At 64.2% G+C, this 55,490-nt stretch carries 55 protein-coding genes (1 of these 55 only partly in view); 28 read left to right on the top strand and 27 right to left on the bottom strand.

The annotated features are described in order from the left end of the window. The 3 genes from QM797_RS21305 to QM797_RS21295 all read left to right on the top strand — a co-directional run. Window positions 1–851, top strand: an 851-nt coding sequence (locus tag QM797_RS21305; RefSeq protein WP_283277647.1) for an acyl-CoA carboxylase subunit beta, incomplete at its 5' end; no start/stop codon positions are given. Then, complete coding sequence (locus QM797_RS21300; protein ID WP_283277646.1) at window positions 848–1,123, top strand: acyl-CoA carboxylase epsilon subunit; 276 nt, start codon at window positions 848–850, stop codon at window positions 1,121–1,123. The genes QM797_RS21305 and QM797_RS21300, both read left to right, overlap by 4 nt. A 32-nt stretch (window positions 1,124–1,155) precedes the next feature. Beyond that, window positions 1,156–1,788 (top strand): Maf family protein, encoded by a 633-nt coding sequence (locus tag QM797_RS21295; RefSeq protein WP_283277659.1) that lies wholly within the window; start codon window positions 1,156–1,158, stop codon window positions 1,786–1,788. An 11-nt stretch (window positions 1,789–1,799) separates the two neighbouring features. Here the strand turns inward: QM797_RS21295 and QM797_RS21290 are convergent, their stop codons facing one another. Continuing rightward, a complete protein-coding gene (locus tag QM797_RS21290) occupies window positions 1,800–2,243 on the bottom strand; it encodes a flavodoxin domain-containing protein (RefSeq protein WP_283277645.1) in 444 nt (147 codons plus the stop codon). Window positions 2,244–2,357: 114 nt separating this feature from the next. Continuing rightward, the gene (locus QM797_RS21285) at window positions 2,358–3,755 is read right to left on the bottom strand and encodes a hypothetical protein (protein ID WP_283277644.1); all 1,398 of its coding nucleotides are present in this window, start codon (window positions 3,753–3,755) and stop codon (window positions 2,358–2,360) included. A gap of 141 nt (window positions 3,756–3,896) precedes the next feature. Between QM797_RS21285 and QM797_RS21280 the strand changes: the two genes are divergently transcribed. Next, the gene (locus QM797_RS21280) at window positions 3,897–5,174 is read left to right on the top strand and encodes a glycosyltransferase (RefSeq protein ID WP_283277643.1); all 1,278 of its coding nucleotides are present in this window, start codon (window positions 3,897–3,899) and stop codon (window positions 5,172–5,174) included. A gap of 5 nt (window positions 5,175–5,179) precedes the next feature. On the opposite strand, the gene QM797_RS21275 is transcribed toward QM797_RS21280, so the two are convergent. Then, window positions 5,180–6,541, bottom strand: a complete 1,362-nt coding sequence (locus QM797_RS21275; RefSeq protein WP_283277642.1) for a hypothetical protein — start codon at window positions 6,539–6,541, stop codon at window positions 5,180–5,182. Window positions 6,542–7,083: 542 nt separating this feature from the next. On the opposite strand from QM797_RS21275, the gene QM797_RS21270 reads away from it, so the two are divergent. From QM797_RS21270 to QM797_RS21230, 9 genes are all read left to right on the top strand, one after another. Continuing rightward, entirely contained in the window at window positions 7,084–8,532 is a 1,449-nt protein-coding gene (locus QM797_RS21270) for a condensation domain-containing protein (RefSeq protein WP_283277641.1), read from the top strand. Between the two features lie 46 nt (window positions 8,533–8,578). Next, entirely contained in the window at window positions 8,579–10,036 is a 1,458-nt protein-coding gene (locus tag QM797_RS21265; protein WP_283277640.1) for a condensation domain-containing protein, read from the top strand. Then, entirely contained in the window at window positions 10,014–11,387 is a 1,374-nt protein-coding gene (locus tag QM797_RS21260) for a condensation domain-containing protein (protein ID WP_283277639.1), read from the top strand. Before QM797_RS21265 ends, QM797_RS21260 begins: the two co-directional genes overlap by 23 nt. Before the next feature lie 122 nt (window positions 11,388–11,509). Further along, window positions 11,510–12,406: a sulfurtransferase gene (locus QM797_RS21255; RefSeq protein ID WP_283277638.1), complete on the top strand. Its 897-nt coding sequence runs from the start codon at window positions 11,510–11,512 to the stop codon at window positions 12,404–12,406. Then, the gene (locus QM797_RS21250) at window positions 12,403–12,816 is read left to right on the top strand and encodes a SufE family protein (protein ID WP_283277637.1); all 414 of its coding nucleotides are present in this window, start codon (window positions 12,403–12,405) and stop codon (window positions 12,814–12,816) included. The genes QM797_RS21255 and QM797_RS21250 overlap by 4 nt, the downstream gene beginning before the upstream one ends. 122 nt (window positions 12,817–12,938) lie before the next feature. Beyond that, complete coding sequence (locus QM797_RS21245) at window positions 12,939–14,408, top strand: condensation domain-containing protein (protein WP_283277658.1); 1,470 nt, start codon at window positions 12,939–12,941, stop codon at window positions 14,406–14,408. Window positions 14,409–14,518: 110 nt separating this feature from the next. Continuing rightward, entirely contained in the window at window positions 14,519–16,321 is a 1,803-nt protein-coding gene (locus tag QM797_RS21240; protein WP_283277636.1) for an acetyl/propionyl/methylcrotonyl-CoA carboxylase subunit alpha, read from the top strand. A 66-nt stretch (window positions 16,322–16,387) separates the two neighbouring features. Beyond that, window positions 16,388–16,810 (top strand): DUF1707 SHOCT-like domain-containing protein, encoded by a 423-nt coding sequence (locus QM797_RS21235; protein ID WP_283277635.1) that lies wholly within the window; start codon window positions 16,388–16,390, stop codon window positions 16,808–16,810. Beyond that, complete coding sequence (locus QM797_RS21230; RefSeq protein ID WP_283277634.1) at window positions 16,807–17,493, top strand: haloacid dehalogenase type II; 687 nt, start codon at window positions 16,807–16,809, stop codon at window positions 17,491–17,493. Before QM797_RS21235 ends, QM797_RS21230 begins: the two co-directional genes overlap by 4 nt. Window positions 17,494–17,506: 13 nt before the next feature. Here the strand turns inward: QM797_RS21230 and QM797_RS21225 are convergent, their stop codons facing one another. The 8 genes from QM797_RS21225 to QM797_RS21190 all read right to left on the bottom strand — a co-directional run bounded on the left by QM797_RS21225 (window position 17,507) and on the right by QM797_RS21190 (window position 21,388). Further along, window positions 17,507–18,076 carry a P-loop NTPase family protein gene (locus QM797_RS21225; RefSeq protein WP_283277633.1) on the bottom strand — a complete coding sequence of 190 codons (570 nt, stop codon included), beginning with the start codon at window positions 18,074–18,076 and terminating at the stop codon, window positions 17,507–17,509. Further along, a complete protein-coding gene (locus QM797_RS21220) occupies window positions 18,073–18,687 on the bottom strand; it encodes a class I SAM-dependent DNA methyltransferase (protein ID WP_283277632.1) in 615 nt (204 codons plus the stop codon). The genes QM797_RS21225 and QM797_RS21220 overlap by 4 nt, the downstream gene beginning before the upstream one ends. A gap of 29 nt (window positions 18,688–18,716) precedes the next feature. Next, on the bottom strand, window positions 18,717–18,971 hold the full coding sequence (locus tag QM797_RS21215) for a VOC family protein (protein ID WP_283277631.1): 255 nt from the start codon (window positions 18,969–18,971) through the stop codon (window positions 18,717–18,719). Further along, window positions 18,968–19,783, bottom strand: a complete 816-nt coding sequence (locus QM797_RS21210) for a DUF6924 domain-containing protein (RefSeq protein ID WP_283277630.1) — start codon at window positions 19,781–19,783, stop codon at window positions 18,968–18,970. Before QM797_RS21210 ends, QM797_RS21215 begins: the two co-directional genes overlap by 4 nt. 54 nt (window positions 19,784–19,837) lie before the next feature. After that, on the bottom strand, window positions 19,838–20,224 hold the full coding sequence (locus QM797_RS21205) for a HicB family toxin-antitoxin system (protein ID WP_283277629.1): 387 nt from the start codon (window positions 20,222–20,224) through the stop codon (window positions 19,838–19,840). After that, complete coding sequence (locus QM797_RS21200) at window positions 20,221–20,421, bottom strand: type II toxin-antitoxin system HicA family toxin (RefSeq protein WP_283277628.1); 201 nt, start codon at window positions 20,419–20,421, stop codon at window positions 20,221–20,223. The genes QM797_RS21205 and QM797_RS21200 overlap by 4 nt, the downstream gene beginning before the upstream one ends. 398 nt (window positions 20,422–20,819) lie before the next feature. After that, window positions 20,820–20,957, bottom strand: a complete 138-nt coding sequence (locus QM797_RS21195) for a hypothetical protein (RefSeq protein WP_283277627.1) — start codon at window positions 20,955–20,957, stop codon at window positions 20,820–20,822. Between the two features lie 29 nt (window positions 20,958–20,986). Beyond that, window positions 20,987–21,388, bottom strand: a complete 402-nt coding sequence (locus QM797_RS21190) for a VOC family protein (RefSeq protein ID WP_283277626.1) — start codon at window positions 21,386–21,388, stop codon at window positions 20,987–20,989. Window positions 21,389–21,572: 184 nt separating this feature from the next. On the opposite strand from QM797_RS21190, the gene QM797_RS21185 reads away from it, so the two are divergent. Beyond that, window positions 21,573–22,157: an alpha/beta fold hydrolase gene (locus QM797_RS21185; protein WP_283277625.1), complete on the top strand. Its 585-nt coding sequence runs from the start codon at window positions 21,573–21,575 to the stop codon at window positions 22,155–22,157. Here the strand turns inward: QM797_RS21185 and QM797_RS21180 are convergent. Then, window positions 22,129–22,479, bottom strand: coding sequence for a CHC2 zinc finger domain-containing protein (locus tag QM797_RS21180; RefSeq protein WP_283277624.1), 351 nt, complete (start codon window positions 22,477–22,479; stop codon window positions 22,129–22,131). The two genes, QM797_RS21185 and QM797_RS21180, sit on opposite strands and share 29 nt — an antisense overlap. Beyond that, window positions 22,476–23,009 carry a nucleotidyltransferase family protein gene (locus QM797_RS21175; RefSeq protein ID WP_283277623.1) on the bottom strand — a complete coding sequence of 178 codons (534 nt, stop codon included), beginning with the start codon at window positions 23,007–23,009 and terminating at the stop codon, window positions 22,476–22,478. The genes QM797_RS21180 and QM797_RS21175 overlap by 4 nt, the downstream gene beginning before the upstream one ends. A gap of 177 nt (window positions 23,010–23,186) precedes the next feature. On the opposite strand from QM797_RS21175, the gene uraD (QM797_RS21170) reads away from it, so the two are divergent. From uraD (QM797_RS21170) to pucL, 4 genes are read left to right on the top strand one after another with little or no spacing between them, the layout of a single operon-like run. After that, a complete protein-coding gene (uraD, locus tag QM797_RS21170; RefSeq protein WP_283277622.1) occupies window positions 23,187–25,091 on the top strand; it encodes a 2-oxo-4-hydroxy-4-carboxy-5-ureidoimidazoline decarboxylase in 1,905 nt (634 codons plus the stop codon). A gap of 10 nt (window positions 25,092–25,101) precedes the next feature. Further along, on the top strand, window positions 25,102–25,605 hold the full coding sequence (gene uraD / locus QM797_RS21165; RefSeq protein ID WP_283277621.1) for a 2-oxo-4-hydroxy-4-carboxy-5-ureidoimidazoline decarboxylase: 504 nt from the start codon (window positions 25,102–25,104) through the stop codon (window positions 25,603–25,605). After that, a complete protein-coding gene (gene uraH, locus QM797_RS21160) occupies window positions 25,602–25,928 on the top strand; it encodes a hydroxyisourate hydrolase (RefSeq protein ID WP_283277620.1) in 327 nt (108 codons plus the stop codon). Before uraD (QM797_RS21165) ends, uraH begins: the two co-directional genes overlap by 4 nt. Before the next feature lies 1 nt (window position 25,929). Next, window positions 25,930–26,850, top strand: coding sequence for a factor-independent urate hydroxylase (gene pucL / locus QM797_RS21155; protein ID WP_283277619.1), 921 nt, complete (start codon window positions 25,930–25,932; stop codon window positions 26,848–26,850). An 11-nt stretch (window positions 26,851–26,861) separates the two neighbouring features. On the opposite strand, the gene QM797_RS21150 is transcribed toward pucL, so the two are convergent. Together QM797_RS21150 and QM797_RS21145 are read right to left on the bottom strand one after the other, a co-directional pair. Next, window positions 26,862–27,494 (bottom strand): DUF2461 domain-containing protein, encoded by a 633-nt coding sequence (locus QM797_RS21150; protein ID WP_283277618.1) that lies wholly within the window; start codon window positions 27,492–27,494, stop codon window positions 26,862–26,864. A 9-nt stretch (window positions 27,495–27,503) separates the two neighbouring features. Next, window positions 27,504–29,072, bottom strand: a complete 1,569-nt coding sequence (locus QM797_RS21145; protein ID WP_283277617.1) for a PucR family transcriptional regulator — start codon at window positions 29,070–29,072, stop codon at window positions 27,504–27,506. A 198-nt stretch (window positions 29,073–29,270) separates the two neighbouring features. Between QM797_RS21145 and QM797_RS21140 the strand changes: the two genes are divergently transcribed. Then, a complete protein-coding gene (locus tag QM797_RS21140; RefSeq protein ID WP_283277616.1) occupies window positions 29,271–30,083 on the top strand; it encodes an FAD binding domain-containing protein in 813 nt (270 codons plus the stop codon). Beyond that, on the top strand, window positions 30,080–32,794 hold the full coding sequence (locus tag QM797_RS21135) for a molybdopterin-dependent oxidoreductase (RefSeq protein WP_283277615.1): 2,715 nt from the start codon (window positions 30,080–30,082) through the stop codon (window positions 32,792–32,794). Before QM797_RS21140 ends, QM797_RS21135 begins: the two co-directional genes overlap by 4 nt. Here the strand turns inward: QM797_RS21135 and QM797_RS21130 are convergent. From QM797_RS21130 to QM797_RS21120, 3 genes are all read right to left on the bottom strand, one after another. Continuing rightward, the gene (locus tag QM797_RS21130; protein WP_032376860.1) at window positions 32,766–33,203 is read right to left on the bottom strand and encodes an Lrp/AsnC family transcriptional regulator; all 438 of its coding nucleotides are present in this window, start codon (window positions 33,201–33,203) and stop codon (window positions 32,766–32,768) included. The two genes, QM797_RS21135 and QM797_RS21130, sit on opposite strands and share 29 nt — an antisense overlap. Window positions 33,204–33,301: 98 nt before the next feature. Next, window positions 33,302–34,012 (bottom strand): CPBP family intramembrane glutamic endopeptidase, encoded by a 711-nt coding sequence (locus QM797_RS21125; protein WP_283277614.1) that lies wholly within the window; start codon window positions 34,010–34,012, stop codon window positions 33,302–33,304. Continuing rightward, window positions 34,012–35,196, bottom strand: coding sequence for an NAD(P)H-binding protein (locus tag QM797_RS21120; RefSeq protein ID WP_283277613.1), 1,185 nt, complete (start codon window positions 35,194–35,196; stop codon window positions 34,012–34,014). Before QM797_RS21120 ends, QM797_RS21125 begins: the two co-directional genes overlap by 1 nt. Before the next feature lie 54 nt (window positions 35,197–35,250). Between QM797_RS21120 and QM797_RS21115 the strand changes: the two genes are divergently transcribed. Then, complete coding sequence (locus QM797_RS21115; protein WP_283277612.1) at window positions 35,251–35,853, top strand: ribulose 1,5-bisphosphate carboxylase large subunit; 603 nt, start codon at window positions 35,251–35,253, stop codon at window positions 35,851–35,853. A gap of 3 nt (window positions 35,854–35,856) precedes the next feature. Here QM797_RS21115 and QM797_RS21110 read toward each other — a convergent pair whose 3' ends face one another. Next, window positions 35,857–36,975: an acyl-CoA dehydrogenase family protein gene (locus tag QM797_RS21110; RefSeq protein ID WP_283277611.1), complete on the bottom strand. Its 1,119-nt coding sequence runs from the start codon at window positions 36,973–36,975 to the stop codon at window positions 35,857–35,859. 374 nt (window positions 36,976–37,349) lie between these two features. Between QM797_RS21110 and QM797_RS21105 the strand changes: the two genes are divergently transcribed. Together QM797_RS21105 and QM797_RS21100 are read left to right on the top strand one after the other, a co-directional pair. Then, the gene (locus QM797_RS21105; protein ID WP_283277610.1) at window positions 37,350–38,579 is read left to right on the top strand and encodes an aminotransferase class I/II-fold pyridoxal phosphate-dependent enzyme; all 1,230 of its coding nucleotides are present in this window, start codon (window positions 37,350–37,352) and stop codon (window positions 38,577–38,579) included. Then, the gene (locus tag QM797_RS21100) at window positions 38,576–40,141 is read left to right on the top strand and encodes an NAD-dependent epimerase/dehydratase family protein (protein ID WP_283277609.1); all 1,566 of its coding nucleotides are present in this window, start codon (window positions 38,576–38,578) and stop codon (window positions 40,139–40,141) included. The genes QM797_RS21105 and QM797_RS21100 overlap by 4 nt, the downstream gene beginning before the upstream one ends. Here the strand turns inward: QM797_RS21100 and QM797_RS21095 are convergent. Together QM797_RS21095 and QM797_RS21090 are read right to left on the bottom strand one after the other, a co-directional pair. Next, complete coding sequence (locus tag QM797_RS21095; protein WP_283277608.1) at window positions 40,125–40,646, bottom strand: DnaJ family domain-containing protein; 522 nt, start codon at window positions 40,644–40,646, stop codon at window positions 40,125–40,127. The genes QM797_RS21100 and QM797_RS21095 overlap by 17 nt on opposite strands. A gap of 70 nt (window positions 40,647–40,716) precedes the next feature. Next, entirely contained in the window at window positions 40,717–40,968 is a 252-nt protein-coding gene (locus QM797_RS21090) for a modification methylase HgiDII (RefSeq protein ID WP_283277607.1), read from the bottom strand. 96 nt (window positions 40,969–41,064) lie between these two features. Between QM797_RS21090 and QM797_RS21085 the strand changes: the two genes are divergently transcribed. The 4 genes from QM797_RS21085 (at window position 41,065) to QM797_RS21070 (ending at window position 48,168) form a co-directional block, all read left to right on the top strand. Next, window positions 41,065–45,642 (top strand): ATP-dependent helicase, encoded by a 4,578-nt coding sequence (locus QM797_RS21085; protein WP_502942373.1) that lies wholly within the window; start codon window positions 41,065–41,067, stop codon window positions 45,640–45,642. A 39-nt stretch (window positions 45,643–45,681) separates the two neighbouring features. Further along, window positions 45,682–46,455 carry a DNA-formamidopyrimidine glycosylase family protein gene (locus tag QM797_RS21080; protein ID WP_283277606.1) on the top strand — a complete coding sequence of 258 codons (774 nt, stop codon included), beginning with the start codon at window positions 45,682–45,684 and terminating at the stop codon, window positions 46,453–46,455. Between the two features lie 109 nt (window positions 46,456–46,564). Then, a complete protein-coding gene (locus QM797_RS21075) occupies window positions 46,565–46,915 on the top strand; it encodes a YciI family protein (protein ID WP_283277605.1) in 351 nt (116 codons plus the stop codon). Continuing rightward, window positions 46,912–48,168, top strand: coding sequence for an RNA polymerase sigma factor (locus tag QM797_RS21070; protein ID WP_283277604.1), 1,257 nt, complete (start codon window positions 46,912–46,914; stop codon window positions 48,166–48,168). Before QM797_RS21075 ends, QM797_RS21070 begins: the two co-directional genes overlap by 4 nt. A 153-nt stretch (window positions 48,169–48,321) precedes the next feature. On the opposite strand, the gene glpD is transcribed toward QM797_RS21070, so the two are convergent. The 3 genes from glpD to QM797_RS21055 form a co-directional block, all read right to left on the bottom strand. Continuing rightward, window positions 48,322–50,097: a glycerol-3-phosphate dehydrogenase gene (gene glpD, locus QM797_RS21065; RefSeq protein WP_502942372.1), complete on the bottom strand. Its 1,776-nt coding sequence runs from the start codon at window positions 50,095–50,097 to the stop codon at window positions 48,322–48,324. 49 nt (window positions 50,098–50,146) lie between these two features. Beyond that, window positions 50,147–51,370, bottom strand: a complete 1,224-nt coding sequence (locus tag QM797_RS21060) for an aminotransferase-like domain-containing protein (protein WP_283277602.1) — start codon at window positions 51,368–51,370, stop codon at window positions 50,147–50,149. A 139-nt stretch (window positions 51,371–51,509) separates the two neighbouring features. Next, on the bottom strand, window positions 51,510–52,913 hold the full coding sequence (locus QM797_RS21055) for an NAD(P)H-quinone dehydrogenase (protein WP_032376850.1): 1,404 nt from the start codon (window positions 52,911–52,913) through the stop codon (window positions 51,510–51,512). Between the two features lie 182 nt (window positions 52,914–53,095). On the opposite strand from QM797_RS21055, the gene QM797_RS21050 reads away from it, so the two are divergent. Next, window positions 53,096–53,560 carry a gamma-glutamylcyclotransferase family protein gene (locus QM797_RS21050; RefSeq protein ID WP_222092938.1) on the top strand — a complete coding sequence of 155 codons (465 nt, stop codon included), beginning with the start codon at window positions 53,096–53,098 and terminating at the stop codon, window positions 53,558–53,560. A 13-nt stretch (window positions 53,561–53,573) separates the two neighbouring features. Here QM797_RS21050 and QM797_RS21045 read toward each other — a convergent pair whose 3' ends face one another. The 3 genes in view from QM797_RS21045 to QM797_RS21035 are tightly spaced (at most 24 nt apart) and all read right to left on the bottom strand, a layout consistent with a single transcriptional unit that may run on beyond the window. Beyond that, window positions 53,574–53,882, bottom strand: a complete 309-nt coding sequence (locus tag QM797_RS21045; protein ID WP_283277601.1) for a TrmO family methyltransferase domain-containing protein — start codon at window positions 53,880–53,882, stop codon at window positions 53,574–53,576. 24 nt (window positions 53,883–53,906) lie between these two features. Then, window positions 53,907–55,070 carry a M20 family metallopeptidase gene (locus QM797_RS21040; RefSeq protein WP_283277600.1) on the bottom strand — a complete coding sequence of 388 codons (1,164 nt, stop codon included), beginning with the start codon at window positions 55,068–55,070 and terminating at the stop codon, window positions 53,907–53,909. Next, a protein-coding gene (locus QM797_RS21035) for a M20 family metallopeptidase (RefSeq protein ID WP_283277656.1) crosses the window boundary here: on the bottom strand, window positions 55,067–55,490 show its final stretch. The gene runs 740 nt beyond the window's last position; 424 of the gene's 1,164 nt are visible here — the last part of the coding sequence; the start codon falls outside the window, past its right edge; its stop codon occupies window positions 55,067–55,069. The genes QM797_RS21040 and QM797_RS21035 overlap by 4 nt, the downstream gene beginning before the upstream one ends.

The following is a 55,490-nucleotide window of genomic DNA, read 5'->3' as shown; positions in this document are numbered from 1 at the left end:
ACCTGCCGAGCAACAATCGCGCCGACGCGCCCCGCACCGCACCGTCGGATCCGATCACCGGGTCGATCGAGGACTCGCTGACCGCCGAGGACCTCGAACTCGACACCCTGATCCCCGATTCACCGAACACTCCCTACGACATGCACGAGGTCATCACCCGGATCCTCGACGACGACGAATTCCTCGAAGTCCAAGAAGGGCGGGCCCGCAACATCATCGTCGGGTTCGGGCGCATCGACGGCCGATCGGTGGGGATCGTCGCCAACCAACCGACCCAGTTCGCGGGCACCCTCGATATCGATGCCTCCGAAAAAGCGGCCCGGTTCGTCCGCACGTGTGATTGCTTCAACGTCCCGATCATCACCCTGGTCGATGTGCCCGGGTTCCTGCCCGGCACCGGCCAGGAATACAACGGCATCATCCGACGCGGCGCGAAACTGCTCTACGCCTACGGCGAAGCGACCGTCGGGAAGATCACCGTCATCACCCGCAAAGCGTACGGCGGCGCGTACGACGTGATGGGATCCAAGCACATGGGAGCCGACGTCAACCTCGCCTGGCCGACCGCGCAGATCGCCGTCATGGGAGCCTCCGGTGCCGTCGGGTTCGTGTACCGCAAGAAACTGCTCGACGCCGCCAAGAACGGTGAGGACGTCGATGCGTTACGCCTGACGTTGCAGCAGGAATACGAGGACACCCTCGTCAACCCGTACGTCGCTGCCGAACGCGGCTACCTCGACGCCGTCATACCCCCGAGTCACACCCGCGGCCAGATCGTGACCGCACTACGCCTGCTCGAACGCAAACAAGTCACCCTCCCACCCAAGAAACACGGAAACATTCCCCTATGAGCGCAGCGAATCATGACGCAGTGAACGGCGAGGTCGTGGTAGCGGAGGACGAGACCTCCGCCGCGTCTCCGGAAGTTCGCGTGGTGAAGGGCAATCCGAGCGACGAGGAACTGGCCGCGCTGGTGGCAGTTTTGACAGCTGCCCAGGGTGGACCTGCATCGGTAGGCGATCCCCTGCCTGCGGAGCTGTGGGGTTCGCCGGAGCTGTTGCATCGCCGCTTCGCGGCACAGTCGGCGTACTCGTACGCAGCCTCGGGCCGCTACTCGCGGTGACTGTGCCATCTCCGGAGGACGATCGGCGTCCGATACGACTGGTCCTGGCGTCTGCTTCCCCGGCCCGTTTGTCGGTGCTGCGCGGAGCCGGCGTCGAACCGATCGTCCAGGTATCGGGCGTGGACGAGGATGCGCTCACCGAGGCTCTCGGGCCCTCTGCGTCTCCGGAAACGGTGGTGACGGAATTGGCCAGAGCCAAGGCGGCCGCAGTGGCCGAGACGTTCACGGACTCGACACAGGATCTCGTGATCGTGGGCTGCGATTCGATGCTGTCGATCGGCGGCGAACTACACGGCAAGCCGCATTCGGTCGAGGTGGCGCGGGAGCGATGGCAGTTTCTGGCGGGAAACAGCGGCGAGCTGCTGACCGGCCATGCAGTGCTTCGAGTGACGGCCGGCGTCGTCGTGGCGCAGGCCGCGGCGCACAGTTCGACCGTCGTGCACTTCGCGACGCCGTCGTCGGTCGACCTCGAGGCCTACCTCGCCTCCGGTGAGCCGCTTCTGGTTGCGGGGGCCTTCACGCTGGACGGGCTCGGTGGTTGGTTCGTGGACCGTATCGAGGGTGACCCGTCCTCCGTGATCGGCATAGGCCTACCGCTGGTGCGAACCCTGTTGAACCGGGTGGGGACGTCCTTGGCCGAGCTGTGGGGTCGAGCCTCGTCCTAGCCGCACCGGTGTCAGGGCAGCAGGTCGATCAATTCGCGAGCCCACTCCTCGGCCATGGTCTTGGGCTTGACGTTGGACGAGCTGTCGTGCCGAGCGTGGCTGCCGATCTGCTTGCCACCGAGTTCGGTGAGCTTCTCGGCAATGATCTCGCCGCCGCGGTTGAATGTGTCCTCGTATACCCGGTCGCCCAGTCCGAACACTGCGAACTGAAGCCCCGCGAGGTCAGGAGCGTCTTCGACGAGTGCATCGAAGAAGGGCTCTGCACCGGTGGGGAGCTCGCCGTCGCCGTAGGTGGAGCAGATGATCACGTGGACGTCGTCCGTGTCGATGTCGGACACCTCGTACTCGAGCATGTCGCGTACCTCGGCGTCATGATCGCTCAGAACGTCCGCAATCTTGTCGGCGACCTCCTCGGCCGTACCGGTCTCGGACCCGAACAACACGACCACTGCCATGGATCGCTCCCCTTTCTGACACCTGCTCGAACACTCGAACAGTCGGCAAGCATAGCGGCATCGGGGATCCGGTCGAAAATCCGTGTGCACCTACATTTGTGATGTGTCTCGAGGTCACCAGAATTCGGACGTCAGACCCCAACTGTCGTATTCCGCCTCGACGAGCCCACGCAGGTGTTCCTTGCTGGGGAATCTGTCCGGATCGAGCCCGGTCACGCACAGAGTCGCGCGGTCGCCCGACTCGTTCCACCACGCGCTGACGCCGCCTCCAGTGCGTCGCAGCAGTGCCACATCGGTGTTCTGTGTGATCGACCTCATTGCCACCGCGGTGGCGTCGACACCCCCGATGGTGCGCAGCGCGACACCTCGGCTGCCGAGATTCGAGCACAGACACAGCGGTGCCGACCCGGATGCGGCAAGTTTGGCCACGATCGCGTCGGGCAGTAGTTGCATCAGGGGTTTGAGCAGCTCGAAGGTTGTCGTGACAGTCCGGTCGGCCTGGGCCCGGAACGCCTGTTTGCTAGAGGCTCGAATCGGCCCCAGATCGTCGCGGTACGCCCCTCCTGCGTCGACGTGGATCGAGACGCCGGATGTCGCGTTGGCTCGCCGATCTCCCGCCCTCCTGGTGCTGACCGGGAGAGCGACACGAACCCGCTCCTCCGTGGTGATTCGTCCACTGCGGGTCAAGATTCCGAGCACGACAGCAACCAGCAGACTGTTGGAGCTGCCACCTTTGCTCGCTGCAGCAGCAGACCAGTCCGCGGACATGCAGTCCACGACAACGGTGCTCGGCACCCACGCGCCCTCCGCAGGTGCAACCATCGCGCGCGGGCGATCCCCGTTCGCGTCAGTGGTGTTTTTCGGGGCGGTGGAGCCAACGTCGGTGGATAGCGAGCCTGCGCCCGTGGTCCGTGCTCGCACCGTCTCGACCGCGGCACCGCCGAGAGCACGTGCTGCACCCGAGATCGCCGCACCGATCCGACCGACTCCGTCGACGATGTCGGCACCGGAGCGACCCGACACCGAGTCGGAATCGTCGAGCCCGACTCGCTCGAAATCGTCGGGAACCGCGCGCCCGGTCAGCGCGGCCGCGGCAGCCGAGGTCAGAGCACCTCCGTCGCCGACGACGTGGGAGCCAACCAACGACACGATCGTGCCGCCACCGTCGACCGCTGTGGCGGACAACCGCCACGCCGGTCCCTCGATCGGGTCCAACCTCACGGCGGCCTCGTCCTCGATCCATCGGTCCACTGCCGCGCGAACGATCGGTGATGCGACGACGATGGGATCGGCCGGTCTGCGGGCAGCGGTCCAACTGTCACGCGCTCCGGGGACTCGTACCCGCCGAACGGATCGATCGATAGGGCCTGCGGCGAGCAGGTGCCACATCGCTTCGAGTGCGTCGACCGAGACCGGTTGGTCGAATCGCCAGACGATCTGATTGACCACGGGTACCCCGAGAACGCATTCCATGCGGAGGAAGAGGTCGTCGTCGTACGTCAGTCTTTCCACCACGAGAGCCTATCGCTGTGGGCGTACGCACGCAGATGGGCCGCAATTGTGTTTCCCACCATATGTTTTCCGTATCGAACCGAGGCCGACGGTACTGATAGGTTGTCCTCGATCCGAAGTCGACGTGCTGCGAAGGACCGTATGAAGTTCGTGATGCCCTTCAACGGGAGCCGCGGTGACGTGACACCCGGTGTGGCGCTAGGTGTCGAACTTGCCCATCGCGGACACGATGTGGTGTTCGGCGCACCCCCCAATCTGGTGGACTTCGCGCGCTCGAACACGGCTGGCTCCGAACGTGTGCACGTGGTCTCGTTCGGCCCGGACACCCATCGCCTGTTGGAGTCGGAGCTGATTCGGGTGCGGATCAAGTCGGCGAACCCGCGGACCCGAATGACGGCACTCGCGGAATTGGCCAATCACGGTTGGGACCAGATGACGGCCGAGCTCGCGCAGATGTCGGAAGGCAGCGACGCGATCGTCACCGGCTCGCTGGGGCAGGAAATGGCGTTCAACATGGCCGAGGCGACCGGCAATGCCTTTGTCGCCCTGCACTATTGCCCGCTCCGGCGAAACAGTGTCGTCCCGGTGATTCCGGGGGTCGGCCTGCCGGGCACTGTCAACCGATCGATGTGGGCGCTGGCCGAGGCACTGCGTTGGAAGTCGATGAAGACTCGCGAGAACTCCCAGCGAAGAACCCTCGGATTGGCAACGACCCGCGATTCGTTACCCAGACGATCCGAGCGGTACGGCGGCGTCGAGATTCAGGCCTACGAGTCGGCACTGTTTCCCGGCCTGGCCGAGCAATGGGGGCCGCTGCGTCCGTTCGTCGGATTTCTCGGGCTGAGCACCGGGCGGCAGGAGACCGATCCCGCACTAGAGCGATGGCTGCATGCGGGCCCCGCACCGGTGTACTTCGGATTCGGCAGTATGCCGGTTCCCGACCCCGCAGCGCTGTTGCGCATGATCGACAACGTAACCGGAGAGCTGGGTCTCCGGGCCCTGGTCTGTGCCGGCTGGAGCGATCTCACCGGTGCCGAATCGATTGAGGCGCGGACGAATCCGAACATCATGATCGTAGAATCGGTCGATCATGCGAGCGTGTTTCCGCGGTGTCTTGCAGCTGTCCACCACGGTGGTGCAGGCACGACGGCCGCGAGTGCGCGCGCAGGCCTGCCGACACTCGTGTGCTGGTTCAGCGCCGATCAGCCGTTCTGGGGAGCTGCGCTTGCCAGAATCGGGGCCGGAGCAAGTACGAAATTCTCGGCCTTGTCCGAACCCGTTCTACTACAAGGAATTACCGACATCACCACCGACGCAGCCAGAAGTGCGGCACGGGAGCTCGCAGACACCGTGGCACCGACCGAAGCAGCCGTGGCGGCCGCCGCAGATATCGCCGAGGCCACTGCGCGCGACCACTGACACACTCACCAGAAGTGCGCGGACAGTCCCCATCTAGTCAACGCGGCGGCCACGTGGTCACTCAGCGCTCGGCTATCGGGGAATCGCTCGGGGTCCATGGCGTGAACGGTCAGGGTGACGCTGGCGTCCGTCTCGCACACCCAGGCCGTGAGCCCACCGTCCAGCGATCGAGCGAACTCCGCGTTGGCACCGAAGAAAGTCGCTCTGCCGGACACCGCACGAGCTCGGACACCTGCCACCGTGCTGAAGTCGTCGGGCAACACACCCAGATTGGACGCCAACCCCTCGGCACCGTCCCGAGGCTGCGGAACGCGCGCAACCACGGCGTCGGGCAGCATCTGAACGAGAGCCTGGGAGATTCCGGCGGGCGCGCGACCCGCCGCCTGCGTCGCGGCGAACGCAGTGAACGCCGCCTTGCTGATCGACCGGATCTGCGACAGGTCGAGCGCGGTGGCGTCGGTGACGGGGACGTCGATCTTGACGATCTTGGTTGCGTTGGAACGGATATCGGTGTCGGCGCGATCACTGACGGGCAGCGACCACTGCACGGTGTCGCCGATCGAGGCGCGTCCGGCGTTCCCGGACGCGGCCGTCAAAACCGCGATGAACAGCGAGTTCGACGTGCCGCCCCATTTTTTGGCCACCGCATTCCACGTGGCGGCGTCCACCTCGGCAACCACGTGAGGCGATGTCCACCCCGAGTCGGCCGTCGGGTCGATCGCGACCTCGGAGCGCCGCGGGCTCACCCGGGGGGATACGAGCGTCGGTGCGGATCGGGTCGGGATCGGCAGGGCTGCTACCGCGGAGTTCAGCAGCCAGCCGGCGGCGGATCGAAGTTGCTCCACCGCGTCGTTCACGTCCGCGCCGATCGCCGCCAATCCGTGCTCGGCTGGATTCAGCCGCGGTTGCTCGGCCCGGGAATTCGCTGAGTTGGAATTCGCGGACCGGAACGCGGCGACCAATGCGCCGCCATCAGCGACCATGTGCGAGGCAGTCAACGACACAACGGTCCCTCCGTTCGCCAGTGGCGCGGCCGCCAACCGCCAGCCGAGGCCTGTCTCGGGGTCGATATCCGAACCGAGGCGGCAGTCGGCCCAAGCCAGCACCTCCGAAGACTCGATGGAATCGGGATGAAAATCGAGCGGGTGAGAGACCGAGGAGTTCACCCAACGTTCACGAGCAGTGGGCACCGACGGCGCACACACGCGACGCGCAAGCAAACCGTCGGATAGGTTGTCGCGTAGTTTTTCCAGCTGTTCCCGCTGGACCGATTCGTCGAACCACCAAAGGAACTGGTTGTAGACGGGATATCCGATGCCGTGGTGCATTCGCAAGAATAGGTGATCGGCAAATCCAATTCGAGTCACGCGCCGAACCTACTACAACCACGCGACGAAGCAGCGGTATGAATTCGTCCGTGAAATGCATTGGTATTTTGCAATAGGTGCGTCGACAATCGGCCCGGCCTGTGTCTCGCGTCATGTTCACGGCGCTCGGTGGCGTGGGTCGCTCACACCCGAAGACCGACGCACGACGTACATCGATTGTGATTCATCATCAAGACAGACTGCGAAGACGCTGAATTGGTCGTACGATACGACAACCGAGCACGAACTCCGCTCGTGAACGAGGACCGGCGGTCAAGAGCTTCGGTAGTGAGAAGTATTACTTTTACGCGTCGCGAAATAGTTCCATGTAGCCCCTATCGTGACTTCGTGACTCACTTCGGGTCGACAGCAATGACGTTGTTCTTTCAATGCGGAAAGCAGCAATCAGATAAACGACGAGTCGAATACACCGTCACACGACACCTCGCTTTACCTACACGGCTCGACCGTAATCGAACCCTTGCCGATACCGAACTGACGCCGAACACCGCTGGCCGGGCCCGGAATGGAAGAGGACTCACATGGAATACACCGAACTCGCCGACTACCCACTTCCCGCCGGACGACTGACCGAGTGGGTCCCACGCGTCGACGACGACGGGTGGGCATCGGACTCACGTGGCCTGTCGTTCACTCACCAGGATCATTGCGAGCGCAGCGCACCGGGTTCGTGGATCGGGACCGTGTTCGAGATTCATCGCCGCTACGACGTCGAGGCAGTGCGAGCGACCATCGTTGCGTACATGGGACGACACGAGGCCTTCCGAACCAAGGTCCGTCGCGATGAGGAATCCGGAGCGTGGCAGCGCTACACCGCGCCTACAGATGCTGTGCGGGTCATCGATCGCGCGCACACCGAACCACGAACCGAAACACAGGTTTTCAGCCATCTGCACTCCTGGTTCGGCGAGACGGTATCGCCGACGGCATGGCCGCACTTCGTACTGGCGACGATCGAACCCGACGATGCCTCACGTGCCCTCTCGAACGGACCCGGGGAGTCGTTCCTGCTCGCATTTGCTGCCGACCACTCGGTGATGGATGCCTACAGCCAGATCTACGCCATCAACGAGATCGACCGGCTGTACGCGCAGGCCCTCGAGGGCACCGATCCGGCTTTGCCCGAGGTGGGCAGTTATGTGGACTTCAGTCAGTCCGAGCGCGAGCTGGGCGACACCCTGACCAGCGACCACAGTGCCGTCCGCACGTGGCAGGACTTCCTGGCCGTGGAGAACGGACGCTTTCCAGGCTTCCCGCTTCCCGTGGCGGTCGAACGGGCGTCCACGACCGACGGTCCTGCCGCTCAGAGCAGCATCTCTTCGTGGCTACTGACCGCGGATCAGTCGGACGCCGTGAACGCCGCGTGCCGCGCCGCCGGGTACAACATGCAGGCCGGGATACTCGCGGCCTTGGCGGTGACGAACGCGCGCCTGTCCGGCCGCACGTCGCTACGCACCGTGATGCCGATGCACACGCGAGACGAACAGAAATGGGCGGCGTCGGTCGGCTGGTACGTCGGGATCCTGCCGATGGAGATCCAACTCGACAACGCGCGCACCTTCGGCGAGGCGCTGGAGGCCGCGGCGGCGGCGGGCTCTGCGAACAAGGGGCTCGCGCGCATGCCTTACTCCAAGATCGCCCAGATTCTCGAGTCGACGGAGATCCCCCGATTCGTCGTCTCGTACATCGACCTGAGGTTTCTTCCGGACGCCGCCCAGTGGCAGGCTCGCAAGGGTCGCGCATTGCGGAGCAACTGCCACGCGGACGACGAGGTCTACTTCTGGGTCAACCGGACGCTCGAGGGGCTGAACATCTCGGCCCGGTTCCCCAGCTCGGATGTCGCGTCCACCAACGTTCATCGCTTCATCACCGAGTTCGTGGCCGTACTGACTGCGGTGATCGATTCCGACGGCGGTGCCGATACGGTGCTCACGTCGGTCTCGCAGTCGGTCACCGTCGCCGCGGAGTAAGACACTCGACCGGCCCGCGGCTCCTATCGCAAAGGATGAAGCAAAGATGATCATCACCGCCATGGGCAGCTGGAATCCTGCCCCGGGCAGGCTGCTCGAGTGGCATCCAACTCCGGCTGCCCAGGCGCGAGCCGCAACGGCACCGGTCGATTCGACTCCGCCCTCGTTTCTGCAGGAAGACCATATGAAGGCGGCGTGGGCAGCGCGGCAGCGCGGTGATGTTCATACCGCGTACACCGGGGTGGCGACCGAGATCGACGGCGACGTGGACACCGCTGCGATGAGCCGCGCCTTGGCGGCCTACGTCCTTCGTCACGAGGGCCTCCGATGCTGGTTCGAGGTGGAGAGCACCGGGGTCGTACGCCACCTCACGGAACCCGAGGTCGCCGAATTCGAGGCACTGGACGCCGGCGAGTCTACGGACGACGACGAGTTTCAACGCTATGTGCGGCGGCGCTTCTCGACCGAGGCCACCGCAGATGTCTGGCCCGGATTCGTTATCGGCGTCGTGTCGAGGCCGGGGAGCTTCACGTTGTACTACGGCGCGGACCACGCGTTCACCGATGGCGGTTCGCAGGCGTTGGTCGTCAGCGAACTCGCCGATCTGTATGCGCTCGAGATCGGCGGTCGGGCACCGAAGCCGGCGGAGGCAGGCAGCCACCTCGCGTACGCCGCAGAGGAGCGAGCGCGAGCCGCGACATACGGGCCCGACTCCCCCGAGATCACCGCGTGGCGAGACATTTTCACCAGGCACGACGGATCGATGCCACGATTCCCACTCGATCTGGGACTCGCTCCAGGGGAACGAGCCCCGGTCCGTATCGTCGAACGCCATCTCTTGAACGCAGGCGAGGTGGCGGCGTTCGACGCGGCATGCAAGGCCGCTGGGGCCCGGATGAGCAGCGGCATATTCGCCGCCGTCGGGATCACCGATTTCGAACTGGCAGGCACCGCAGAGTATTTCGGGATCACCGTGCTGAGCACCCGTCACCACGGCGACTACGGACAATCTCAGGGTTGGTTCGTCAATTTCGCGCCGGTCGCGTTCGAGGTGGCAGGCAACGAGAAATTCTCCGATGTCGCGGCACTGGCCCACTCGGGCTTCGAACAGGCCAAGCAGATCGCGGAGGCACCCGTGCACGCCGTACTGGGCGCACTCGCCGCAGACGGCACCCTGGGCAGCGAGTTGGCTGTCAGCCCGAACATGCTCTCCTACATCGACTTTCGCTGGTTTCCCGGAGTCGGACGGGACGCGGACACGCGGGCGAAGCATTTCACCGGAGAAGGATCCACATCGAACGCATCGATGTGGATCAACCGAGACGGTGAGCACCTGTACCTGGTAGCGCAGACCCCCGATACCGATACCGCTGCCGCATCGGTGGAGCGCTACCACGCGCATTTGGCACATGTGCTCGAAACCATTGCACGCGAGGGCAATTACGCGCTCTCCCTCGACCATCTCGTTCAGGAGCCGGCCGGTGCAGGTCACCTCGATCACTGAGTACGCCCCTCGGGCAGGTACCCTGGTCGAATTCTCTGCACGCGTCGTCGGCGATCCGGAGCCGTCGTCGATTCCGCCGTCGTTCAACCAGCGGTTTCACCTGGGTGACCTCGGCGAGGCCGAACGCGTGTGGATCGCCGGAGCGTTCGACGTACCGGGCAGCCTCGATGTCGAAGCACTCAGGTGGGCGTTCGGGTACCTGATCGACCGCCACGACACGCTGCGAAGCTCGTTCGTTTCGACGACAACCGGTATCGAGCGGATGCTCTACGGGCCAGGTGCGATCGAGATGAGACACTCCGCCCGATCCGCCTTCTCCTCGACACCCACGCTCCGAGACCACCTCCGGACCGCACTCGAACTGCACTGCGATGCACGGCGATTCCCGTCGTACACTTGTTTCGGAATCGATCGACCGGACACTTCCACGGTGTTGTGCGCATTCGACCACGTCAACGTCGACGCCATGTCGATAGCAGTCGTCGTCGACGAGATCCACGCCCTGTACGACGCCTACCGCCGCTGCCCCTCGAACCCGAAAATCGATCTACCTCCGGTCGATGGTTTCGTCGAGTACTGCCGTATCGAAGCCACCGAACCACTCGTGAACCCCGCGGACGAACGAATGGCGGCGTGGTCGAACTTCCTCCTCGAGTGCGGCGGCACCACACCGAGGTTCCCGGTCGATCTCGGAGTCGCAGAGGGTGAAACAGCCGTGCAGGCCACGACGGTGAACACACTGCTCGACGCCTCGCAGACCCTCGACTTCGAGCACCTTTGCGCCCGATACGGTGCCGGAATGTTCGCAGGGGTCGTCGCGGCGATCGCGCAGGCCGTTGCCTGCATCGGCGGGCCGGATCACGTGCCCTTACTGTTCCCACTGCACACCCGACACCGTCCGCAGTTCTCTCGTGCACTCGGCTGGTTCACCACCAACGCCCCGATGATCGTGCCCGTCCGAGCCGACCTACCCGACACGGTCCGCGCCGCCCACAGCGCGTTTCGCTCGGCTCTCCCGCTCAGCACCGTTCCGATCCCGCAGGTTCTGGCCAACCTCGGGGACGCATTCACGCTGTCGCGGCAGGACGTGTTCATGGTGTCGTACGTCGACTACACCAAAGTCGATGGACACGAACGGTTCGACGAGTCCAACGCCCATCACATCAGCAACGCCACCGTGTCCGACGATGCCCAGTTCTGGATCTCCCGCACACGATCGGGCTTGGCATTGCGATCCCGTTTCCCCGATACCGCGGTGGCGCGCTCGGTGATGACCGCGTTCGTCGACGAGCTCGGCACTCTGATGCGTGCGTCCACCGCGGACGCAGGCATCGGTGCGCTGACGACCTGACCGCACTCAGATCAGCAGGCTCCGCTCGCACCTCTCGGCGGCGATACCGCATAGGATCGACGGTGCAGACCGTTCACCCCCGGGCGGGCCGCCAGACGAATATCTTCCGTAGGAGCCGATACGTGCCTGTACCAACCGATTCCAACGCAACGTACGCCGACTATGCGCATCCGGATCGACTCGTATCGAACGAATGGCTCTCCGCCCATCTCGGTACCCCGGGCCTCCGCGTCGTCGAATCCGACGAGGACGTGTTGCTCTACGACGTCGGCCACATCCCCGGCGCGGTCAAGATCGACTGGCATCTGGACCTCAACGACCCGGTCACCCGCGACTACATCGATGGCGACCAGTTCGCGAAACTGATGAGCCGCAAGGGCATTTCGCGAGACGACACCATCGTCGTCTACGGCGACAAGAGCAACTGGTGGGCTGCCTACGCGCTGTGGGTGTTCACCCTGTTCGGTCATCAGGACGTGCGTCTGCTCGACGGTGGGCGCGACGCCTGGCTGTCCGAAAATCGCGACACCACTCTCGACGTACCCGAGTTCCCGGAAACCGATTACCCGGTGATCGAACGTAACGACGCACCCATTCGCGCGTTCGCGTCCGATGTGCTCGGCTCACTCGGCACGGTGCCGCTGATCGACGTGCGCTCCCCCGCCGAGTACACCGGCGAACGCACCCACATGCCCGATTACCCGGAAGAAGGCGCATTGCGCGGCGGGCACATTCCCACTGCCGTCAGCATCCCCTGGGCCAAGGCGGCCGCGCCCGATGGACGCTTCCGCTCACGCAAGGAATTGGACGAGATCTACGCCGGTACCTCCGCAACCGACGACGTGATCGCGTACTGCCGTATCGGTGAGAGGTCGAGCCACACCTGGTTCGTTCTGACCCATCTGCTGGGTTACGACTCGGTCCGCAACTACGACGGCTCGTGGACCGAATGGGGCAACGCCGTTCGAGTTCCGATCGCCAAAGGCGAGGAGCCCGGATCGGCACCGGCCACTCGATGAGCGCGCTTCCGGAATCACTCGCCGAGATAGTCGAGGACTTCGCCGCGGTGGAGGGACAAGACAAGCTGCAGCTGCTGCTGGAGTTCAGTCGAGAACTCCCTCCCCTGCCGGAGCACTTGGCTCAGGATGCGATGGAGCCGGTGCCGGAGTGCCAGTCGCCGCTGTTCCTGTCGGTCGATGCCGGTGACCCGACGCAGATTCGTCTGTACTTCAGCGCCCCGCCCGAAGCCCCGACCACCCGCGGGTTCGCCTCGATCCTCGCGCAGGGGCTCGACGGGCTCAGCGCTGAGCAGATTCTCGATGTGCCGGACGACTTCTACTCGGCTCTCGGGCTGAGCGATGCGGTCAGCCCGTTGCGGCTGCGCGGGATGTCGGCGATGTTGGCTCGGATCAAGCGGCACCTGCGCTGACTGCGCACGCCGCTGTCGTCTTGATCGATACATCACGTGATCGGTAGACTCCTCGAACGAGCGTCGATGCTCTATTCACCCTCACCCCTGATGTGGTCGAACGAAGGCTGGTTGCTGCCGACATGGAGTTCACGGAGTTAGCGGACTACGCGGTTCCCGCAGGCACGCTCACCGAGTGGATACCCAGCGTCGGCCCGCAGGCACGCACTCCTGAGGCCGCAGGGTGGCGTTCGGACACTCGACCGACGTCCTACGTCCACGAGGCGCACCTTCGTACGAGTCTGAGCAGTCCCCGTCGTGGCCGAGAATCGTGGCTCGGCGCGGCTTTCGAGGTCGCAGGCCCCCTGAACAAGCCCGCATTCCGGCAAGCGGTTCTCAACTGGATCGACCGGCACGAAGCCATGCGCTCGAGTGCGTCGATCGACGAGACGACGGGCGAGATGTCGCGGGTGACCGCCGCAGAAGGAGCCATCGGCATCTGGCAGGTGGAGCAGGAGCGGTGCAGCCAGTCGAGTGAAGTCTTCGAGCACCTGCAATATCTGTTCGACGAGTTCACCTCACCGCTGATCTGGCCCGCGTACGCCTTCGTCACTCTCGAACCGCTCGACGACACGCGCCCGATCACCGTGTTCTTCGCGGCCGATCATTCGATCATCGACGGTCTGTCCACGGTTCTGGTCGCGCACGAGATCGCCGCCCTGTACGGAGAGGAACTCGGTGGCCCGCCTGCCGCCCTGTTCGAGGCCGGCAGTTACCTCGATTTCGGTTCCTCCGAACGCGAGCGTCATGCCGAACTCGAGCATTCTCACGATGCGGTGAGAATGTGGCGGGACTTCCTCGTCGACGGCGACGGTGAATTACCTGCGTTTCCGCTCGATATCGGCGATCCGAGCCCGGAGGACGTGCCGCAAGGCGGTCTGTCCGCGTGGGTGCTCGACGCCGAGCAGGCCGACTCGTTCTCGACGGCCTGCCGTAAGACAGGACACAGCCTGTTCGCCGGACTGCTCGCGGTCCTGGCCATCACCGCCGGCGAGCTGGGCGGCGGAACTCGCTTCCGCACGGTTACTCCGGTGCACACCCGCGACGAACCTCAGTGGGCATCCGCGCTGGGATGGTTCGTCGGACTGTGCCCCATCTCCTTCGACATCGACGGCGACGGTTCGTTCGGTTCGGTGATCGCAGCCGCCTCGGCGGAAGTGAAGAAGACCAAACCGATCGCCCGCGTTCCTCTCGATCGGGTGTTCACCACTCTCGGCTACTCCGCCCGCCCACGTTTCGTCGTCTCGTTCATGGACGTGCGGTTTGCGCCTGCGGCCGAGCACTGGCCGGACTGGAATGCCCGTGCGCTACGCAGCAAGCAGTATCAACACGACGTGTACGTGTGGATCAACCGCACCCCGCAGGGGATCAACATCGCTGCTCGTTACCCCAACACAGAGCAGGCCACGGCACGGGTCCACGAGTACATCGGCGCCCTGCGCAGACTGCTGACAGAAGTCGCGGACACCGGGATCGCCCGGATCCCCGGCACCGCCCCCGAGCCGTTCCGTGACGGCCACATCGACAGCAGTCGGATCGCTACCAGTCAGTAGCCCAGGTCCACTCGGCGCGGCGGTGCAGTCCGATTACAGCGATGAGGGGGCCGGTGCTTAGACTCCGACGTGACGTTCGCAACGATGAAAATACATCCGTAGGAGGCTCAGTGCCCAGCCATGCCAGTGCTCAGATCACCAAGGTTCTTGTTGCCAATCGTGGTGAGATCGCGGTGCGGGTGATCCGTGCGGCTGCTGATGCCGGGTTGGGCAGTGTCGCTGTCTACGCCGAGCCCGATGCCGATGCCCCGTTCGTACGCCTCGCCGACGAAGCATTCGCCCTCGGTGGCCAGACATCAGCGGAGTCGTATCTGGTGATCGACAAAATCCTCGACGCCGCCGCCAAGTCCGGAGCCGACGCCATCCACCCCGGCTACGGATTCCTCTCCGAGAACGCCGACTTCGCCCAAGCCGTCATCGACGCAGGACTGATCTGGATCGGACCGTCCCCACAATCGATCCGCGACCTCGGCGACAAGGTCACCGCCCGCCACATCGCCGCCCGCGCGAAAGCCCCCTCCGTCCCCGGCACCTCCGAACCGGTCAAGGGCGCCGACGAAATCCTCGCCTTCGCCGACGAACACGGCCTCCCCATCGCGATCAAAGCCGCATTCGGTGGCGGCGGCCGCGGCATGAAAGTCGCCCGCACCCGCGAGGAAATCCCCGAACTGTTCGACTCCGCCACCCGCGAAGCCGTCGCCGCGTTCGGGCGTGGGGAATGCTTCGTCGAGCGCTACCTCGACAAGCCCCGCCACGTCGAAGCGCAGGTCATCGCCGATCAGCACGGCAACGTCATCGTCGCCGGCACCCGCGACTGCTCCCTGCAACGCCGCTTCCAGAAACTCGTCGAAGAAGCCCCCGCCCCGTTCCTCACCGACGCCCAACGCAAAGAAATCCACTCCAGCGCCAAAGCCATCTGCCTCGAAGCCGGCTACTACGGCGCCGGGACCGTCGAATACCTCGTCGGCCAAGACGGACTCGTGAGCTTCCTCGAGGTCAACACCCGCCTGCAGGTCGAACACCCCGTCACCGAGGAAACCTCCGGCATCGACCTGGTCCTGCAGCAGTTCCGTATCGCCAACGGCGAGGAACTGTCCATCACCGAAGATCCCGAACCGCGAGGGCATTCCTTCGAGTTCCGGATCAACGGCGAAGACGCCGGCCGTGGATTCCTGCCCGCCCCCGGACCGGTCACCACCTTCACCGCCCCCTCCGGCCCGGGTGTGCGCGTCGACTCCGGTGTCGAATCCGGCTCGGTGATCGGTGGCCAGTTCGATTCGATGCTCGCCAAGCTCATCGTCACCGGAGCCACCCGCGAACAAGCGCTCGCCCGCTCGCGTCGCGCATTGGCCGAATTCGATGTCCAAGGGTTGGCGACGGTCATCCCGTTCCACGCCGCGGTGGTCTCCGACCCGGCGTTCATCGGCGACGGGGACTCGTTCTCCGTCCACACCCGCTGGATCGAAACCGAATGGGACAACCAGGTTCCTCCGTTCACCGCAGGGCAGCCCCTCGACGACGACGAGGACCCACTGCCCCGCCAGCAGGTGGTCGTCGAGGTCGGTGGCCGCCGCGTCGAGGTCTCCCTCCCCGGGGAACTCTCCCTCGGCGGCGGTGGCAACGGCAACGGGCCTGCCGGCGCGGTGCGGCGTAAACCGAAAGCCCGCACCCGAGGCGGTGCCGGTGCCGGAGCCGCGTCCGGTGATGCGGTGACCGCACCGATGCAGGGGACCGTGGTCAAGGTCGCCGTCACCGAAGGCCAGAGTGTCGAATCCGGTGACCTCATCGCTGTCCTGGAAGCGATGAAAATGGAAAACCCCGTCACCGCCCACAAAGGCGGCACCATCACCGGCCTGAGCGTCACCGCAGGCGACGCCATCACCCAAGGCACCGTCCTCACAGAAATCAAATAGCGACATATCGGTAGCGATGCGAATTTCAGCTCGAATCCAGGCCGTGGATAGCGTTACCCTGTAGCGATGTCCGAGCTTCCGGAAATTCGTATCGGTACTGCTGATCGGGAAAAGGCGCTCGACGCGCTGAGCCTGCACTTCAGCGAGGGACGACTCACGGTCCCCGAGTTCGACGAGCGCAGCGCCACTATCGCTTCTGCCACGACGCGCGGGGAGCTCGACACGGTATTCGTCGACCTCCCCGCCGCGTCGACACCGCCGCACACGCCTGCTCGGCTCGGGCAGTCGCCTGCTCCGGCCGAGACCGGCGGCGGTCTCGATTGGCGCGCAGTGGTCATGCCGCTGGTCATCTTCGGTTCGTTGGCCTTGTTCTTCCTCACCGATTTCGAGAGCAAGTGGCTCTTCTTCCTCCTCATCCCGCTCGCTGGTGCACTGCTGTCCGCAAGCGGACATTCGAAGAGTCCGAAGAAAAAGAAGAAGGAGCGTTGAGGGCACTTCTGTTCGACGTGTTCGGCACCGTCGTCGACTGGCGTACCAGCATCGCCCGCGAGGTCCGAAATCAGTGTGGGCCGGATGTCGACAGCTACTCCTTCGCAGACCGCTGGCGCAGCATGTACCAGCCGGCGATGGAGGAGGTTCGGTCCGGCCGCAGGCCCTTCACCCGGCTCGACGTACTGCATCTGGAATCGCTCCGAGTCGTGTTGGCAGAGTTCGACATTCGGCCGGCCGAGGATCGCATTGCCGCATTGAACCAGGCGTGGCATCGATTGGATCCCTGGCCGGATTCGGTGCCCGGACTCACCCGGCTTCATACCGAATTCGTCATCGCCCCGCTCTCGAACGGGAACATCTCACTGCTGCTCGACATGGCCAAGAACGCCGGACTGCCGTGGGATGCAATCCTCGGCGCAGAACCGGTCCAGGCGTACAAACCCACGCCCGACGCGTATCTGCGTACCGCGGACATTCTCGGTCTGGAGCCGAGCGAGTGCATGATGGTCGCCGCACACAACAGTGATCTCGCTGCGGCTGCAGACTGCGGCTTCGCTACCGCCTTCGTCGCCCGGCCACTCGAACACGGACCGAGTCAGACCACCGATCTCGTTGCGGAGGCCGACTGGACCTATCACGTCGACTCGATCGATTCTCTCGCAACGCAATTGGGTTGCTGACTGCACCTCTCGCTCAGGGCCGAGTCAGAGGTATGAGCTGGTGCGCAATCCACGCGTCCACGTCGCTGTGCGACCGGAATCGAACGATCGCCAGCTCCGGACGGCGCACACTCAGTCGCTGCACCCGCTCGGTCGTCAGCCGGTAAGTGCTCCAGGCCCACCGGACGATGTACTCGCGATCGAAGAAGATCCGGTGCAACGGCGGCTCGATGTTGCCGTTCCACAGCTCATGTCTGCCGAACCTGCGTCGCAAGGTCCGAATTGTCACCTGCCGCATGACTGTTGAACGCGGCAGGTCGAGCCAAAGGAACAGGTCTGCCCGATCAGCGAGACGGTCTCGGACCTTGGTGTACTGCCACTCGGTAATCCACGACGGCCGCGCGAGAAACTTGTCCACATCCGACTCGAAGGTGGGGCGCGGCGTCCAATTCGGACCATGGAACAGGCCGTCGATCTCGACGTGTTCGATACCGAGTATCGACCCGATGCGAGTGGCCAGCGCGGTCTTGCCGGAACCGGGCGTCCCCGCGACGACAATTCGGGCGGGACGAGACTGCAGAGAGACGCCGGGTCCGAAGATCACGATCGCTTGCGTGCCAGCAGGAATGCCTGGGGCGTCGACTCGTATCCCATCGGCGCTCGATGCACGCGGACGTCCACCGCGAAGTTCGCCTCGACGAGCATGGTCTCGATCGCATCGGAATCGAGACGATAGGCGTCGTACGAAACCGAGTGTCCGTAGACATGTTCGAGTCGCACCCGCTCGTCGCCGGATTGAAATGCCAGCAGCAATAGCCCGTCCGGCATCAGCACTCGGTTCAGTTCCGCGAAGACCGCAGGCAGCTGCTCGGGAGGAGTGTGGATGATCGAGTACCAGGCCACGATTCCGGCGAGCGAGCCGTCCCCCGCAACCAACGCCTCCATCGACCCGACGTGGAATCGCAGGTGCGGGTAATCGCGCCGCGCAACCTCGATCATGTTGGGCGACAAATCGATTCCGGCCACCTCAAGGCCGAGGCGGTGCAGGTGATCGGTGATGCGACCGGATCCACATCCCACTTCCAGAACGTGTCCGCCCGGCACTCGGTCTGCGAATGTCGCCAACAGTCCGTGCTCGAGATGCCGGCCGTCGAGTTCTTCGCGAACGAGTTCGGCGTAGCTCTCCGCAACGGTGTCGTAAGCGGTCCTCGTCATCGAAACATGCTCCGGCTCGGCCACGGTAGTTACCGTACCGGCTCGCCCTGCCCTGTCAGATACGAGTGCGTGAGCATTTCGAGGAAGTGCCCGGTGGGGTCGCGGAAACACACCCCGCGGCCACAGTGAGCGGTGTTGACAGTGCCGGGCTGGGTCATCCGAGGATCGGCCGAGTGTTCGATGCGGCTGCCGACCAACCGTGCGTACGCGGCGTCGAACAACTCCTCGGTCACCCGAGTCGCTCGTGACCGACCGAACATCGCGGTGACCAGCATCGCCGTCACGAATTGGCGGCCCGGCGACGTCGCGGGTTCGCTTGCTGCGGATAGAAGACCTTCATCGCCGCCCGCAGGGACAGATCGTCGGGGTCCAGAAATATCGACCAGTAGCTTCTCGGAGCCGGGACGTGGATCGCCAGCCCCGAACCTCCCTGAGAGAGAACTTCGAGCGCGTCTTCGTATCCGACGATCAACTCGAGCCGGTATGGCTGACTCACGATAGCGTTGTAACTGTCGACCAGATCATCTCTGACCAGTGCCGTCCACACAGTGGTGGCACTACTCAGAGAAAGGTCCACCCTTAGTTGCATCACTGTCGGCGAGTCATCCGCCGCGTAGGCGGCGTCGAGCAGAGTCTCATTGCTGATCTCCCGCTCCGTCACGTTCGTCGACGGGGCTCCTCTGTACACGCCGTCCGAATCCGAATCGTCGCGTAACTCCTCGAAGCTCAAGTTCGCGACGGCCAAATTGCTTTCGATTGTGGCAAGGAGTCGTGGGACCACACGGAACGGAGCGCCCGCGTCCGACGGATCCCGTTTCGGTGCTACCACGAGGATGGGATGCTCGGCGTCGTCACACGCGTGCCTGTCGACGACGAAAAAGTAGTCAGGCAGCGGCGAGTCGATCGAACCGACAAGGTCCGCGACCGAAAGATCCACGAACTCAGGGTTGTCGACCACCGTGAGGATGCTTTGGGCTTCGATCCCCCCGGCCTGAGTGTGCATCGCTTGAGCTTCCCTCGCGACCAGTTCCCATGCCTTGGCATCACCGAAATGCGTACGGATCAGTAAGGATTGGCCTTCTGGGAGAGTTGGCATAGCTACGACGATAGCGTTTTCCCGCCAAAGCTTTGCCGCTCCGAATTTCTGGGATCAGCTGTTGACGAGTTGACTGGCCCGTTGGAAAGTCACGCCGAGCAGCGCGCCGATGTCTCGGACGGGCACCTGGGCATCGGCGAGTTTCTTGGCGAAGGCCTCGGTGCTCGCTCTGACACGGGCTTCGTCCTCGGCCAGCTGCGCTCGTTGCGTCGCGATCTCGGCGATACGAACTGCCAGATCCTCCCCCCCGGGTTCGAGCTCGATGTGCTGGTCGATCTCGACGTCGGCGAGGGCGACACCGGTTTCGAGGGCGATGAGCTCTTTCGCCGCTGTGGGGACATCGTGGACGCGACGCGCCTGGGTGAGGGCATCGAGTTCGGGGACAACGATCATCCACCACTTGCCGTCCCTGGTCACCGACACCGAATAGGTCTTGCTCACTGCTGGGCCTCCTTCATCGCTGCGAGGATCTTGCGGTAGACGCCGGGCGAGATAGTCCTATGCCCGTCGGGCACAGTTACTTTGACCGCACCGTCGGCCGAGACCCACGTACTGTGCGATCCGACCGTGCGTACCGAGGTAAACCCGGCCGCTGTGAGGGCCTTGACCACTCTCCGCGTGGGCTGCTCGGAAACCATGACTTTAGTCTAGTCGATTGGACAATTCCTAGTCAAGTAAGCTAGACGTATTTTGTATAAGTACATATGAGGGCAATTGTGCCGTGAGTGCACCCGGCCGGTCCATTGCATTGTCCACGTTGATGGATCGGCCGGTGGCGTAGTGCAGCTGTGTCATGATACGTGCTCGGGCGGTCATCTCGATTGTTTCAGCAGTGGTTGCTGGTCCGTCGATAGTTCGGATTCGCATGGTGACGGTTGTGTTGTGGGGTACCGACAGATCATGTTGCGCTGCAACAGCTTGAAGGCTGGACCGCGCGTGTACGAGATTCCTATTGGGTCTGTGGTCGGGGCGTGGCAGGACGGAGATCAGCGGAGTTCGAATGGGCGGACGCCCCCGCGGGGTGGCCTGGCACTGCTCACAGTGCGTCCTGGTTCGTGGGTAACGAAGAAGGCCCACACCCCGGTGGTCGGGTGCGGGCCTCGAGGCCATCGAGTTCGTCGCGAACCAGGTCGGCGTAGCTTTCGGCAACGGTGTCGTAGGCTGCCCTCGTCATCGAAACATGCTGCTGCTCGGTCACAGCGGCTACGGTACCGGCTCGCCCTGCGCTGTCAGGTACGAGTGCGTCAGCATCTCGAGGAAGTGACTGGTCGGATCGCGGAAATACACTCCGCGACCACCATGGCCGGCATTGACGGCGCCGGGCAGGGTCATCCGAGGGTCGGCCCAGTGTTCGATTCCGCCGCCGACCAACCGGGCGTATGCTGCGTCGAACAGTTCCTCGCTCACCCGAAAGGCGTAGTGCTGGAACTGAATGTCCTCGAATGGGGGTTCCGCGAATTGGATCAGAGTTCCATCGGTGAGCTGCACGTTGACGAACGATCCCCACGACGCCGCTTCCGGCAGTGCGAACATCTCGCGAAAGAACGCCGCAGAATCGGAACTGTTCTGCGCAAAGATTATGGTGTGATCGAACGAGATGGACATGCGCTGCCTCCTGGGCAGTACGACGCCTCCATGCTTGACGCAGTCCGTCATCGACACGCGACGCTGCGCCAGATAGTTCCACGGGCCACTGTTCTATGTCAACCCCTCGTGCATTGACCGGTGAATTTGTGCCCGCACAGTGGTCTTCTCCGGTGACAGCATTTTCGAGGAAAGGAATCCGACCATGGTCGGCAGACTTCTGTTCGTTCACGGTGCCGGTGGATTCGTCGACGACGCGGAGCTGGCGCGGGGATTGGCGCAGACTCTGGAACTCGAACTTCGAATGCCGGAGCTGTCCGACAGCGCAATGGGTTTCGAGGACTGGGCCGAGCCCATTCGGCAACACCTGAATCAGCTCGGACCCGAAGATGTGGTGGTTTCTCATTCCTTCGGCGCGTCGATCCTGGTCAGGGTGTTGGCCGAGAGAGGCCGGGAACACCCGCGACGGGCCGCACTGTTGGCCATGCCTGACTGGACTTCACGTGGGTGGGACGTCACCGACTACGCGTTCACCGAATCCGAATCCGAATCCGAGCCCGAGCCCGAGCCCGAGACCGATCTGACGTTGTTCCATTGCCGGGACGACGACGTCGTTCCCGTTTCTCACCTGGCGCTGAACTCCGCTACGTTCCCATCGGCGACCGTCGTCGCGTTCCCGACCGGTGGTCATCAGTTCGACGGCATGATCGACGCCGTTGCCGCCGAGATCCGCAGATTCGGGCGTCCCCGCGGGGACGCTTCTACTGGTCCCGATCCTCGTCGTCGATGACGAGATCGACTCGGTACGCCAGCAGTTCGACCGACTCGATCCTGCTGACCCCGTCGACAGCCTGGATGAAATCGTACGCGTCGCCTCCTGCTCCGCACCCGAAGCAGTGAAAACGTTGCCGACTCGGTCGAACATGCAGACTGGGTGTCCGCTCACCGTGCACCGGGCACAGAGCCTTCATCGAGTCGAGTCCTGAGCGGACGAGTGGCGTCCGCTCGCCGATCAAGTCTTCGAGCACGACCGCGGCGCGGATGGCATCTACTGTTCGATCGGGAATGCGCCGCTCCATGACTTCCACGCTACCGCCGACGGTCCCGCTCACCGATAGTCATGATCGATTCCCGTTGCCCACTGCGAACATTCGACGGCACTCACGTCGTCGCGGCCTTTCAGGAAGCCCCGGGCACCGAAATCGCCCGACGCCGATGTCGCGGCTGCCTCGAAATGACGCCGAGCCAAGACGACCGGATGACCGGGGCGGCCGTCGAACACGGCTCTGGCGAGACCGGTCCCCTTTGCAGCGTCGAGAACCGCCCGCACCACCTCGGCTCCTACGTCCGGGGTATCGACCACGTGCACCACTGCGTAGTCCGCGTCCGACGCCGCCGTCAGCCCGGCCTCGAACGACGCACTCATTCCTTGTTCCCACCGGGGTGCGTACACGGCGATCGCCCCGTCGGGGACAGGGACATCGGCCGCACCCAGCACCACGATCACTCGGTCGCAGCCGCCGTCGCGTAATGCATGTACTGCCGTGCGAAGCCACAGGCCGTCGTGAGCGAGCACTTTCGGCGAGCCGTACCGCGTTCCGGCACCCGCAGCCAGGAGCACTCCCACGGCAGAGTCGGACACCCTGGCTCCTTCCGTCGCTGGGCCGGTATTGGATGTTCGCACAACGGCCACGTCGAGTATGCCCCGAAGTTTGTGCTCGCTCGACTAGCGGGGATAGGCGCGATGACCGATTCTTAGTGCACTTCTCCTGCAGCGTCGCAGGAATCCTGCCCTGTTGCTTCCGCGAGGTGCCCACCCATGTCCGTCAAGCCCACCACACGCAAACGTGTCCATCCTGTCGACGAAGTGCTCCCCGTTCCGAAACTTGCCGCCTACGGGTTTCAACATGTCGTCGCGTTCTACGCCGGCGCGGTCCTGGTGCCGATCATCATCGGCAGCGCGATCGGACTGACCAACGAACAACTGATCCACCTGATCAATGCCGACCTCTTCACCTGTGGCATCGCGTCGATCATTCAATCGGTCGGATTCTGGAAGATCGGTGTCCGCCTGCCGCTGCTGCAAGGTGTGACGTTCGCCGGTGTCTCTCCGGTGATCGCAATCGCGATGGCGAACGGCGGCGGCACCGAGGGGTTGCTGTACGTCTACGGCGCCGTCATCGTGGCCGGACTCGTCACGTTCTTCATGGCACCGTACTTCAGTAGGCTGCTGCGCTTCTTCCCTCCGGTGGTGACCGGCACCGTGATCACGATCATCGGTGTCGCCTTGCTGCCGGTGGCCGTCAACGACGCGGTGACCAATCCCGCTACTCACGAACAGGACCCGACCAACGGGCGGTGGATGGCGTACGCGATCGGGACACTGCTGATCATCGTGTTGATCCAACGGTTCTTCAAGGGATTCATGGCCACTATCGCCGTGCTCCTGGGACTCGTCATCGGCAGCGCGGTCGCATTCGTGCTGGGAGACATGAACTTCGACGGCACCTCGGAAGCATCGTGGGTCGGTTTCACGCAGCCCTTCCTGTTCGGCGTGCCCAAATTCAGTGTCATCGCCATCATTTCGATGATTGTCGTCATGCTCATCATCGCGGTCGAAACCACCGGCAGCGTGTACGCGACCGGTGAGATCGTCGGCAAACGCATCAAGAAGGACGACATCGCCGCGACCCTGCGTGCAGACGGCGTTGCCACCGTCATCGGCGGCACGTTCAACTCGTTTCCTTACACGGCGTTTTCGGAAAATGTCGGTCTGGTCCGGCTGACCGGCGTTCGTAGTCGATGGGTGGTGGCCACCGCCGGTGGCATCATGATTCTGCTCGGCTTGCTGCCCAAGACCGCGGCCGTCGTCGCGTCGATTCCCCCACCGGTGCTCGGTGGTGCCGCGCTGGCCCTGTTCGCGACCGTCGCCGTGGTCGGAATCCAGACGCTGTCGAAGGTGGACTTCACCGATCACCGCAACCTGATCATCGTCGCTACCAGTCTCGGACTGGCGATGCTCGTCACCATCCAGCCCACGGTCTCGGAAGGCGTGCCGGACTGGCTTGCAATGCTGTTCGGCAGCGGCATCGTTCTGGGCGCTGTCTCGGCAATCGTGCTCAACGTGTTGTTCTTCCACATCGGAAATCGTGGACAGGCGGTGGCAGGCGGACCCGGTAAGGGCATCACACTCGACCAGGTCAACGAGATGTCCTCCGAGGATTTCGCCGCCACATTCGGCGGCTTGGTGCAGGGAACTCCGTGGGTGGTCGAGCGCGCGTACCAGCAACGACCCTTTGCCGATGCCCACGGTTTGCGCGAGGCGTTCCAGGAGTCACTGCTGGCCGGCACCACCGAGGAGCAGATCGAACTGATCAACAGCTATCCCGATCTCGGCAGCGAAGACGCCACCGGCACGCTCAACGCCGCCGACCACGTGGGATTGTCCAACCTGGAGGAGGACGAGCACGACAACATCGTGCAACTTGCCGCCGAATACCGCGAGCACTTCGGCTTTCCGCTGGTGATCTGCGCGCGGGAGACCGAGCGCTACGATCGAGTCCTGGCCAACGGTTGGTCACGCGTCGAGAATGCGCCGTCGGCAGAGCGGTCGTTTGCCATGATCGAGATAGCCAAGATCGCGAACTACCGATTCGACGATCTTGTGGCGGATGCCAACCCGATCGCGGCCGCGCGATTCGGTCGCATCAACGACTTCAGATAGCGAGCGCGAGTTGCTGCACGAATGGATAGGGCTCGACGGGTTCAATCGGCTCGGTGATCGACAAGCGATGCACGCACTCTACGAGTGTTGTGCGTCGTCGATCTGGGCCCGTCGAGTTGCCCAGGGCCGCCCGTTCGACAGTCGAGATTTACTGTTGGACAGAGCAGATCGAGTGCTCGCCGAGCTATCCGAAGCCGAGATCGATCATGCGCTCGACGGCCATCCCCGAATCGGCGGTAAGGCCGACAACCCGTCGTCGAAGCGCGAGCAGGCGGCGGTGACGACCGCCGGCACCGCGGTGCGCGAGAAGTTGGCGGCGGGAAACCTTGCGTACGAAAACAAGTTCGGCCATGTCTATCTGGTGTGTGCCACCGGCCGATCGGCCGAGGACCTGCTCGTTATCCTCGAGGAGAGGCTCGACAACGATGCCGAAACCGAAAGACGGGTGCTCCGCGTGGAACTGGCCAAGATCAATCGAATTCGCCTCGGCCGCATGCTGGGTCCAGAGCAGTGACCGGGCTGTCCACGCACGTGCTCGACGCCACCTCGGGGACACCGGCGGTCGGGGTGCGGGTGCGGTTGTTCCACCCCGAGAAAGGTGAGATCTCCACCGCCACCACGGATGGGGACGGACGCATCGGTGAAGTCGTACCAGGGCCGATCGATCCGGGCGTCTACCGCCTCTCGTTCGACACGGGTGACTACTTCGAGGCGACAGAGACACCGAGTTTCTATCCCGAGGTGTCCATCTCGTTCACTGTGACCGATTCCGATGCGCATTACCACGTGCCTTTGCTGTTGTCCCCCTTCGCTTATTCGACCTATCGCGGGAGCTGACATGACCGACCTGACCGGCAAGATCGTCCTCGGATCCAATCAGTACGGCAAGGCGGAGAACCGCGTGGTGCGGATCTATCGAGACTCGCCGCGGCACGAAATCCACGACATCAACGTCTCGAGCGCACTGCGCGGCAACTTCTCCCCTGCGCATCTGGTGGGTGATCAGTCCAACGTGCTGCCCACCGACACCCAGAAGCAGACCGCGTACGCGTATGCCAAGACCAAGGGCCTACTGCACCTCGAGAGTTACGGCCTCGATCTGGCTCGCCACTACGTCGACGACGTCGAGCCCGTCGACGGTGCCCGCATCGAGCTCGAGGAGTATGCCTGGGCTCGAGCGGTCATCGACGGCGTCGAGCACGATCACACATGGACGCGCAAGGGCGAGGAGATCCGCACGTCGGCCGTCACCGTCGAAGGCAAGGGCGATGCCCAACGGACGTGGGTGATCAGCGGCTTCAAGGAGATGGTGATCCTGAAGTCGACGGGGTCGGAATTCCACGGCTTCCTCGAGGACGACTTGACCGTTCTCGAGCCCACCACCGACCGCGTTATGGCGACGTCACTGACGGCGCAATGGCGTTACACCATAACCGATGTCGAGTGGGACGCGGTGTACGAGGGCGTGAAGGCCGCGATGATCGAAAGGTTCGCCAATCTGCAGTCCTTGGCGTTGCAGCAGACGTTGTATGCCATGGGTGAGGCAGTGCTCGAGAAGTATCCGTTCATCGCCGAGATCTCCATGTCGGCACCGAACAAGCACCACTTCCTGTACGACCTCGGCAGGTTCGACATCGAGAACAACCTCGAGGTGTTCAACGCCGACGATCGTCCTTACGGTCTGATTCAGGCGGCGGTCGAACGCGAGGATGCCCCGGATGCCGGAAGTGCCTGGCGAACGTACTCTGTCGTCGGGTGAGTGCGCTGCAATCACGTGTGCAGTGCAGCAGACCACTCCACCAAGGGAGTCAGGGCACGCCAGGCGTCGCGCACCTTCGTCGCGGCTTTCGGTGTCTTCAGCCACTCGGGTGAGCCGAAGTGTTTACCGGCGGTGAGCGACTTGTGCCGAAGGAGGTCGATGCGTGGGTGATCGATCTCGAATCCGCGCGGTTTGGTCTTGAGCGTGTCTCCGCCGATCTCGTAGCCGGCCTTGGTCAGCGCCGCGATGATTCGTTCGAGTTCGGCCCCGCGCACATCGTCGTCGACGGTGCGGCGGTAGCGGGCAACACCGTCGGTCGAGGAGTTGTAGAAGCCGCCGGCGACGAAGAGCCCGGCGGGGTCGATCTGAACGTAGTAGCCCAAACTGTCACCGCGAGCAACGAATCCGCCCTGATGGGTCTTGTACGGGGTCTTGTCCTTGGAGAATCGAACATCGCGGTACGGGCGGAACACCTTGGCGTTGCCGAACTCCGGTTCGAGAGTCGCCAACAGCGCCGTCATCGGTCCCTTGACCGCGTTGTCGTAGACCTCTTTGTGCTCGTTCCACCAGAGCTTGCTGTTGTCCGCCTCGAGGTCCTCGTAGAAGTCCAGCGCAGCAAAAGGGATTCCGGTGAAGCCAGTCATACCGCGATCCTATGCCGCTCCCGTGGCCGACGACCGAGGGATGGATTGCAGGGCGAGGTAGACGTCCAGTCTGTCCTCTGTCGAGCCCAGGTCGCGGCCGAGTAGTTCCTCGACACGCTTGATTCGATACCGGACGGTGTTGAGGTGCACATGCAACGAGTCGGCGGTTCGATTCCATGATCCGCCGGTGGCGAGAAACTCACGAAGTGTGTCGATCAGACCGGCGTCGGCGCGCCGGTCGTACTCGAGCAGGGGTGCCAGAACATGCTCGACGAAAGATCGCCGCACGTCGTCGGGCAGTGCCGACAGCATCGACACTGCCGAGGTCAGCTGCGCACCGGTGGTGACAGTGACGGGGCCGGTCCCCTGCCTGCTCATGTCGAGGGCGTGCCGGGCCGAACGCAGCGCACCGTCGATGGTGAGCCCGGTGGCCTCCGAGCTGACGCCCACGAGCAGACGGCTGCGGCCGATACCGGAACCCAAGCGGGACAATCGGGTTCGGAGAGTCTGAGCGATGTATGGATCCTCGGTGTTCACGATCGCGACGATGTCGCCGTGTGTGCTGGCACCGACGCAGCCGACGCCGAAGGAGGTCAGAGTGTCGCTGAGCACTGTCCGCAGCATCTCGCGCAGATCGGCCTTACCGCTGTGCACGATCCTGATGACGACCAGCGGACGGTCTGGATCGACGGCTGCCTGACGGAGCCGAGTCAGCGCCTCGGGCCTGGTGCTGTCGGCTTCGATCAATGCCACTGCCTGGTCTGCTATTTCGCGCCGGACCAACCGTCCTTCCTCGCGTCGAGCACGATCGAGGGCGGCGATGGCGGCCAGCTGACCGAACGCGTCGGAGATCGCTGGAGGGAACGTGTCCCTGTCTCCCGCCACCGCGAGGAACCACCGCGTGGTTCTCTGCGCGAGCGACGGGCCGATTCCGAAGATGCTGTACGACTCACCGTCGCTGAGAGTTGTTGTCGTGGGTAGCCTTTCGGAGGACAGCGCGGCGTGCGTCAATGTGTCGACGTCGGCATCGGAGAACGCGACCACTTCGGCGACCAGCCGGCGCCCGGTAGCGGTGAAGATCAGGCATGCCATCCCCGTTTCCCTGGAGGTGTGCAGGGCCAGCTCGTCGAGGGCCCTTCCGTCTGCGACCGCGGTGAGCAGTTGGCGGTGCCGAACGAGGGAGCTGTTGAGCGAGGCGATGCGATCACCGGTGACTCTCCCGACGAGGAACTCGGTCACCTCGCCGAAGGAGACATTGTCGGGTACGGCGAGCAACGGCAGTCCGTGCCGCTCACATGCGTCGATCAGATCCGGTGGAATGTGGCCGAGCAATCCCTCACCCGCCGCCAGTGCCGAGGCCCCGGATTCTGCGACCGCCCGGACGAACACCTCGCTGTCGGCCGGCGTTCGACGCCACACGAGACCGGTGATGACCAATTCACCGCCGGCGATGTAGCGCGACGGATCCGGCAGATCGGTGGTGTACGTCCACCGCAACGTGCGGCCCAGAGCGTCGGGGTCGGAGGTGAGCAATCGAATGCAGAGCCCTGTGGCGTCGAGCAAGTCCTTGACCTGCACTGTCGCCCTCCCCCGCTCGGCATCACTGCGCTTGTTCGAGGCAACACTAGGTGCGGGTTGTTTCCGCCGAGTTTCGGACGGATCGCCGGACCACCGAAGATCGGTAACAGAAGCTCACTAGAGTTCGAGGTGACACATCGGGTGGTGGACCTGCCGGCGCGGTGGACCCTCCCGGCGAGGATGAGGTGAACGAAGACCATGGATCTCGGCACTGTCGACAACGTTCTGCTTCCCAGCTCCCGAGCGGACCTGCCACCGGGACGCGAGGACACCGCAGTACTCGCAGGTGGTACCTGGTTGTTCTCGGAGAAGCAGGATCATCTGACCACCCTCGTCGATATCACCGCCCTGGGCTGGGAGCCGCTGACGGTCACCGAGACCGGGCTCGAGATCGCCGCCACGTGCACGATCGAGACGCTGGCGCGATTCGAGTCGCCGTGGCCTGCCACCGCACTGTTTCCTCGCTGCGCTGCAGCACTGTTGGCCTCGTTCAAGATCTGGAAAACCGCCACCGTCGGCGGCAACATCGCGTTGGCCCTGCCCGCCGGTGCGATGATCTCGGCCACCGCAGCCCTCGACGGCATCGGGCAGGTGTGGTCGGCAGACGGTCGCGAACACGACTACGACATCGCGATCGACGATCTGATCACCGGACCGAATACCAATGCTCTTCGTCCTGGAGACGTGTTGCGCAGCATCGAGATTCCGCGGTATGCACTCGAGGCGAGGACGGCGATGCGCAAGCTCGCACTCTCACCACTCGGCCGATCGGCCGCGGTGGTGATCGGGCGAGTCGACGCCGGCGGCGAGTTCGTTCTGACGGTCAGCGCATCGACCGTCCGCCCGTTCGTACTTCGCTTTCCGGCTCTGCCGACGGCCAACGAACTCGACGACGCGCTGGCCGAGACAATCGGTCCCGAGCACTGGTTCGACGACCCCCACGGTGCGCCGGACTGGCGTCGACACATCAGTTGTACTGCAGCCCAGCAGATTCGCGAGGAGTTGTCATGATCGTCGACATCAACGGGGTACCGACCGACGTCGACCCGCGGCCGGGCCAGTGCCTACGAACCATGCTCCGCGAACACGAACATTTCGAGGTGAAGAAAGGCTGCGACGCAGGCGATTGCGGAGCATGTTCGGTGCTCGTCGACGGTGAGCCGGTGCATTCGTGCATCTTCCCCGCATTCCGTGCCGCGAACCGATCCGTGACCACCGTTACCGGGCTCGGCACTCCGGACGACCTGCATCCCATGCAGAGCCGCTTCGTCGAGGCCGCGGGCTTCCAGTGTGGGTTCTGCACGGCGGGCATGGTCGTCACTGCATCGACCCTGACCGAGAACGATATGGACGAACTCCCCGAGCGGCTGAAGGGAAATCTGTGTCGCTGCACCGGGTACCGGGCTATAGCCGATGCCGTCTGTGGTGTGGTGAACACCGAGAAAGCCGTCGACGGACCGGCCTGCGGGCGGTCCGTCGCTGCGCCGGCCAGCGCCCGGATCGTCACCGGAACCGAGCCCTACACCCTCGATCACTCACCCCAAGGGCTGCTGCACGCCACGGTGCTCGGCAGCCCGCATGCGCATGCGCGCATCGTCGCCATCGACGTCACTGCCGCGGAGCGAGTGCCCGGGGTTGTGCTCGTGCTCACCGCGAAAGACAGCCCCACGACCGCATTTTCGACGGCACGCCACGATCGCCGCGTCGACGATCCCGACGACACCCACGTACTCGACACCGTCGTGCGCTTCATCGGCCAACGGGTAGCGATCGTGGTCGCAGATTCGGTCGCTGCCGCGGAGGAAGGGTGCCGCGCAGTCATCGTCGAGTACGACGTGCTGCCCGCAGTGTTCGATCCCGAATCCGCGCTCGAACCCGGTGCGCCGAAGATTCACGGCGACAAGGATGCGACGGCTCGCATTGCGGATCCGTCACGAAATCTGGTGGCGGAGTTGCACGGCAGTACCGGAGACGTCGACACCGCGGTCCGCGATGCAGCGGCGGTCGTCACCGGACGGTGGACGACGCAGCGAGTACAACACGTACACCTGGAGACCCACGGCACCATCGGGTGGCTGGACGAGACCGGGAAGCTCAATCTGCGCACCAGCACTCAGGTTCCGTTTCTGGTACGCGACGAGATCTGCCAGATCTTCGGCCTTCCGCGCGAAGGTGTGCGGGTGTTCACCGCCCGTGTCGGCGGCGGCTTCGGCGGCAAGCAGGAGTTGCTGACCGAGGACGTCGTGGCGCTGGCAGTGCTCCGCACCGGTCGACCCGTGCAATTCGAGTTCACGCGTACCGACGAGTTCACAGTCTCACCGTTGCGTCACCCGTTCCGGGTCGACGTCACCGCTGCCGCGAGCGCCGACGGCACGTTGACCGCGTTGTCGATCGACGTTCTCACCGATGCCGGCGCCTACGGCAATCACAGTGCCGGAGTGATGTTCCACGGGTGCGGCGAGTCCGTCGCGATCTACCGGTGCGCCAACAAGCGGGTCGATGCGAAGACCGTCTACACCAACAACATTCCGTCCGGGGCGTTCCGTGGCTATGGACTGGGACAGGTGATGTTCGCGATCGAATCGGCAATGGACGATCTCGCGAGAGAGATCGACGTCGATCCGTTCGAATTTCGACGACGCAACGTGATCGTCCCCGGCGACGACATCGTCGCCGCGCATCTCGAGGACGACGACCTGCAGTTCGGAAGCTACGGCCTCGATCAGTGCATCGACCTCGCCCAGGCAGCCATGCGACACGGGAACGGTGAGCATGCGCCGACGGGATGGAAAGTCGGCGAAGGAATGGCGGTGGCCATGATCGCGACCATTCCACCACGCGGCCATCGCGCCGAGACGTCGGTAGCATTGCTGCCCGAGGGTCGATACGAGATACACGTCGGAACAGCGGAATTCGGCAACGGGACCACTACCGTGCACACTCAGATCGCGGCGAGCGAGTTGGGTACCTCGGTCGATCGCATTCAGGTTTGTCAGTCCGACACCGATTCCACCACCTACGACACCGGTGCCTTCGGTTCGGCGGGCACCGTGGTGGCAGGCAAGGCTCTCTACGCGGCGGTCCGTGCATTGTCGGCCCGGATTCTCGATCTCGCCGGAACCGTTACCGGACAACGGCACTCGGACTGCACGCTGGGGCCCGAAGGCGTGCGGTGCGGCGATCGGTTCGTCACCCTCGACGACATCTTGGCGAAGGCGGGAGGATCGCTGGTCACCGAGGGCAACAGCGGCGGGCTACCGCGATCTCTGGCGTTCAATGTTCAAGCCTTCCGGGTGGCGGTGGACGAGGACACCGGCACCGTCCAGATTCTGCACTCGGTACAAAGCGCGGACGCAGGAACGGTGATGAACCCGCAGCAGTGCCGCGGCCAGGTCGAAGGTGGCGTTGCACAGGCTATCGGCAGCGCCCTGTACGAGGAGATCCGTACCGACAGTGCCGGTCTGGTAACCACCGATTCCATCCGGAGCTATCACGTTCCGCAGTTCGCGGATATTCCTCGGACCGAAGTACTGTTCGCCGACACCTACGACCGGTTGGGCCCGTTCGGTGCGAAGTCGATGAGCGAGTCACCGTACAACCCGGTCGCTCCTGCTTTGGCAAACGCTATCCGCGACGCCGTGGGGGCCAGACTGTACGACCTACCGATGTCCTCGGACCGCGTGTGGCGGGCCGTCAGCGGTCGTAGAACGTCTGCAGAATGATGGTGCTGCGTGTCTGCACGTTGGCGGTTGCCCTGATTTCCTGCAGCAGGCGCTCGAGCGCACGGGGCGACTCGACCCGCACCAACAGCACGTAGCTTTCCTCGCCGGCAACCGAATGGCACGATTCGATGGCTGAGAGGTGCTTCAATCTGGCGGGAGCGTCGTCGGGTTGGGCCGGGTCGATGGGAGTGATTGCCACGAAGGCCGACAACGGCCGGCCCAGGGCTTCCGGATCCACCTGGGCGGTGTAGCCACGGATCACGCGCCGCGACTCCAGCCGTCGAACTCTGGATTGGACGGCCGAGACGGACAGGGAAGCCTTCTCCGCCAGCGTCGCCAACGTGGCGCGGCCGTCGGACACCAGCTCGTCGATGATCAAGCGATCGACGCGATCGAGATTTTCACTCACCTGCGCAATGTAGCCCAGTTCCGGGACGAATCAGCACGCAGGACCGTTTCCGCCGACCGAATCGGTGTTTGCGCCTCTTTCTGTTCGAACATCGGCGGTCACACGAACAGCGGCGGTAGAGCGAGAACCATGACGGCCGACCAACTGACGTGCGTGAGTATCGGTGCCAGGATTCCTCCCGAGGCACGCCGCTGAAGACCCATCACGTACCCCAGCAGAACAGCGGCGAAGCCGAGCATCGGATTCCCGGATGCGAGAGTGGCGATCGCGTACACGACGGTCGAGATGATCACCGGGTTCTTCACGCCGATCGCCGAGTACAGCGCCCCGCGGAAGAAGATCTCCTCCGCGACGCCGTTGAGCAGCGCGATGAAGACGATCAGCACCAGCGAGCCCACCCTGGCGTGCGCGAGCACGTTCTCGGTGAAGTCGGCCAGCGGCGGAATCTGCCGTACGACCAGACCGCCGAGCATGAATACCCCGCCCACGGCGAGACCGATCAGGATGGGTGTGACGATCGGCCTACGGATCGAACCGCCGACCACGATGCGTCCCAGATGCAAGGGGCCCGACAGCAGTCCGCCTGCCGTCCATACCGCAGCAAGCACCAGCGTCAGTGCGTAGAACGACGGATCGCCGGGCTCGACCTTGAGCGAAAAGTAGAGCACTGTGGCACCGATCACCAATGTGATCAAGACGATGATCCGTCGCTTGCGGAACGCCGCGTCGGATTCTCGGTGATCGCGCTCGACAGGATCGACCAGCGCGGACTTCATCACGTTCAGCGCGGTCGTCGACCACGTTCCCATCACGCCTCCTCGGTATCGGTCAAGCGACGCACGGCCGATGCCACGCGCCGGTTCACACCGGCCACCACGTCCAGGTTGGTTCGCACCGCTGCCGCAACGGGCTTCGCGGACAGCAGTCGACGCCCGCCGAGGGCCTCGATCAAGCTCCACGTCCGGTCGGAGGACGCCGCCACACCGCGACGCCGGATTCCCAGCGCATCTCCGCCACTCCACGCCGCGTCCGTGTTCGCCAACCGGAGCGGATCCTTCAGCGCGCACACACCGGGAGGCTCACCCACCATGCCCCGCACACTACGGGCCATGGCGTCTGCGATGGTGGTCAGACCATGTGGAGGGTCGGGCACGAGTTCGCGTATTCGGCTCTCCGACGTCGTCATCGTGTTGTGCAGCGACCCCACCAGATCCTCGGCGAGCCCGGCGGGAACAGGGATGATCCGGCCGATCACCTTGCCGGCGAGTGAGGTAGGCACGAAGGGCACCGGGACCCCGATCCGTTGAAGACCGGCAGCTTCGACGTACGCGAACACCAGATCGCGGTAAGGCACCACGTCCGGCCCACCGATGTCGTACGAGCCCGCCGGCACCGTCTCGCCGTCGGCGGACGCCACCAGATAGTGCAGCACGTCGTCGACGGCGATCGGCTGCACGGGCTCGGCAAGCCAGCTCGGCAGCGGCAATACCGGCAAGCGGTCGGCGAGGTAGCGCAACATCTCGTAGGACGTCGAACCGGCACCCAGGACGATGGCGGCTCGGAGCCAGACCAACTCGACGCCGTCCACCGTCAACGCTTCCCCGACGTCCGCACGACTCGCGAGATGCTCGGAGAGGTGGTCGTCGTCGGGTACGAAGCCACCCAGATAGACGATCCGCCGCACACCCGCCCGGGCCGCAGCCGCGGCGAACTGCTCGGCGGACCGTCGATCCTGCACGCGATAGTCGGACTCACCGATGGCGTGCACCAGGTAGTACGCAACATCGATGTCGCCGGATTCTGCGAAGGCAGCGGCACACGACTGCTGGTCGGTGACATCCAGCGATACCGCCGTGACGGAGTCGTAGAAGTCGAAGGTTCTCAGGTTGCTCGGCGTACGAGATCCGACCACGACGTCGGCATCCTCGGCCACCAGAGCTGCCACCAGCCGCGACCCGATGTATCCGCTGGCACCGGTGACGAGGGCTCTCATGCTATGAGGCTAACGGCACTCGAGGCGTGGTGTCGGTGTGGCATTGTCGCTCCTATGGCTCTGGTGTTGGCAGGTGTGGTGCTCCCCGATCCACTCGGTACCGAAACGGTGCTCCGGCGCGGAGTCGCGGTGGCGCGGGTCGGTGTGAGCTGGATGATCACCACAACCGAATTTGCGCTTACCCTGCCCGGCCGAATCGAAGCACTGATGAACCACATAGAGACATTGATGACACGCATCGACCGGGTGATCGACTCGGCCGACGCCGTCGTCGCCCGCGTGCAGCGAACGACTGGTGCCGCCGACGAGGTCGTCGCATCGGCATCGGTCGCCTCGCACACTGCGCTCGAGCTGATCGAACTGTTCGATCCCATCGCCAAGCAGGCCGAGCCGATGGCGCGCAGGTTCATCGACAACCTGTCCGACGAAGAGGTCGACGCCGCCATCGCCATGGTCGATCAGCTACCCGGCCTTCTCGATCACATGGAAGCCCTGCTCCCCATTCTCGCGACCCTCGACACGGTGTCCCCCGAGATTCACGAGTTGCTCGGAGTCACCAAAGATGTCCGACGCGCGGTCATCGGCATCCCCGGGTTCAAGTTCTTCCGTAACCGAGGTGAGGACAAACTGGCCGACGAAGAGCGCACCGAAGACTAAGTACTACTTGACGAAGGCGAAATCCTCACCCGCGTGAAAACGGGCCAGGGTCTCCGAGATGGATCGTCGTGATGGCGGATGAAATGCGAAGGCGTGCAATGCCGATGCCACGTAAGCGATTTCGGGTGACTTGATGAAGCCGATCCCGCCGAGCGATTCGATGGCAGCCGAACTACTGCGGACCAGCGCGTCACGTATCGCGATGCGGTTGAACAACAACTTTACCGAGATGTCCTGTCCGCGTTCACCTTCGTCGAAGGCACGGGCCACGTTTTCGATAGCCGCCATGGACACCTCGAGTTCGGCCGCCGCCCGAACATAGCCCTCGTAATCGCCCTTGTTCTGCTCGAGCATCCGCTCGAGCAGAGAAGTCGCCGCACCGATGTAGTTGGCGGAGATCAACATGCCGAACCAAAGGTAGCCGGTCATCTCGTGCACGCCATCGGGGTCGTCGTGCTTGTTGGGCAGGACCAGACTCGCAGGCACCTCGACGTCTTCGAGCAACACTTCTTCGCTCTGTGCGCCGGCCAGGATGTCGGTGGTCCAGAACGGCTTCACGCTCATACCCGGTAGGCTGGCCGGAATCAGCGCGACGGCGCGGTCACCGGAGTCGATCTCGACACTGCAGGTCAGCAAATCCATCGAACGCGCAAGACTGCACGGCTTCTTGCTTCCGTTGACGACGTAGTTGTCGCCCTTCTTCACTGCTGTCATCGTCGGAATGAACACACTTCCGCCGGTGACGCCCTCGGAGAATCCGGAAGCGACGATCGCCTTCTGTTCGACCAATCCCTTGATCAATGCTCGGTCGTCCTCGGTGGCATCGCGAGCGAACTCCGTCAGGGAGGCGAGTGAGAGATGGTGCATCGTGGTTCCCGCGCCGAGAGAGGGCGAGCGAGACCCGATGGCCCTCTGCGCCCGGACCGCGTCGATGGCCGGAGCACCGAGACCGCCCAGTTCGCCTGGAACCACCAGACCGGTACCGCCGAACTCCCGAAACTTGTCGATTGCGTCCGAATCTCGCGACTCGAGTCGGTCCAGCGGGGTTGCGTCCAGATAGTTCAGCAAACCAGGCATGTACTTCTCGAGCGTTTCTCTTTCGCGCACCATTAATCCGGTCACAGTTCATCTCCTTGTGTCACTAATTGATTGTGTGTCACTAATTGAGTGCAGCGACGATCGTTTGTACCATTACTTGATCGCGACAAAGCGGTCGAAGTCCATAAACGCAGCAGTTGAGCGGGTGAATTCGCGCTGGCCTTCAAGGTACCCCGCGACCTGGGCAGATAAACTAAAGATTTCGTAAAATTTGGACTGCTAAAAATACCCAAATCAGTTTTTCAGACTGATTAACCAACCGATTTCCGATGCGGGCCCGTCATTGTGAACATCGAATATTCTTCCGACGAATACCAATCGTATTTGCCGCCCGCTCCGAATGAACTCATGAATTCGCGGCAATCCACAATCAACTCTGTGAGGAGTTCTGGTACAAGATGGTCGTCAACAGATTGATGAAACGACTCGGCGGAGACGAGCGCGTGGACCTGCTGCGCGCGTTCCGCGAAGCCGATCTGGCTCCGTACTTTCGCAAAATGGAATCCGCCGTAGCGCCGGTAGTGCGCGTCGAGGGCAACGACAAGATCATGCTCGGTTCCAACAACTACCTCGGCATCGCCGACCATCCGAAGGTTGTCGAGGGTGCCCGGAACGCACTCGACACGTTCGGCAGCGCTGTTACCGGGAGTCGCTTGCTGAACGGGACTTTGGACCTCCACATCGAACTCGAACACGAGATCGCCCAGTGGCACGGAACCGACGACGCACTCGTCTTCACCACCGGCTATCAAACGAATCTCGGAACGATCAGTGCAATCGTCGGCCCCGGTGACACCATCATCGTCGATTCGGCGGCGCACGCATCTATCCGCGACGGCAGCGCTCTCTCGGGCGCGTCGGTGGTCAAGTTCAAGCACAACGACATGGCCGATCTCGAAGCCAAACTCCAGCAGCCTGTCGTCGACGACGGGGCCGTGCTGGTCATCGTCGACGGCCTGTATTCCATGGAGGGCGATCTCGCACCGCTCGACGCGGTATCCGAGCTGTGTATCCGCTATCACGCAGCGCTGATGGTCGACGAAGCCCACAGCGTCGGCATCTACGGGCCCGAACTCACCGGAGCCGCCGAGCTGTTCGGCATCACCAACGACGTCGACGTCACTATGGCATCGCTGTCGAAGAGCCCCAGCTCCACCGGCGGGTTCGTCACCGGATCGAGTGACTTGATAGACACCCTTCGGGTCAAGGCGCGCGCCTTCCTGTTCTCGACCTCCGGCGTGCCTGCTGCAGTGGGTGCCGCGTTGGCTTCCGTCCGTCTGATCCGTAGCGACGAGGGTAAGGATCGGGCTCGGCGCGTACTCGACAACGCCGAGATTTTGCGCGGCGGATTGCAATCGGCTGGGCTCGACGTAGCGGGCCGCTCCGCGACCCCGCACGGAGATACTGCAGCCCCCATTGTCTCACTCCACATCGGCGACGACCTCGTGGCGATGAGCCTGTGGAAGAACCTGTACGACCGTGGCATCTTCACCAGCGCCGCTTTGCATCCCGCCGTACCTAAGTCCGGTGCGATACTTCGCCTGTGCGTGATGGCAACTCACACCGAACAGCAGCTGTCGACCGCCACGGAGCAGATCATCGAGGCCGTAGCAGGGCTGCCCGAATGAGCGACCACGCCCGCGGCTTGCGTATCGCGGTCACCGGAGCCACCAGTGACTTCGCGGCCGCGATACTTCCGAGGCTGTTCGAGGATCCCGAAGTGGACGCGGTCATCGGGATAGCCCGTCGCCCAGCACGAATCGCGCACCCGAAGTTCACCTCGCTGCGCTCGGACATTCGCTCTCCCGACCTTGAGGAGACGTTCGCCGGATGCGACGTCGTCCTGCACTTGGCGTTCGTGGTCGAGGAGCTCAAGGACAAGGCCGAAACCCACGACATCAATCTCCGCGGCTCACGCAACGTCATCGATTCGGCCTATCGAGCGGGCGTGGCGCGAGTGGTCATTGCGTCGAGCATCAACGCATACGGCGCCGACATCGCTCCGGAGCCCCTCACCGAGAACAGTTATCCTGCAGGCGATCCCAATCGCTACTACTTCTACGACAAGGCCGAGGTGGAACATTATGCGGAGTGGTGGCTCCGTAGGCACCCCGGTGAGATGACCATCTGCATGTTGCGGTGCACATACATCATCGGACCCGACTTCGCCAACGACGGGATCGACCAGTTCACCGGGCTGATCGGTGCATTCCCGGAGGCGGACAGGGCGTCGTATCAATTCCTCTACCAGGACGACATGGCCGACGCCTTCCACCGCGCGGCCAAGACCGACCTCACCGGCCCGTACAACCTGGGTCCTGTGGATTGGGTCGGTGTGCGCGAACTCGCCGCGATGCAGGGTCAGTTGATGTTCGACGTTCCGCAGAAAGCTGCAACGCATGTGGCGAACGTGGCATTCCGACTGGGGCTCACCCCCTTCTCCGGCCAGTGGGTCACACCGGGCGAACCCATCGTCGATTCCTCGGCTCTCGGCCGCGCCACCGGTTGGGCACCGACACTCACGGCACACGAGAGTGCAGCGGTGATGATTCTGCTGCAAGGCAAATCATTGGTACGACGCGAGGATGCACTAGAGCGTCACATTGCCTGCGAAGCGGCCTTGCGTTCGGCCTCCGACGCGCTCGGACTGACTCGCACAGACGTAGCCGCCCTGGATGTGGAGCATCGGCAGTTGGACGCCGGGGACTCATCCGTACACACCGAGATTCATCGCTCGTCGACCGGATCCGGCAGCTCCGTGGTTCTCGTGGCCGATGCCGGTCTCCACGCGCGCTATCTCACGCCCTTGGCCGCAGAGATCGCGGCCGGCGGAGTCGACGTCGTGATACTGGATCTACCTGGACACGGCTTGAGCACCGGGACCCGAGGGAAGTCCTCGGCCGCTCAGACCGTCGACGCTGTCGATGCTGCACTGCGCTTCGCTCGGACCGAACTGGACACCGCGCCCGTCGCGCTGCGTAGCGGTACTCGCCACACCGTGGACACCCTGGCCGGCGGGCTTCGGCGGCGAGTGACCGGGTGGACCACCTGGGAAGAGCCCACGCGCCCCGACGGGCTGTTGCCATCGAGAACTCTCATCGACGGGTCGACCGATCTTCCGTACGTGTCGACGGCGGCCGACGCGCTCGCCTATTGCTTCGGGCCGATCGGCCTCAGCGCCACCAGCTGACGGCCGCTCGGACACGAGCAACCCACGACGACACCCGGCCAGTGCCGGGTGTCGTTGCAGGGTTTGCGGACACGACTGTGCGCTCCCGCTCCAGGCGATCCACTTCGGCCCTGTTCGTTCGCCATCTATCCATCCATGCGTCGACGTCGACCGGCCCCAACGGAACGATCGGCGGCGTCGGAAACCGAATCCAGTCGACTATGCGAGCGTTCAACTCGTCGAGAACATCTCGTGCCGAGTCCTCGCGACGAACACCTATCAGCGTGGACGGCAGCCGCTCGATCTCCTTGCGAAGTTGCAGCGCGGTGGGCAACAACGCGTCGACCGGGAGATTCTCTCGCTTCAGGTAACCGCGAACCCACCACAGCTCGTCCCGGGGATCGCCCACCGGAATCGGTTTACCGGCACCCTCGAGCCCGTCGAAGGCACCCTCGTCCTGGGCCTGACGGATTTGCTTGTCCACCCAGGACTGGAACGTCACTCCTGGCTTCTTGCGTTCGGTCACCCGATCGACTGTAGAACCGATGCTGTGAGGTTCGCCAGGTCGACCTGCGGACACAATGAGTCGTGTGTGGTCAGCCGTACTCGGCGACCAACCGGTCGAATTCGTCGCGGTCGATCACCTGCGGCTCGTTGATCGCGAGCGCCTGCGCGTACTTGCTCGCCAGGTGGTAGTCACGACCGAGCGGCCCCTGCTCGGCATCGTCCTCGTCGGACTGGATGCTCGCTCCCGGGGGAACCTCGTTCTGCAGGCCGTTGGTCTTGCTGCCGAGCAGAGCGTCGAGTTTCGCGGAAATCTTCTGCATGGTCTCTTGGTCGTCGTTCATGGCGACGGGGTACCCGAATCGAAGGAAACAACACGGGCTCGGTGAACCGGAGCTGCACGGGGATTATCTGTCGGCGCCCCGGGGCATGATGGTGGGATGGCCAGGCACGGTATCGGCACGGGAGCACCGGAAGAGCTGTCGGTGATGGAGAAGCTGTCGCGGCCTACTCGCGAGTGGTTCACCGGCGCTTTTCCGGCCCCCACGTCCGCACAGCTGGGTGCCTGGTCGTCGATCTCGAGCGGCGCTCACACTCTCGTCGTCGCACCGACCGGATCGGGCAAGACCCTCTCGGCGTTTCTGTGGGCCCTGGACGAGCTGGCGCAACTGGGTGCGGACAGCAAGCGCAAGACCAAGGTTCTCTACATTTCCCCACTCAAGGCCCTCGCTGTCGACGTCGAGCGAAACCTGCGCGCGCCCCTGGTCGGCATTACCCAAACTGCCAAACGACTCGGCCTCGACCCACCCGAGATCTCCGTGGGTGTGCGCTCCGGTGACACCAGCCCTGCCGATCGCCGGAACATGCTCAAGACTCCCCCGGACATTCTGATCACTACCCCGGAGTCACTGTTTCTCATGCTCACCTCGGCAGCGCGAGACATTTTGGCCGAGGTCGACACCGTGATCGTCGACGAGGTGCACGCCGTCGCCGGCACCAAGCGCGGTGCGCACCTCGCGGTGTCCCTCGAACGGCTCGACGCGATGCTGGAAAAGCCCGCTCAGCGGATCGGCCTGTCCGCGACGGTGCGCCCCCACGAGGAAGTGGGCCGCTTCCTGGCCGGCGCAGCCCCCATCCGAATCGTCGCGCCACCTTCCCCCAAGACGTTCGACCTCACGGTCCAGGTGCCCGTCGAGGACATGACCGAACTGGGCGTCACCGATCCCAATGCCGACACCTCGGCCGCTCCCCCGGCGCAGGGGTCGATCTGGCCGCACGTCGAGGAGAAGATGGTCGATCTCATCCTCGAACACAAATCGTGCATCGTCTTTGCCAACTCGCGACGGCTCGCCGAACGGCTGACCGCGCGCTTGAACGAGGTCTACGCCGAACGAATCGGCGACGGAGTGGAGACACAACACAAGCCCCCTTCCCAGGTCGGCACACCGAACGACGTGAACCACGGTGCCGACCCCTTGCTGGCTCGAGCTCATCACGGCAGCGTGAGCAAGGATCAGCGTGCACTGATCGAGGACGATCTGAAGACCGGTCGGCTGCGCTGCGTCGTGGCCACCAGCAGCCTCGAACTCGGAATCGACATGGGCGCAGTCGATCTGGTCGTCCAAGTCGAAGCGCCTCCGTCGGTGGCGAGCGGATTGCAACGCGTCGGACGCGCGGGCCACCAGGTCGGCGAGATCTCCAAGGGTGTGCTCTTCCCCAAGCACCGCACCGATCTGATCCACTGCGCCGTCACCGTCGAACGCATGACGTCGGGCAAGATCGAGGCACTGTTCGTACCCGCCAACCCCCTCGACGTCCTGGCCCAGCAGACCGTTGCGGCGTCCGCCCTCGAACCCATCGACGCCGAGGACTGGTTCGAATCCGTCCGTCGCACAGGCAGTTTCGCGACCCTGCCCCGATCGGCCTACGAATCGACTCTGGATCTGCTCTCGGGCCGTTACCCCTCGGACGAGTTCGCCGAACTCCGCCCCAGGCTCGTGTGGGACCGCGACGCCAACACCCTCACCGGCCGCCCGGGGTCGCAGCGATTGGCCGTCACCTCCGGCGGCACCATCCCCGACCGCGGACTGTTCACCGTCTACATGGTCGGCGAAAAGCAGTCCAGAGTAGGCGAACTCGACGAAGAGATGGTCTACGAATCACGAGTGGGTGACGTCTTCGCGCTCGGTGCCACCAGCTGGCGCATAGAGGAGATCACCCACGACCGGGTGTTGGTCAGCCCGGCGTACGGCCAACCGGGCAGGCTCCCGTTCTGGCACGGCGACGGTCTCGGTCGACCGGCAGAACTGGGTCAGGCTCTGGGCGAGTTCCTGCGGAGCACCACCGACCGCAGCAACCTGGCCGAACGACTGAGCAACGACGGTCTCGACGCCAACGCGGTCAGCAACCTGATCGCCTTGCTCGACGAGCAGCTCGAAGCAACCGGCCAACTCCCCACCGACAAGACGATGATCGTCGAAAGGTTCCGCGACGAACTCGGCGACTGGCGACTGGTGCTGCACTCCACCTACGGCCAACAGGTACACGCCCCGTGGGCACTCGCGGTGGGCGCGAGGCTGATCGAGCGCTACGGCATCGACGCCGCACCCACAGCCTCCGACGACGGCATCATCGTCCGGCTGCCCGATACCGACGATCAGCCGCCGGGCGCGGAGCTGTTCGTGTTCGAGCGCGACGAGATTGCCGACATCGTCACCGAGCAGGTCGGCGGATCGGCATTGTTCGCGTCCAGATTTCGCGAATGTGCCGCTCGCGCACTACTTCTGCCCCGTCGCAACCCAGGTAAGCGGGCCCCGCTGTGGCAACAGCGGCAGCGTTCGGCGCAGTTGCTCGACGTCGCTCGTAAGTACCCCACGTTCCCGATCCTGCTCGAAACCGTCCGCGAATGCCTGCAGGACGTCTACGACCTGCCCGCTCTCGAAGACATCCTGGCCCGCATCGGTCGGCGCCAGATAAGGATCGTCGACGTCGAGACGCCGTCACCGTCACCGTTCGCAAACTCACTGTTGTTCAACTACGTCGGCGCGTTCATGTACGAGGGCGACAGCCCGTTGGCCGAACGTCGAGCGGCCGCGCTGTCTCTCGACTCTGCGCTGCTGGCCGAGTTGCTCGGACGCGTCGAGCTGCGAGAGCTTCTCGACGACAGCGTCATCACCACAACGGAACTCGAATTACAGAGACTCCCCGAGGACCGACACGCCAAGGACATCGAGGGCGTGGCAGATCTGCTGCGGCTGCTCGGTCCGCTGACTGTCGACGAAGTCGGCCTGCGCACCAACGGCGACGAATACCCGCAGTGGCTCACCGAACTGGCCGCTGCCAAACGCGCAATGGAGGTCTCGTTCGCCGGCAAGAACTGGTGGACGGCCATCGAGGACGCCGCTCGGCTGCGCGATGCCCTGGGCGTTCCACTCCCGATCGGCACTCCCGCCGCGTTCATCGAGCCGGTCGACGACCCGCTGGTGGATCTCGTCAGCCGGTACGCCCGAACCCACGGCCCGTTCACCCTCGACGCCGCGGCGGCGCGGTTCGGAGTCGGTACCGCCGTGGTACGCGACGTTCTACGCCGACTGGCCGTCGACAAACGTGTCGTCGAGGGCGAATTCCGCCCTGGCGCAACGGGTAGCGAATGGTGCGACGCCGAAGTTCTCCGGCGCATACGGCGCAGATCGCTCGCTGCGGCCAGGCAGGAAGTCGAACCCGTCTCCACCGCCACCCTCGGCCGTTTCCTGCCCGCATGGCAGCACGTGGACAGTCGACGCCTGAGCGGAATCGACGGCGTCGCGACCGTGATCGAACAACTTGCCGGCGTTCCCGTTCCGGCATCGGCATGGGAATCCCTCGTGCTCTCGTCACGGGTGACCGATTACAGCCCGGCGATGCTCGACGAGCTCACCTCCACCGGTGAGGTGTTGTGGTCGGGGCACGGTGCGATCTCGTCCAAGGACGGCTGGGTGAGCCTGCACATGGCCGACACCGCACCCCTCACCCTCGTGCCTGCAGCCGAATCCGACCTGTCGGAGTTGCAGATTCGAATACAGGACGCCGTCGCGGGCGGCGGTGCGTACTTCTTCCGGCAGCTCTCCGACACCGTCGGCAGTACCGACGACACCGCTCTGCAGGCTGCGCTCTGGGAGCTGGTGTGGGCCGGACGGCTCAGCAACGACACGTTCGCCCCACTGCGAGCGCTCTTGAACTCCACAGCCATTCGCTCGGCCCCGAGTCATCGAGCACCTCGTCGAACACCGCGGCTGCGTTCCTACCGTCAGTTCGAGCGGCCGTCACTGCCCACCCGCACCGGCCCCCCAACGGCCGGCGGTCGATGGTCACGATTGCCCGAACTCGAACCCGACCTCACTGTCCGCGCACATGCCACCGCCGACGTGCTGCTCGAACGCTACGGCGTGGTGACCCGCGGCTCGGTGATGAACGAAGGGGTCCCCGGCGGATTCGCCACGATGTACAAGGTGCTGACCGGGTTCGAGGACTCCGGTCGCTGCCGTCGTGGCTATTTCGTCGACTCCCTCGGTGGTGCTCAGTTCTCCACCTCCGACGTCGTCGACCGGTTGCGCAGCTACGACGAACCGAAGAAGAACGCCAGCGCCGTCGTACTCGCGTCGTGCGATCCGGCCAACCCCTACGGCGGAGCACTGCCTTGGCCGAAAGCCGGAAGCGGCGAGGCTGGTGTCGCAGAGAAGCCGGACGAGACGACGAAGCATCGGCCGGGCCGCAAGGCCGGTGCATTGGTGGTGCTCGTACGAGGCGAATTGACAATGTTCGTCGAACGCGGCGGAAAGTCTGTGCTGACGTTCGGCGAGAATGCCGAGGACATCGGCTCTGCGGCAACCGCATTGGCGGCTACCGTCCGACGCGGCGGTGTCGACAAGTTGCTGGTCGAGCGGATCAACGGTCACGACATCCACGGCACCGACTTCTCCAAGACATTGACCGAGGCTGGTTTCTCGGCGACTCCCCGGGGACTACGTCTCCGACGCTGAAGCACCGCAACACTTCCCAGAAAACGAGAGAGGACGCAGATGCCCGAGGGCGATACGGTCTGGCGCGCTGCCAACACCTTGCGCACTGCACTGGAGGGACAGCAGCTCACGACGTGCGATGTGCGCGTTCCTCGTTACGCCACGGTGGATTTCACCGGAAGGACCGTCGATTCCGTGGCCTCTCGGGGCAAACATCTCCTGATTCGAGTGGGCGACTACTCCATCCATTCGCATTTGAAGATGGAGGGCACCTGGCATGTCTACGCGCCCGGCGCTCGGTGGCGTCGACCGGCGTTCCAGGCACGCATCATCTTGAACACCGCGAACGCGCAGGCCATCGGGTTCGAACTCGGAGTGCTCGACATCATCGACAACGAGGACGAGGCCGTCGGTTACCTCGGACCGGATCTGCTGGGTCCCGACTGGGACCCAGACGTCGCCCTGGCCAATCTGGAGTCCGATCCGGCTCGTCCCGTCGGACTCGCTCTGCTCGATCAGCGCAACATCGCCGGGCTCGGCAACGTCTATCGAAACGAGATCTGCTTTCTGCGTGGAATCGACCCGCGTACACCCGTCGCCGAAGCCGGCGACCTGAAGAAGACGATCGACCTGTCCTATCGATTGATCATGGCCAACAAGGATCGAAACCAGCGGGTCACCACTGGAGATCGACGACCCGGCCGGCACTTCTGGGTGTACGGCCGGGAGAACAAGCCGTGCCGACGGTGCGGAACCACCATCGAGTTCGGGCTCATCGGTGACAACCCTCTCGAGGAGCGGCAGATTTACTATTGCCCGCACTGTCAACACTGAGATGTGGCGAGATGGTCCGGTCCATGGTGTCCTTTTCGACGAACCCCGTTCGTCCTTCGTGTGTAGGTCGGCGAACGGCGCCGACCACGACGATTCCTCAGGAGCTCCAATGACCACGTACGCAGCCATCGTCTACACCCACGACGCCGATTGGACTTCACCCGAGGCCGCGGACGAGATGGCCGAATACGGTGCATTCAGTGCCGTGGCCGGACCAGCCATCACCGGGGGCGCGGTCCTCTATCCCACGTCGACCGCCACGACGGTGCGCGTGTCGGGAGGAAAGGGGGGTGACGTACTGACTACGGACGGTCCCTTCGCCGAAGCAAAGGAGGTGCTCGCCGGGTTCTTCCTCCTCGAGGCGCAGGACCTCGACGCAGCGATCGCACTGGCAGCCCAGATCCCGGCGGCGTGGAACGGAGCAATCGAAGTGCGGCCGATCATCCCGATGGCTCAGTGAGCACACCGGCCGAGCACCTGTCGGCCGTGGTTCGTGACGAGGGTCGCCGCGTGCTGGCGACCCTCGTTCGCACCACCGGCAGTTTTGCCGTCGCCGAGGACGCAGTCTCCGAGGCTGTGGTGACTGCACTCGCTCACTGGCCCAGATCGGGTGTTCCCGACAATCCGCGTGCCTGGCTCACGACCGTGGCACGCAACAAGGCGCTCGACATCATCAGACGCGAGGCCGGGCGCACCGCGAAGGAACGAGAGGCGGCGGATCTCGCCGTGCTGAACCGGAATTGGAGCGAGAGCGATGAGTCCGCGATCGCCGACGATCTGTTGCGGTTGGTCTTCACCTGCGCTCACCCGACGCTCTCCGTCGAGGCGCAGGTGGCACTGAGCCTGCGCACCCTCTGCGGGCTCGCGACTGCCGACGTCGCCCGCTTGATGCTCGTGCCCGAGGCCACCATGTCCAAAAGGCTCACGCGCGCGAAGAAGAAGATCGCAGCTGCCAATATTCCATACCGAGTACCGGATTCGGCGGAGTTACCGCAGCGACTCGACGCGGTGGCCACCACGGTGTACCTGATGTTCACTGCCGGCCATCTCGGCGGCGAGACGCTGGTGCGGCCTCAACTATGTGACGAGGCACTTCGGTTGGCCCGCCTGATGATCGACCTCATGCCGGACGAGCCGTCACTTCGAGGTCTGCTGGCACTCATGCTGTTCACGGACTCGCGCCGGGCCACGAGGACCGATGAAACGGGCGGCCTGGTCAGGCTCGAGGATCAGGACAGATCCCGCTGGAATCGAGAGGCGATCGAAGAGGGCACACGGTTGATGAACAGTGCATTGCGTCGCAACGACTCTCGGCCGAGCCGTTACACCTTTCAGGCAGCCATCGCAGCATGTCACTCCTGTGCGGCGACCTACGCCGACACCGACTGGTCTCGGATCGTCGTGCTGTACGACGCGCTTGCCGTCGTCGAGAACACACCGATCGTGGCACTGAACCGAGGTGTGGCCGTTGGGGAAAGCCAGGGTCCTGCCGCCGGACTCGATGCCCTCGACGCCATCGACTCGCTGTCCGGGCACTATCTCTGGCATGCCTGTCGAGCTGCGATGCTGGATCGACTCGGCCGGGTGGAGGAGGCCAGAAGTGCACGAACGACCGCTCTGACTCTCGACCCGTCGCCGGCCGAAAGGGCGTTCCTCCGAGCGCAGCTCGAATCGCCTTCGCGCCTCGATCAGCACCGCCGGGAACAAACCTGACGGCTCACTGTCAGATGAGACCAAGCCTGCTCACAGCTTTGCCGATCACCATGGATCCCATGTTGACACTGGCGATACTCACCCTGCTGATCATGGCCGTCTCCGGCGCGACGGCGGCTCGCGCACCGCGGACACTGGTTCGACAGCGCTGACTCAGAACCCGCGAACCGGTTCCAGAATTTCCTGTCGGGCCTCCGGAGCGACAACCCGCAGCGCGTCCGCCGACTCGTCGTCGGGCTGGCGCTGCGATTCGATTTCGGCCTCCACCCGGGCGCGGTAGGTCTCGACTTCACGATCGGCCATGGCCTCGTCCCAGCCCAGAACGGGAGCGATCAACGCTGCTACCTGACCCGCGCAGTTCATCCCGCGGTGTGAGTACTCGATGGAAATCCGGGTACGACGCGACAGCACGTCCTCCAGGTGCAACGCGCCCTCCGCCGCCGCTGCGTAGACCACCTCGACCTGCAGGTAGGACGGTGCGTCGGTGAGTGGTTGCAGCAGTTCGGGTTTGCCGTCCGCCATCGCCAACACCTCGTCGATCAACGAACCGTATCGGTCCAGCAGGTGCGTCACCCGATGTGGATGCAAGTTGTACATCTCGCCCAGATGCGGTGCCTGATTGACCAGGGCGAAGTAACCGTCGGCACCGACGAGGGGCACCTTCTCGGTGATCGAGGACGCGACCCGCACCGGGATGTCCTCCGCCGCCAGATCGACGGCGTCCTCGGCCATCACTCGGTATGTCGTGTACTTGCCGCCGGCGATGGCGATGAGTCCCGGTGCCACCCGAGCGACCGCGTGCTCACGAGAGAGCTTGGAGGTCTCGTCGCTCTCGCCTGCCAGCAGTGGCCGTAGGCCCGCGTACACACCGTCGATGTCCTCGTGGGTGAGCGGCGTGACGAGCACGCCGTTGACCTCACCCAGGATGTAGTCGATGTCGGCTTTGGTCGCGGCCGGATGCGCGAGATCGAGATTCCAGTCGGTGTCGGTGGTACCGATGATCCAGTGCGCTCCCCACGGGATGATGAAGAGTACGGATTTCTCGGTGCGCAGAATGATCGCGGCTTCGCTGACGATTCGGTCGCGCGGCACCACGATGTGCACACCCTTCGATGCACGCACCCGAAACCGTCCGCGCATATTGGACAACGACTGGATCTCGTCGGTCCATACACCGGTGGCGTTGATCACCACGTGTGCGCGCACTTCGGTGGTGGCACCGGTTTCCGAATCGCGCACTCGCACACCCGATACCCGATCTGCCTCACGCAGGAACCCGACAACTTGGGTGGATGTACGAACCACTGCGCCGTAGTGAGCGGCCGTTCTGGCGACAGTCATGGTGTGCCGGGCATCGTCGACAACGGTGTCGTAGTACCGAATTCCGCCGATCAGCGACTTCCGCTTGATACCGGGCGACATCCGCAATGCGCCGGACCGCGTCAGATGCTTCTGCTGCGGAACCGATTTGGCCCCACCCATCCGGTCGTAGAGAAAGATGCCCGCGGCGATGTACGGGCGCTCCCACACACGATGGGTGAGCGGGAACAGAAACTTCAACGGCTTGACCAGGTGCGGTGCGAGTGTGGACAACGAGAGTTCCCGCTCGTGCAGAGCCTCGCGCACGAGCCCGAACTCGAGCTGCTCGAGGTAACGAAGGCCGCCGTGGAACATCTTGGACGACCGAGACGACGTTCCCGACGCATAATCTCGAGCCTCGACCAAAGCCACTTTCAGACCCCGCGTCGCCGCGTCGAGGGCCGCACCGGAGCCGACGACGCCACCGCCGACGACCACTACGTCGAACTGCTCGCTTCCGAGCTGGTCCCACGCCTCCACCCGCTGGGTGGGTCCGAGGAACTTCGTGTTCGATCGGTTGCTCACTGTGACGCTCCCTATCCGTCGAAAAACCCCGCGCACTACGTGCATGTCAGGTTACCGCCCCAGGTCCGCCACGCGCAGAACCTGCTGGCGACGCTCAGTGAGCGCGGATGGACGCGTGTGCAGCACCCAATCGCCGTACTGCCTCTGCCAGCTCTGCCGGCGTCGATCCCGCGAAGCTCAGCCGGAGCGAGCGTCCATACTGCTCGGCCGACGCAAACGCCGAGCCTGGAACGAAGGCAACCCCATGCTCCAGGGCGGCCGCGAGCAGCTCGTCCGTGCCGGTCCCATCCTCGAACGTGGCCCAGGCGAACATTCCACCCGTCGGGCGCGAGACCGTGAGCCGCGCGGAGAACTGGGCATCGAGCGCAGCCGTCAATGCCGTTGCACGGCAGGCATACTCGCGACGTAAAGTCGCCAAGTGGGCGTCCAACCACGCAGTGTCACCGAGCATGTTCGCTGCCATCAGCTGCGTCATCGAGGAACCGCACAGATCGGCACCCTGCTTGAGCAGTTCCACAGCCGCACACACGGCGGGCGGAGCGACGAACCAGCCGACACGCAGCGTCGGAGCGAGGATCTTCGACGCACTCGACAGCCGGATGACGCGATCGCCGAAACAGGCTATCGGCGGCGGCGGTGCGCCCGTACCGTGCGTAGAGCCTGTTGCGGCGAACCAGATCTCGCCGTACGGGTCGTCCTCGATCACCCAGAATCCGTAGTGATCCGCGAGCGCCGCGAGGTGCCGCCGACGCTGCTCGCTCATCGTGACCCCGCGAGGGTTGTGGAAGTTGGCAACCGTGTGGACCACGGCCGGACGCAGGCCCGCCGTCAACCGTCGTTCGAGTTCCGCGGTATCCATCCCGTCGGCGTCGATTTCGATTGCCTCGATCCGTGCCTCGGCGATCGAGAACACCTGCAGCGCACCGGTATACGCGGGCTCGTCGACGACGACAACGGCACCCGGGTCGATCAGCGCCTGGGCGAGCAACGTCAGCGCTTGTTGCGATCCGTGCGTGACGACGACGGTGTCCGCCGGCACTTCCACTCCCCCGCGCACGGCGCTCTCTCTCGACGCGATCACGCTGCGCAGCGTGCGATGGCCGGCGGTCTCGCAGTACTGGACGGCATCAGGGCTCCGCAGCACCGCCTCGGCAGCTGCCGCGATGCGGGCGACGGGGATCAGATCCGTGGCCGGCAGACCTCCTGCCAGGCTGATGACGTCGTCACGTGCGGTCAGGGCGAGAAGATCGCGAATGGCCGAGCTGGAGAGCGATGCGGTACGTCGGGCCAAGCCGACGGGGCGGTGAGTAGAAGACATGAAAGAGACTCCGGGGCAGCAGGAACGAAGGAACGGCCCGCGGATCCGCTGAGTCGAGGAGAGAGCGGACGGGTGTGTCCGCTCTCTCGACTGTCTCACGTGCTACCGAAATATGAAACGCAATTCTCACATAGTGAGATCAGTCCAGATCGTCGTGTGCCATCAGCTGACGCGCAGCCTCGATGACCGATCCCGACAACGACGGGTACACCGAGAACGTGTTCGCCAGGTCGTTCACCGACAGATTGTTCTGCACCGCCATCGCGATCGGCAGAATCAGCTCCGATGCACTCGGGGCCACCACGACGCCGCCGATGACGACGCCGGTGGCCGGGCGGCAGAAGATCTTGACGAAGCCGCGCTTGAGGCCGCTCATCTTCGCTCGGGGATTTGTGGTCAGTGGCAGCATCACCACGCGCGCCGGTACGTCACCGGCGTCGATCTTGGACTGCGCGACGCCGACCGACGCGATCTCGGGCCGTGTGAATACCGCCGACGCCACGGTCTTGAGCTTGATCGGACTGACGGCCTGACCCAGCGCGTGGTACATCGCGATGCGGCCCTGCATCGCCGCGACCGAGGCCAGCGGCAGCAGACCGGTGCAGTCACCGGCTGCGTAGATGCCCGCGACCGCAGTGCGAGATACGCGGTCCACCCGCAGGTACCCCCCCTTGTCGAGTTCGATGCCCACCTTCTCGAGTCCGAGACCCGAGGTGTTGGGAACCGATCCGACGGTCATCAGCGCGTGGCTGCCCTCGACGGTGCGACCGTCCGACAGCGTGACGAGAACGCCGTCGTCGGTGCGGACCACCGAATCGGCTCGAGCATGTTTGACGAGGGTGACGCCTCGTTCGTTGAACGCGTCCTCGAGGACCAGAGCGGCGTCCTCGTCCTCGTGCGGAAGCACGCGGTCGCGACTCGAGACCGCGGTGACCTTGACGCCCATCTCGGTGTAGGCCGAGACGAACTCGGCACCGGTCACACCGGATCCGACGACCACCAGGTGCTCGGGTAGGGCCTCGAGGTCGTAGAGCTGACGCCAGTTGAGAATGCGTTCGCCGTCGGGTTCGGCTCCCTTGACCACGCGGGGACGGGCACCGGTCGCGATGAGAACGACGTCGGCGTCCAGGATTCGCTCCTCACCGTCGGCCAGCACGGCCTTGATCTGATGCGAGGCCATACCGACGTGGGTGTCGATCATCTCGGCGCGGCCGGCCAGAAGTTCGACGCCGACCGAGGTGACGCGGTGAGCGATGTCGGCCGACTGTGCCTGCGCGAGACTCTTGACTCGGTCGTGAATTTTCGGAAGCGCGACGGCGGCCTGCGATGGATCGAGCGAAATGCCCAGGTCGCTGGCTCGACGCATCTCGGTGCGAATGCCGGTCGAGGCGATGAACGTCTTCGACGGCACGCAGTCCCAAAGAACGCAGGCACCACCGATACCGTCGGAATCGACGAGCGTCACCTGTCCGCCGTGCTGGGCGGCTACCAATGCTGCTTCGTACCCTGCCGGACCACCACCGATGATCACAATCCGGGTCATTGATCCTCTTCTCGCGTGCTCGACATTCTCTCGCCTGGTCTCCTCAACGGTATTGCAGAGGCTGCCCCGGCGCGTCGGTAGGGCTGGCTTCGATCACCCGACAAGGGAGCGGACCTGCGACGACTCACCGAAACAGGACCACGACGCGTCAACCGGCACCGATACGGTTTAGGCTGGCCGACGTGCCAATTTATGCCGCCTACGGATCGAACATGCATCCGGAGCAGATGTTGCAGCGATGCCCTCACTCGCCCCTGTCGGGAACCGGGTGGCTGCACGGATGGCGGTTGACCTTCGGCGGCGGCGACATCGGCTGGGAAGGCGCACTCGCCACGGTCGTGGAGGATCCCGACTCGCAGGTCTTCGTCGTGCTCTACGACGTATCGGACGAGGACGAGGAAAGTCTGGATCGCTGGGAAGGCTCCGAACTCGGCATTCACCGCAAGATCCGACTACGCATCGAAACCGGCCGGGAGCCGGTACTGGCGTGGATGTACGTGCTCGACGCCTACGAGGGTGGCCTGCCGTCGGCCCGCTATCTCGGAGTGATGGCGGAAGCAGCCGAAATTGCCGGTGCCCCAGCCGAATACGTGCGAGACCTACGAACCCGCAACAGCCGCAACGTCGGTCCCGGCACAGCCTCGTAGCTCGAAGGACAGATCAGAAGTAGTTCTTCATCACCGACGCCACCCAGGTCGGCTCGGTCACGTCCGCACGCTTCGGAACCATGGACTGCAGGAACGGTTCGACGTCGAGGACAGGTGAACCATCGATCGCGTCGAGACCCCGGACTCGGATGCGCAGTCCGTCGACGTCGACGATCTCGCACCGCGACACTCCGAGATGGTTGGGCCGGTCCTTGACGCGTTGGGCGAGGATTCCCACCCGAGGAAGCGTCATGTCACCGCGGGGGTGGCGCGAGCCGATGGTCGTCGCGGCCGGATCGAACGATTCCGATCGGCGACACATCGAAAGTCATCTCGTTCCCTGCCCCTAGTTCGGATCCAGTGCGATTCCGGTCATCACCTTCACGCCCACGGCCAGTGCTCGCTCGTCGAGATCGAACGTGGGCTGATGAATGTCGAGTTGAGGGCCGGTACCGGGCCAGACGCCCAGCCGAGCCATCGCCCCCGGCACCCTTTCCAGGTACCACGAGAAGTCCTCGCCGCCACCGGACTGCGCGGTATCGGCGAGGGCCGTCGGCCCCACCCGCTCGATCGCCTTCTCGAAGGTGTGCGTGGACGCTGGGTCGTTGACCACGGGAGGCACGCCTCGTCGGTAGTGCAACTCGAATTGCACCCCGGTGGGTGCGAGCAATCCGGTGACGATCTCGCGGACCAACGGTTCGAGCAAGGCCCAGGTCTCGTGATCGCCGGTGCGGACGGTACCGGTCAGCATGCCGGTCTGCGGAATGGCGTTGGGGGCCTGGCCCGCCACCACCGCTCCCCACACCATGACCGTGCTGGTCCGGGGATCGATGCGCCTGCTGAGCATCCCGGGCAGGCCGGTGATGACCGTGCCGAGGGCGTACACGAGATCCGTCGTCAGGTGCGGCCGCGACGTGTGACCGCCGGGTGAGTCCAGCCGCAGCTCGACGGTGTCGGCGGCGGAGGTGATGGCCCCGACACGTACGCCGACCTGACCGACCTCGAGCCGCGGATCACAGTGCAGCGCAAAGATCTTGGTGACACCGTCGAGCGCTCCCGCGGCCACTGCGTCGAGCGCACCCCCGGGCATGACCTCCTCGGCGGGCTGAAAGATCAGGCGCACGCCGTACTGCAGGTCCGGCAGGGACGCCAGCGCCAGCCCGGTCGCGAGCAACACCGTGGTGTGCGCGTCGTGGCCGCAGGCGTGCGACACCCCGGGCACAGTCGACGAATACGCCGCGCCGGTCTTCTCGTGCAGCGGCAGGGCGTCCATGTCTGCCCGCAACGCGACACGAGGACCGTCGGGTCCGATGTCACAGATCAACCCCGTTCCGCCGGGGAGGGGCTTGGGTGACAGACCCGCTGCTTCCAGTTGTTCGATCACAAATGCGGTGGTGCCGAATTCGCGTCGAGCGAGTTCCGGGTTGGCGTGAATGTGCCGCCGCCACAGTGCCAGATCTGCAGTGTGCGACTGGATCCACCGATCGATCTCGGCCTCACGAGAGTTCACAGCTGCCCAGCCGATCGGGCACTCACGCCGTCGAGCAGGCGGGCCCGAGTGCTGGGATCGGCTGCAGCACGCGCAGCAGTTCTGGCCAGACCGAGGGCTCCGTCGCGCAATGCTCGGTCGGCGGACTCGGTGACGCACGCAGCGGCGAACTCAGGCTGATGCGTCACCGCCCCGCCTGCGTCGAGCCCGACGACGGGATGGATACCGGGTAGAACATTCGTCACGTTTCCCATGTCTGTGCTGCCCAACGGGCGAAATCCTTCCAAATCCGGAGCCAACGGCGATCGGCCCAACGCTTCGATCTCCTGACGAAAAGCCGCAACCAGCCACGAATCCGGCGTCAACGCCGCGTATGTCGGTGACACCGTACGAATCTCGTGAGTACACCCGGTGGCGAGTGCCCCGGCCTCGAAACACGCG

Source organism: Rhodococcus sp. IEGM 1381 (assembly GCF_030056795.1).
In the GTDB taxonomy this organism is placed as follows: Bacteria; Actinomycetota; Actinomycetes; order Mycobacteriales; family Mycobacteriaceae; genus Rhodococcoides.
Note: the sequence above shows the minus strand (reverse complement) of the source record. Positions and strands in the feature narration are given on the sequence as shown.

Excerpts from the sequence above, each read along its gene's own strand:
- QM797_RS21150 (WP_283277618.1), bottom strand. The coding sequence starts at position 27,494 with ATGACTGGCTTCACCGGAATCCCTTTTGCTGCGCTGGACTTCTACGAG.
- QM797_RS21190 (WP_283277626.1), bottom strand. The coding sequence starts at position 21,388 with ATGTCCATCTCGTTCGATCACACCATAATCTTTGCGCAGAACAGTTCC.
- QM797_RS21220 (WP_283277632.1), bottom strand. The coding sequence starts at position 18,687 with ATGACGAGGACCGCTTACGACACCGTTGCGGAGAGCTACGCCGAACTC.
- QM797_RS21185 (WP_283277625.1), top strand. The coding sequence starts at position 21,573 with ATGGTCGGCAGACTTCTGTTCGTTCACGGTGCCGGTGGATTCGTCGAC.
- QM797_RS21235 (WP_283277635.1), top strand. The coding sequence starts at position 16,388 with ATGTCCGAGCTTCCGGAAATTCGTATCGGTACTGCTGATCGGGAAAAG.
- QM797_RS21200 (WP_283277628.1), bottom strand. The coding sequence starts at position 20,421 with ATGGTTTCCGAGCAGCCCACGCGGAGAGTGGTCAAGGCCCTCACAGCG.
- QM797_RS21120 (WP_283277613.1), bottom strand. The coding sequence starts at position 35,196 with ATGAGAGCCCTCGTCACCGGTGCCAGCGGATACATCGGGTCGCGGCTG.
- QM797_RS21115 (WP_283277612.1), top strand. The coding sequence starts at position 35,251 with ATGGCTCTGGTGTTGGCAGGTGTGGTGCTCCCCGATCCACTCGGTACC.
- QM797_RS21210 (WP_283277630.1), bottom strand. The coding sequence starts at position 19,783 with ATGCCAACTCTCCCAGAAGGCCAATCCTTACTGATCCGTACGCATTTC.
- glpD (WP_502942372.1), bottom strand. The coding sequence starts at position 50,097 with ATGCACGTAGTGCGCGGGGTTTTTCGACGGATAGGGAGCGTCACAGTG.
- QM797_RS21300 (WP_283277646.1), top strand. The coding sequence starts at position 848 with ATGAGCGCAGCGAATCATGACGCAGTGAACGGCGAGGTCGTGGTAGCG.
- QM797_RS21245 (WP_283277658.1), top strand. The coding sequence starts at position 12,939 with ATGGAGTTCACGGAGTTAGCGGACTACGCGGTTCCCGCAGGCACGCTC.
- uraD (WP_283277622.1), top strand. The coding sequence starts at position 23,187 with ATGTCCGTCAAGCCCACCACACGCAAACGTGTCCATCCTGTCGACGAA.
- QM797_RS21135 (WP_283277615.1), top strand. The coding sequence starts at position 30,080 with ATGATCGTCGACATCAACGGGGTACCGACCGACGTCGACCCGCGGCCG.
- QM797_RS21045 (WP_283277601.1), bottom strand. The coding sequence starts at position 53,882 with ATGTGTCGCCGATCGGAATCGTTCGATCCGGCCGCGACGACCATCGGC.
- QM797_RS21085 (WP_502942373.1), top strand. The coding sequence starts at position 41,065 with ATGGCCAGGCACGGTATCGGCACGGGAGCACCGGAAGAGCTGTCGGTG.
- QM797_RS21280 (WP_283277643.1), top strand. The coding sequence starts at position 3,897 with ATGAAGTTCGTGATGCCCTTCAACGGGAGCCGCGGTGACGTGACACCC.
- QM797_RS21270 (WP_283277641.1), top strand. The coding sequence starts at position 7,084 with ATGGAATACACCGAACTCGCCGACTACCCACTTCCCGCCGGACGACTG.
- QM797_RS21060 (WP_283277602.1), bottom strand. The coding sequence starts at position 51,370 with ATGTCTTCTACTCACCGCCCCGTCGGCTTGGCCCGACGTACCGCATCG.
- QM797_RS21195 (WP_283277627.1), bottom strand. The coding sequence starts at position 20,957 with ATGACGAGGGCAGCCTACGACACCGTTGCCGAAAGCTACGCCGACCTG.
- pucL (WP_283277619.1), top strand. The coding sequence starts at position 25,930 with ATGACCGACCTGACCGGCAAGATCGTCCTCGGATCCAATCAGTACGGC.
- QM797_RS21080 (WP_283277606.1), top strand. The coding sequence starts at position 45,682 with ATGCCCGAGGGCGATACGGTCTGGCGCGCTGCCAACACCTTGCGCACT.
- QM797_RS21140 (WP_283277616.1), top strand. The coding sequence starts at position 29,271 with ATGGATCTCGGCACTGTCGACAACGTTCTGCTTCCCAGCTCCCGAGCG.
- QM797_RS21075 (WP_283277605.1), top strand. The coding sequence starts at position 46,565 with ATGACCACGTACGCAGCCATCGTCTACACCCACGACGCCGATTGGACT.
- QM797_RS21100 (WP_283277609.1), top strand. The coding sequence starts at position 38,576 with ATGAGCGACCACGCCCGCGGCTTGCGTATCGCGGTCACCGGAGCCACC.
- QM797_RS21125 (WP_283277614.1), bottom strand. The coding sequence starts at position 34,012 with ATGGGAACGTGGTCGACGACCGCGCTGAACGTGATGAAGTCCGCGCTG.
- QM797_RS21105 (WP_283277610.1), top strand. The coding sequence starts at position 37,350 with ATGGTCGTCAACAGATTGATGAAACGACTCGGCGGAGACGAGCGCGTG.
- QM797_RS21090 (WP_283277607.1), bottom strand. The coding sequence starts at position 40,968 with ATGAACGACGACCAAGAGACCATGCAGAAGATTTCCGCGAAACTCGAC.
- QM797_RS21055 (WP_032376850.1), bottom strand. The coding sequence starts at position 52,913 with ATGACCCGGATTGTGATCATCGGTGGTGGTCCGGCAGGGTACGAAGCA.
- QM797_RS21250 (WP_283277637.1), top strand. The coding sequence starts at position 12,403 with ATGAGCGCGCTTCCGGAATCACTCGCCGAGATAGTCGAGGACTTCGCC.
- QM797_RS21265 (WP_283277640.1), top strand. The coding sequence starts at position 8,579 with ATGATCATCACCGCCATGGGCAGCTGGAATCCTGCCCCGGGCAGGCTG.
- QM797_RS21290 (WP_283277645.1), bottom strand. The coding sequence starts at position 2,243 with ATGGCAGTGGTCGTGTTGTTCGGGTCCGAGACCGGTACGGCCGAGGAG.